Here is a 57,671-nt window from a genome sequence, read left to right as displayed (position 1 = left end):
GTCCCTTCGATTACGATGTTCTTGTCACCTGCACGATAAATTTTGAATACCTCACTTTGGCGGGGGCTGGTTACTGTGAACACAGGCAACGGCATAGCTTTACGAGTAAATCGGTAGGTGCGCTCAGACACTTGGTCATTGAGTGTTGAATGCGCTTTGATTGACACTTGATTTTCGCCAAGTTGAAGAGGCATTTTTACATATTGATAAGTTTCTACATCATAACTTACTGCTAATGCGCTATAACTTTGTTCTGCAAGCACGCCATTGATATACACCTTTGCAAAGTGGTCATTTGGTGTTTTCACTTGTACGTCAACCACGGGGTAATACGTTTCGCTATTTGGCCGCGGTGAAATAACCTCAATCTCCGGTGCCGCTTGCGTATTTGCTAACACATCAACAAAGCTAATATAGCGCCTGTCGTGCTGTATCACTGACTGATTATCCGGCACATTTAGGTAGTGGTGTATACGTTGTGCACCGACCGTTGCTCCACCAGCGTTGGTTTCTACACCATAACGTACATCACCAATAAAAATGCCGTCGTTGTTAACTTGTCCTGACATTGTTTGAATAAACGATGACATGTTAACTGTGTCATTATTTTTGTTGATTCTCGCCTCTGACCATACATGCCCCGGATCATAGTACGTGATAATTTCATCTAAATAGTTATTATTAAAGGCTTCGCCCGGTGCTAACGTATAAACAAATGGCGTATATTCCAGCCTAAACTCTTTACTAATCGACTCCCCATTTGCGTTAAAGACCTCTAGCTTGTACTGTTTTTCTGAAGCATCCACACGCCCAGATAACAGTAGATACTCATTGAATCCATTATTTAATGTGCTTCGTTGTACCCTGATACCTCGACCATTAAGCTTTGCGTTTGAGGGGATAAAATTGGCAACACTTGCCACAACCGACGTGCTTGTAGAATATACTTTCCCCTGCTCAGCATGGTTCCAGATATAAACTTTAGGTTGCTCTGAGATGTCTACATATTGCGCAAAATAGTTGAACTTTTGATTGTGTAGCTCCTTGTCTTGTTCATCAAAGGCACTAATGGGATTTGCGACGTCTGAGACATCTCCCACATCAACCAAACGTTGGAATATTTCGTATTCAAACTCCAAAATGACTGTGCGACGGTTAAGCTCATCGACGCCAAGATCTTCAACGATTCTACCATTGCTGATGTGGCCATATGCACCATAGCGGGAAGACGCGCCATTCGGTACAGGTGCCTGAAACAGCCCCCGCCTTGTGCTGCGCACCCAGCCGAGGTCAAATCTAAATGTTTTTGCCTTATTGAATAGCGCATTGTCCATCGTGAAAGAAGCGCGAACCGAGTCTGGTTGTAGGACCTTAAGCTTCAGAGTTCGCTTCTCATAATGCGCAATGCCAAGTAATTTCTGAATTCGCCCATCGGTGAACTCCAATTCCGTAGTAAGTACATTGCGGCCCTCTTTTAACTCACTGTCAACCTCAACAGCAATAGAAACATCGCTTTCACCATCGGCATATATCCAGCGGCCATTGTTAACTCTGGCACGTTTCAATTCACCATTTGTCGCAATTTTAATCGTTGGCCAATTTGTAAATAAACGCGCTCTATCAATCAAGTTGGTGTAGCGAGCCGTGATATCGTTTTGATGAACTTTTAACTTGTAGTACGTGCTATGTCCTTGATGTTGCGCCACTACTGTCAGCCAGTTTTCTCCTTCGGTAATTGGCAAGGTTATCGAGAACTGCTTCCCATTCAACACCGCGTTTTTACCATTTACCTTTACGACAGCACCCTCTTCTGAAATCACCCCTTGCAAAAAGATTTCATTGCCAGACACGTGCTGATTATGACCATGTGAGGTTACTTTAATGTCCACACTGTTTTGAGGATAATAGTCGAGCCTGTACGTTTCTTTACTGCGATTCCCTTGGCGGATCAATTCAAATTCTAAGTAGTTACGGCCCGCTTCCAAGGTGATTGGAATATCAAAATACCCATCGTCAAGGGGCACGTTGACTCCCTGATAAATTAATGATTCAGCTTCAATAACATAGCCTTGGAACCGTGTGTTCGAAGAAGAGACATCGTCACCATCTTGATGAGAAGTCACTACCATCACAGCACCGCCACCTACTCTTATGGTGGTTAGATTTAGCCATGTTTCTTCTATGTACTTTAAAGTGCCGAACGCATTGTTAACTTCGATAGGCACACCAAACTGTTCAGAACCATATTTAGGGTCCACGCTGGTCGTGTTAAAACTAATACGCACACCAGGTACATTCTCTGAAATCACGTGTCTAAACGAAACCAAATATCCAACCTTTTGCATATCTGGGTAGATGCTGTTCCATGAAGAATATTCACCCTTTAGTGTCTGGTCTTTACCATAAAAAGTCACATGAGACGGAGTTTTCGCCTCTTTAACTCTGTCAAACATGACCGACTGAAGTAGATCGAGGTCCACATTCGTCGCCGCGGGCAGCGTCACAGAACGAGGTTGGCTACGAAGCGAAATCACTTGCTCTGAACGCACACCGTATTTGCCAGTGGCCACTATTTTAATGGTATTGTCACCTGCTTTAAGTTCAATTGGATATGCAGCAAAGTACTCTCCTTGTAAGTTCGCAGGTACCTCATTAACCGTAATACTCGTCGCATTATCGTATCGTCCTGCAATTGTCACGGCTTTTGCAAAAACCAATTGGTCTTGTTGGTGAGATGCCAATGAAATACGGGGTGGCTCTGCATACTTTATTGTAAACTCAAAGAAAATCGGTAAACCATTTTGATCTCGCCCTGAGATAACCACCCTATTTTCACCTTCTTGTAAGGTGAAGTCTTGCAAGCTGAAGCGACCATTCACCACTTCAACGGCTTCTCCGTTAATCATCACAAGCCCTGACAGGGTATCTATATAGCCACTCACCTCAACTGAAGAAGTAGAAACGACCTGCAATTGATCAAGGTTGTTAATACTGACACCATGCTTACTTACCTGATGCGACTTGGTCGTGAATGGCGATATAACCTCTACTTGATAACCTTCCGTCACAGCTAAGAAGAAATCTTCACCAGCAGGTTCATCATCAACAAATAATGCGGTTTGATGTAATCCAGTTTCAGTATTGATAGACGTGATCGATTTAACTTTATCTGGCCCATACTCTTTTAAAAACTCAAAAGCTGTAGCAGTCGCTGTGCTACAAGGTAAGGCTGTAAAATTTACCCCAGCTTTGAGGTCAACAGGGCGACAGATATTATCTTTGGTGGTTTCAATCAAGGCTTGGTTGGTACTTTGCACGACTAACGCCTGATGCATAGTGAGATTAAAGTCCTCACCTGCCCACTTTTCTCCATCAAAGGAATACTCTTTTTCGATATTTCCTGATATATCAATAGTGGCAATTCGGCTCACATCACCATGCTCACGTAATACATGACTTAGCCCCGACACCTTCGCTTGCTGTAATAACTCAACAGGGAAATAGACGTAGTTATTTCCTCTCACCAAACGAATATTGGGTATTAATGCGTCGCTACCTTGTACCAACTCTTGTGCGTTGCTAACACCGTCATTGTCAAAATCGGCTTCGCCATCTGTTATTGTGTTCGACCAAGAATAGGGGTTTTTAGGGTCGGTAAATAACGTATTTATTTCGATGTCATTGTCTATGCCATCGCCATCCATATCACTATCACATGCATCGCCAAACTCATCACCATCGATATTATGTTGGTCTTCATTATGAATTTCTGGACAGTTATCACTCACATTTAAAATGCCATCGCCGTCTAAGTCTTGTGGCGATATATCGCACGCGTCACCTTTACCGTCTGAGTCACTGTCAAGTTGATCAAGGTTGGGGGTAAACTGGCAATTATCATCGGCCACAAAAGCACTACCCGCGAGTAACAGATTAAGCAGCTTAGTATGATCCGATGAACTATAAGCTGAATACGCTGAGCCATCCGACGCGGTCATAAATAAAACTTTGCCTTGAGTCGGTATATGACTCGGCAGTCGAATTGCTAAAGTCTGCTCTGATGTTTCTATGGTAAGCTGACTATAGGGCTGATTCACAATCACACATTCACAATTATCAGCATCTAACACCACCAATAACTGACCTTGTACCGCTTGTTGCTCCGGCGTAAGTGGGTATGTTTTATATTTGTGGAGACTTAAATCAAACTCACCAAGCAAAAACTGCTGGTTATCGCTCAGCGATTGTTTTACAAAGTGCAGCTTAGCCTTGGCATTTTTAGCGAAACGAAGATTGTTACTTTTCACGCTACGTAAATCATATAAGCGTAATGCGCTGTCTGATGGTTCACCTAACTGTTTGTAATCTAATACGGTGTCATTATCATCGTCCGTATCACATTCATCGCCCAAACCGTCTAAGTCATTGTCATTTTGATGCGGATTAGCATGCAGAGGGCAGTTATCAACAATGTCCCCCACTAAGTCCGCGTCACTGTCCGTTTGCTCAGGGTTTGCTATCAAAGGCGCATTATCTTTGTAATCCTTTATACCGTCATTGTCATCATCATCGTCACATGCATCTCCTAGTGCATCATCATCAGAATTTCGCTGATCTGAGTTAGCAAGTGCGGGGCAATTGTCTACACGGTCAGCAACACCATCATTGTCAGCATCCGTGTAAGGGGGGTGCTCTTGGGCATTTTTTGGATCAAACCCTTGTTTAATTTCATCCGAATCAGAGAAACCATCTCCATCAGTATCCGCTGATAATGCATCCGTTTTATACACAGAAAGTTCTTCATAATCAGACAAGCCGTCGTTATCTGTATCGGCACTTGTTGCAGAAACGCCAGCAACCTTTACCTCTTGATAGTCACTCAGTCCATCGCCATCGGTGTCTGACGAATTCGATTTTGTTCCCAACGTATACTCTTCGTAGTTGGATAAGCCATCTTTGTCCAAATCTAATGCTGCATCATCGACGTGCATATTCAAACCGTTTTCCAGTTCATACCAATCTGGAATACCATCTGAGTCGGTATCTTTGACTTCATTAATAAACAATGGGTAAGGAATAACCTGTAATCGCCCAACCTGTGAGTTTTCTGCTAGTGTATATGATTCGTTAGACAGACCACTGGCGGTATGTCCCTTGATCTTTACATTGCTTTGAAGCAACTGAATATGCTGTTCGTTATTGGCGACATTTGACAAGCTTACCGCTGCCATATTTTCTGGTAATGAGTCACCCACAATATGGGATAAAGGGTAGGCCCCTTCTGGAAATTGAAAATAAACTAAGCTGCCTTGTGAGCTTTGTTCACTTTTTCTTTCTATATACGCCGCTAACGTATCATTTAATACGACGTTTTCTCGTGCCATTGTTTTTACATGAAAAAGAGGCCCATTTTGAGGCAAACTCTGGCTCGTGCCATCAGTATTTTCTTGTTGAATACGAAAATAATAATGTGTATCTGGCGCTAAACCATGAACCCGAGTTCTAAACAGTCCCTGCGCTTGCATAACTTGTTTGATGTGTTCGTTGTCAGCATAGATGAATTGGCGAACGTTATGTGCGTGGTCATAAGGCACTTCGCCTTTTGGGTCCAAATACACGTGCACTGTGCCCTGCGTATCACTAGGCGCTGACCAAGCAACAATAAAAGATCGCGTGCTGACATCAGATATTCTAACACTCGACTTAATTAACTCAGCTGCAGATACAACTGAAAATAGCAACCAATATAAAACTATCGCAGCTAATAACTTGAATCTCATCGTATCCCTACTCCTGACATTGAATCGATGTGGGGTAAATAAATGAACAGCTTACTTCTTGCGTTGCATTACCAGCTGAATCAGAAATGCTTAGCGTAAAGGTATTGCTACCTGGTTGAAGTTCGGATGCTTTTGGCTCGTAAATTAATTGGAAATGCTGAGGACTCGTTTCGAGTACTGCATCATTCACTTCTGCTATTTTGTGATGTTCTAGCCAGATTTGTGCAAAATTAGGCGCTTGTGCCAGCTTGATGGTGTCTTTTAAATTAGTACCGTTTACAACATCCCCATTTGGCATCGTAATTTCTAACTTGGACAAGTCGATACCACTCACTTTTTTAATCCCTGGGTAAATGCTTGTATCTTGGTTAGCTCCAGAGAAAACATCTTCCGCCACAAAGGATAAACTCACAGCTTCTGGATAAAGATACACATAACCAGTTAGGTTTTGGACCGTGCGCTCATAGACCACATCTATCCAAGTACCAATGCCAGGCCTCTCCTGAGATGCACCAACCGCTACGCCATGCGTGTAACTTGGCACCAAAGCCTTGACAATTATCGGTTTTCTAGGATTGTAATCACCCACACTGGTGACTTTCACGGCACCCGCTCTGTGCATGTATGAACGCGTGTATAGCGGTGCTCGGCATCTTAAGTTACTGGTATTTTCCGTACATACTAATCGACTATCAACTGCTTCGATTTCAGTGCCGATTTCTTCTTGATTTAAAACACTAAAGAATATCTCCTCTGCTTTTTGGCCCGTAGGCACAATTTGAGAAAAGTCTTGTATGCGGTTGATATCATTGTATACATACATGGCTTGGGGGCCTTGCCAGTGATAGCCCTCAACCGTACCATCCTCAATAAGCTCATAGACATCTGCCCACAATACTTTGTCAGAAGTCACTGGTAACTTAGTCAGATCTCGAGTGAATGCATGTGGTTTAAATAACAGCGCTTCTTTGACTGGCTGGCCAACTAATTCATTGATGATTGACTTCTCAGCCACCAGCCTTGGTCCCATATCAATATCTAGGTCAAACTCAATCGTGTGTGAGCCGACTTGTAAAACAAGTTTGTATGTTTGTGCAAGCCCTGGTGTATCTCTTTGACCAAATTCATCGATTGTCGGGATCACATTACCTACACTCACAGAGCCCAGCCAAATGCCTCGTTCATCAGTGTGGTTGTCACTCAATTGAGCCCCATTAATCCGACCGGGCAATATTTCGATACCCGAATCTGACTTTGGTGATACCACTTTAATTTCAGCATCAGCCACAGGGTTTCCAAACTCATCTTTTGCTATCAGGCCCACTCTGTTGTAATTCACCGTCAGCAATGTGACCTGAAACTCGGACATTCGACTTGGCGTTAGACTCGCAACTGATCCAGCCCTTGCGTCTGCTGTGTAAACAACAGGCGCCGATTGACCTGGAACTGACATCATCACGACTTGAGGTATTGCAACCAAAGGTTGTGACAGGTCACTGGCATCGTCGTTTAAATGCAGCTTTTCACCCAGTTTGTGATAGACCTTTACCTGACCTTGTGCATCAGTTTCTGTTCGAATAACCTTTTTATCTGTGCTCCCTGACTCAACGCCAAGTTTCCCACCACCTGAAACGACAATCCACTCAACGGGCACCCCTTCGATGCCATTACCGTCTGCATCTTGAAAAGTTGCTTGCCACGGCTCCGGTAGCTCCGCACCAACTGGGCAGAGGCTGCCACAGTTTTGCTCTGTTTTATCAATTAAGACCTTAGCGACAGGCGCGCTGATGACTTTGACATGCATCAGCACAGGCTTTATCTCTGGAAAACCTGGAACACTAATCAACAACTGGAAGTTTTCAACCAAATCAGGAACTACCGCGTTCACAGCTACCATCCCGTAGTTGTCCGACTTAAGCGTTTCAAGATAGACATCACCCGAAAAATCACTCGCACGTAATGCATGGTGAGAACTTGCAGCAACGCCATCACGCGTAAGCACGGCACTTAACTGTGACGAAGGGGCTTTTTGAGAGATAACCACATCTGCGTTAGCAACCGGCTGTCCGCGTTTGTCTGTTAGTAATAGCAATATTGGTTGCTGGAGCTCAGTGCCTCTTACCGCCGTTTGCAAATCACCTTGTAAAATAGAGGTTCGGGCAGCGCCTTGCGGGGCATCAATATCAAAACTCAGTTGATAGTTACCAATGGTTTGCGCTGATACGACGATGGTATAAATACCCGTTTCTTGCAGCGTAAAGTTTTGCACACTCACTGTACTTGCTGGGGTGTTGGCATCGCGCTTGAGTAGCAACCCGCCTTTTGGCGTCATCAGCTGCAAGCTTAACTTTGGTTCGCTGTCTACAGGTGTCAACTGTAAGTTCAGTTTCGAGCCTGCCAGCGCAACGAAAGTGTACACATCTTGCTCGCCAAGTGTCTGGATTACGCCATTGACTTTCATACCTGAAAGAAGTTGGTTTGCGCCTTCCGACGCTTCATTAATATGCTGATTTTCGACAACCAGCGTTACTTCATTACTTGTTAACTCGTTGCTTGTTACACTAAGCTGGTAATCTCCCTTCGCTATATCGCCCGGTAATTGAGCTAGTAACGTATTGTGCGATGCACTTTGTACGGCGAGACGTTGCTCGCCCAACAGCACAACATTTTTACCGACATCAGCAATGAACCCTTGGCCAGATATCAACACATAATCATTAGGCAACGCCACGCCTGGCGAAATATGGTTGATAATTGGTGCCGCGACTTCCTTTTTTGACAGCTCGAAAACGCCACTGTCCATAAGCATCCTAACTTCAATGGCCATACCGTGAGAAATATCAAATTTATCGCCAATGACTTGTGTGTCTTGATAACGAGTTTCAAGATGCGTTTTAGTTGAAGCATCATAGTAGCGAATACTTTCTACTTTAGTCTTGGGACCTAATGTACTTAAAAATTGATAAGAGTCGAAATTGGCTGGTGGACAAGTGACCGAGACTAGGTTTAAGCCCTTTCGCAGTTCAAATGCATGGCAGTGGGTTTCACCAGGAAACAGCAACTCACCATCCGTTTCACTGCTAACCAGATATCCTTCTCCCTCTTGAATATCAAATTGAATACCCTGAGGTTTGCCATCCAGCATAAAGGCAAACTCAAAACCTCCCGTTTCACGGTTAAATCGCTCAATACGATTCACACCAATAAATTCAGATAGTTGTCGCAACAAATCATGAGACGTGAGGCCAAATGGTACTTTTTGCGGATAACCAAAATAGTTCAAACCTTTTTTTAAGGCAAAACCAAATTCACTGGCCACCTTTTTATTAATATAAAAATCGATGTTTTCAGTTTGTGAACCTGGAGTCACTTCAAATAACTTAGGCTCTTCGGTCCGAGCTTCATAGGAGGACTCCGCAGCATCAAAATACTCTCTTTCAAAAAAAGTTGAGTCTGGTACACCTATCATACTGGTGAGTTGTTCAGCTTCGAGCCCTGCGTGGGATGCATCCAGTGGTTCTATCTTTAAGAAATACTTGCCAAGCGGCACATGTAAACGGTATCCGCCACCGTTAACGCTGTAAGTACCTACTACTTTTTCTAAGGTCTCGCTGTTAATTGCATAGATGTGAGCACCATTAATTGTATTACCAGATACACCATCTACGACCTTTCCCTGAATGGTGCCATAGCGCTGCTTCGAATCGTCATCTCCCATGTAACTTGTCAGCGTTGCGATATCATCCGTTTTCAGCTTTGCGCCACGCTCGAGATCGTTATCGCTACCAGGGTACATAACACTGTATTCAAAAGAGCTGTGATCTAAGCCTAAACAGTGCCCTATCTCATGCAGGGCAACGTTATGAATTTTTTGCTCTGAAAACGCCTTCGCGCCGTCAAAGAAAATATCGGCGTCAAAAATCGTTCCGGCAGGGTATACACCGTGGGGAATATCTCCATTGCCATCACCATCTAAATCGTGATTGTCTTCATTGATGACAATATCACTATAAAACCAACTTGTTGCGCAAACAGCCAGAACGTCTTGAGCAAACTCCATCTCGCCATTACTAAATGACACGATATTGATGCCATCTATAAATGGACTCAAGCGGCTTCCCAATCCTCTACCAGTTTCTAAAGTGGTGCCTCGATACACAAATTCAACGTTGCTGTCAGGTAGTGACTGCCAAGCCGAAAAAGCTTGCTGTAACCTCTGCTCTAAGGTCGCAAACTCAACCGCTGCGTACCCCGCTTCGTTCAGGTGCCATTGATAAGGTAAAAGATCTTGGTGCCAGCGCAGCGGAACCATCTGATTTGACTCGTTGATTATCCACTGAGGGCTACCAGCAAGCACAGGAAATGCTGCCAACGTACAAAGTCGGCAAATCCAATTTGCAATTTTCATGAAGTTGGTCTTTTTATTAGTTAATACAGTTGTGGCTCACAGCAAGCTGCTTAAGATGCCCTTGTGATGTGTGTTTAAACAAAGAAACCCCTACTTTTTGAGGTAAGGTAATTTCGCATAACGTGTTCAGTACGTAGTTATTGTCCGCCACGCTATTTAAGTGAGCTAATTGCAAAGTCATATTTGCCGCTGAGTAATTGGGGTCCCAAACACTGGTAATGGCAAGTGCGCCATCAAGCGCTTGCACCGGTACAAGCAATGCAAAATTAGACAGGTGAAACACGCTGTGTTTTGACTGCGCCTTCACCGCAAGTGGAAACTTTGCAATATCTGGGACCGCTAAAAAGTGCAATCCATCTACAGAAGTTGTGTTATTCACTTTCAAATAAGACAAAGATGCGCTCAATTGCATTTGTTCGAGGCTGGGCAAGTTAATCTCAATGCCATGGTTGGCAAGCTCAGCGATATGTGAGTCAATATTTGCTTGCTTTACCCCTAAGTGCAGATGCCTACTAGACAATTTACTACCTTCAAAAGACAAAGCCGTTTTTAAATATATCTCACTCGTTTGCGCAGTCGTATTAAACTGTAAATACTCTGCCTGCGCCGTTCCCACGATAAACGACAGAATTGTCGCAAACAATACTCTCACTTTTTCCATGTCTTAGTTGCCTTCCTTATCAGACTCAACGTGCACGCCTTTGCGCGCCCCCTCGACTGATTTGTCTTTAATAACAACCTGTGACTGGCGCTTTAAGCTCGGTAAACCGGTTGCACCATATGCAATTGACTGCGGGTTAATACGCTTAACAATAAATTTATTCGTTAGATTCACTTTTTTTATCTTTTTATTGTTCAGGTGGATCTCTTTTGAAGAGGGTTCAGCGCGGTTTACTTTGTTTTGTGCAGGCACTTTAGTTTTCACTGTTGGCACAGACTGCATTGGCAAGAGGTGTGTTTGCTGAGCTTCGGTCGTTTGAGTTTGCATCAAGACATCCAATGCATGCACTTCGCTCGGCTGCTGTACGGCTTTGGCGGCTTTTATACCAATAAGTGTGAGTAATAAAACAACAATAAGCTTATACATTGCCCTTTTCTCCCTTTACTCTAGTCTGTTTAATCAATTGCCAGATACGCTTTTTAGCATTGGGTAATGTTAACGCTTCTTGCTGAAGCACAGCTTTGCTGGAATTAGCAACAGATGGCTGTTGTGCTTGCACATCTATTTCGTGAGGTGGTACAACTTTCAGTTGCTTTAAAGCTGGCAAAGTCACTTTATTTGTGCCAATGCCACTTAGGCGTAGCACCGAATCTGCGCCACTGACTAATTGCTGCGCACCAGAGACCGTATTACGGGTGAAGAATATCGCTTCATCTGCCACATTTAATTTAACTTGATGTGAAATAGACTGAGATATCATGACATTTAACGTCGGGTGCATGGCACTACCACCCGCTTGGACGATATATAATTCGCTTTTCCCAGCTATCCCATAGGTACTTGCAACTAAATCATCTCTCACCAAAATGCGATGGCGTGTAACAATCTTACCGTCGACCCACTCACTGCTTTTCGACATAACTCGACCTTGCACCACATTGTCAGCAGCGCGTATCTGCTGAGTAAGATCAATGGCCCCAGCCTTGTAACTGCTGATAAATATCAGTAGTACTAACCAAATGCGTAAATACATCGGCTTATAACTCCTTTTTCTCTGGTGTTGTTGAGCCCTGTGAAACATCTAATCTGATTTCAGGTGCACTGCTGTCGAACAGCAAAACATGGTTTTTGTCAAAACCTGGGTGATATGCAAATGCGCCTTTTTCCTCACTGCTCAAACCAAACATGTCACCCGGGCTCGATGTGTCAGAGTGCCAAAAGTAGCGGTTTTCTCGAGAGGTAAACTTATTTTTGCCATCATCAAAAATTGTGAATTCTGGGCCTGACCGAGTCACATAACGCCTTGCTGGAGATTGCGGGGTCGCGTCCAGTAGTGCACCGTGATTTAAATCATTGCTTGGAAAGCCTTTCGAATCTCTATGATTATTTATATCTGCGGCTTTCACCAGCAGTGTAACGCGGCCATTTAAGTCATCACTGAACAGGCTTTTAAGCGCATTCGCGGGCACCCGCACTCGCCAGCAATTGCTCGTCTCACTGCCTTCTTCACCAAGTATCTGGCATCCTTTGTAAGTATCTGAAGGTAATATCGAAAACGATAAATCGTTGTTGTCAAAAACAGCCTCATTGCCATTGAATGACAGGCCAAGTGAAAATGCACTGTCTTTCAACTGCGGATGTCTAACCACTTCGTTAAACTTGAGCTGCACAGTTAAATCCTGTTCTTGAGTCATGAAGCTCAAGTGCGGAATTGTCTGCGCCTTGTAACGCCCAGAGATATAGCTGAAATACTCTGTGCTATGGCGACCTTGGCCTCGCTCATCCGTCATTTCTATACGCCCATCTGATTTGACTTCACCTAACCACCTCATACCATAGCTTTTACGCTCTTGTTGAATAACCTCAACCTGCTGCAAATAAGGTGGCAAGTTAGCAATGTCATAAAAAAACTGGCTATAACCGACTAAAAACTCCATGGAATACGGGATGAGCTTTTCTGCATAACGTTCCAAAAGGCTATCACCTCGAAAACACCTTAACTCCTGCTTTGACCAAAGATCGCATGTTTTTATCAATGGGTTTGAGGCTGAAAATGGCTTGGTAATATCTTGTCTTATATAAACCGGTCTCAGTAAAACCTCTCCGGGCGATATCTGACGCCCAGCAACCTCTCCTTCATAGGTCACACCTTTCATTGTTTGTTCTATATAGTAATACCCCTGCGGTCCACCAAACGCGCTGGCTTCCCACCATTCGGCGAACATACTATTTATCTTTCCGGCGAGTTTAAACTCATGAACATTGAAGTCTCCCCTATCTCCAAAGGTATCTGCAGCAGCATGCATAATCTCATATTGTGGCAGCGAAGTTCTGGACCAAACATTGAGCTTTAAACCACATGCATCTATCTTTGGGCCCAAATCGCTATCAAAGTCAGAAAGCGCTCCGAAGTAGAACATTTTGCTTAGCTCACCCTTGCCACATAGCTTATTAGCCGCACGATAAGCCGCTTTCGTTGCTTCTACATCAATATTCCAAGTTTTTACATCATTCGTAATCAGTAGAGATACCGGGTGGGCAAACAATCTCGTATCTTTCATCTCAACCAGCTCGACCTCATGAGACAAGTCCGCTTGAAATAATGCCGTGTTGTAAATGCCTCTGGACATATTATTAGGGTCAGTCAGCGTGTTGAGCTGCGAATAACCTTGAGGACTTGTCTTACGCGACCAAATTTGGTCCGCTGAAGTAATTAATTTGTGCTTTGCTACTTCAACAAACCACTTGTCTATATCTTGCCTATTTATAAACTCATATATTTTACTTGGAATAAAATGTGCCTCGTAATCATCTGGCTCCCCTAGCTGGTCTTTTAACCGAGTTAAATGTGCATCATTGTGCACATGAGCAATAGACATCATATCTTCTGCGTGGTGTAAAGCATGACCAAATAACCACATCGCTTTGGCGCCACTCAGCTCTCGGCCATGCTGTTCCAAAGTCCAACTTTTGTCTGGTTGCGCTTCTCTTAAATCAGTTATGCTGTTTATATAGCCCATTGTTGTAATGGCTTTATTAAAAAACCGCCCCGCTGTAATCTCACTGGGCTCAACGGTCCCATAAATCCAATCGACATAATATGTAATAGAGTCCAACCAGTCATCGATTGACAATGGAGAGCCCGTATAAGCATGTTGAAAGTGAGACATTACTCTGCTGTCTGGCGTATCCTCCATCACAACCCCATCAATCACATTGAGACTTAGCTTTCTAAACGCTTTGTAGTTTGGAGCATCATCATCTTCATCAATCGCCTTTTGATCCTTGTCATCGAATGACGGGTCATAACCCCATAAATAAGGGTAAGATGAATCTAGAGGAACTGTATAGCGCGCTTTCCCATATTGCGCCGTGCGATATTTCGGGTGATGTTGGTAAAGCTGATGGTATGCATTTACCTCGAAGTCCTGACTTTCAATTGATTTGATAATCACCTCTGTAATTCGTGGGTGACTCGTATTGGTGTCATGCGCTGAACACCAATCACTAGAGACAATTGCCGAGACTAAGATGATCTTTTTTATAGTGGTAGGTACGTTATAGTCCATTATATTCCATTATTCGATTAGGTTTTTGTATTTGTCTTTGACACTTAACAGAACTCCAACAATCTGTTTCGGGAACACTGAAGTACCACTGCTTAAAAATAGGGCGATATTTCTCTATTATTTTTTGTTTTAGAACGCCCTCAAATTGAACCAGATAGTCTCGCTTTACACTTTGGATATGGGATACAATTGAACGCCCTAGTTCAAATCGACGGTTACGATATTGAATTTCTAATTTGTCATAGTCATCGCTGTCTGGTACAGCTTGCGCCATGTCGAGCTTTGCTTTTACCGCTATGTCGCTCCATTGCGCCATAAATGTCTCGAAAGGCGTCACGACAATGTCCACTTTTATTGGGTCATCCGCTTTGCTCGGCGCATAGCCTTGACTCAATACGACTTTTTTGTAGTTGGGGTGCATAACGACAAAAGTAATGCTTGCGTATGCGTTTGGGCGAAGTAAATCAAGATGCTCTCTAGGAAATCTAATCGCATCTCCGGCGAATCCGGTTTTGACGTGGTTATATCCAAATTCAATACCACACCCTCCATGTCCGCAGCTTTCTGAGTAGCCTGATGTGACGACAAAAGGAAAATTCGGTTTACTGCCATCACTGGTTTTTATGGTGATTTCAATAGGCCCTCGATAGCCAAAGGAGTCATCTAAAAAGTCACAACTGGCTAACAGTGATGACACCAATATCAATGTGAAAATACGCAAAGCCATAAACATAACTGACACCTTTTAAATAACTCTTAAGCCCATTTATTTAATAGAAATTATAGGGTTATCAGCACTACCCGAAATGGAATAGCCTAGTATATTCGCTACCTTTGACAGCTCTTGCTCTACAATTAGGCCTTTATCTGAGTCAACCAGCAACTTTAGCTGCTTCAAAACATCTTTTAGATTATTTTCTAAAATAAAAGCAATTGCCTCTGCGCGTTCATACTGATTCATTTCTGAGGCATAGGTATTGACTATTAGCGCTTGTTTTTTAACGGCATTGGCCCTTTTAAAAGTAATGTATCGAACACCCAGATTTTGTAGGTTTTTGTCCAAACCCACGCTCGTGAAATTCGCTTTAAAGTAGTCAAGGCTTGCCACTTCAGCTAAACCTAAAACACCTAAAATTTTGGTTTCAAAGCCATAGTTATCCAGAATAGATTGGTTGAGTGCACGTGTTAACTGCGCGATTGCCACTGAGTCATCTTTCGAACTCAATTTACCAAACACCCAACTTGCTGGCCCTCTAAAAATTGGATGTACCTTTTCACTGGCGAGCAATTTGATATGCTTCTCTACATCATTATTTGGATGAAAGGTGAAATACAATATCGCTTCGCGCAGCTTGAACCCGCCAGCCATCTCGTCATTCAGATAGCGAGTAAAGTACTGTTTACTCTGTGATGATGGACCTGCAATGAATATATTAAGTGCAAAGCTTTTATGCGCGATTGCAGCAGTGCTTGTCTCGGATGCCAACTCAATCATGCTGTTTTGCAAAGCCGAATATAACCTTTGTTCGTATACATGGTTAGAAAGTCTAAGCTTTGTGCTTAAGATCGCAGTATTAACTTTTTCAAGCTCGCCCAAATTAGCATTGTCTTTTAAACGTTCATTTTGATATTCGGCTTCTAACGCGTTTAACTGGGTAACGAGCTGTGGTATCTGATCAAGTCCTTTATCTGGTTGTGAAGAGAGCGCATTAACTTGCTGAGTAATGCGGCTTACATCAGCAAGAGATAATGCATTAGCTGAATAATTAAATAAAGATAAAGTAAATAGCAGAACTATTTTAACCTTAAAATTGACAATGTTTTGCTTTAGAACCATTAATACACCTTTTATCTCGTCCCTGAACGGCGGACGAATTATATGAAAAACAAGATCCCTGTCAAGAATAATAATTAAAAAGTATTATTTTATGTAACCAAAACAACATAAAAATGCCCAATGGAAGAGAGTTTCGTTAATTAGTAAAATTACCTCCGATTCGATATGAAAATATTATTAAACTCGTAAACTTTGTATATATTTGTTGACCACCAAACAATGCAAATATATTATCGCGCCATTTTTAGTCAGACTTAGACATGGACTTGCAGTAATGAAACCCCAAATAGGCCTCCTAAACCTGCTCTTATTTTCCCCATTTTCGTTCGCTACCTGCGATATTGTTGAGAGTATCAAAGGCGTAAACGTGAGAGCCGAACCTAACTCTTCATCGACTAAGGTTGGTTACTTCTCAAAGGGTGGACAATACGCATTAATTCAAAAAAACGGAAATTGGTATAACTTTTGGTATGACGGACAGCCGCGCTGGTCTTATGGCAAAGGTTACTTAGAAGAAAAGCAAGGTGAATGCACCACATTGACCAAGGTGCAGCAGGTACATGCTGGCCTAGATGATACGAGTGAAGTATATGGCACTGCACCCAGTGAATCAAAATGGGTCATTCAATCCCATACCCCGATTTGGTATGAAGTTTGGTTTGCTAATCAAAGAGCTTATTTAAAAAAGCAACTAGATCATATTGATATCAATATTTTGTCGCGCTCTAATGAGTTCGCATTTGTTGGTACTTACTATTCTTATCAACCCATTACTTCCTCTAACCTAAACATTACTTGGCAATTAATTTCTGCCCCTACTGGCCACCAGTTGGAGGGCGACACTTTATTTTGGCAACCTACGGAAAGTGAATTAGGAAGTCACACTATCAAATGGCGAGGGACAGCATCGAATGGCCAAATCATAGAGCATGAATACACGCTAACCGTACTACCAGCGACGCAAGCAAACTGTCAAATTGTTGAAAGTATTAAGGGGGTTAATGTCAGAGCCCACCCAAATGGAAGCGCACAAAAAATTGGCTATATTCGCTCAAAAGAGCAGTACTCGCTAATTGGTGAAAACGGCAATTGGAAAAATATTTGGTTTGAAGGCCAACAAGCTTGGTCTTATGCAAAAGGGTATTTAACTCAAGGCGGTGGCCGCTGCATTGCAATTACCAAAGAAACGCCTGTTAATATCTCTGCTGAGATCGACTCTAATCAACACGCCCTGGTGCAGCCAGATACTCGCTTTGTAGTACTTCAAGAAGTCGATGGTTGGCACCAAATCCGCTGGCAAAATCAGCTTGGCTATATTCGTAAATCTCACAGCCAGCTTTTGCCTGTTCACGATAACTGGCAGTTTGAATCCATCCCAAGTGGTAAAGCATACGTAGGGGCTTCATTTCAATATTATCCACGCTTAAATAACCAACAAAATGTCACTTTTACACTGACTCAATCACCTGCTGGCATGACGCTCAATGAAGGCGCGCTAGTTTGGAAGCCTACAGCACAACAAGTCGGCAAGCACATCGTTAAAATTACCGCTATGGATGTCAGTAAAAGTGAACTTAAGCAATCTTTCGATATTGAAGTTTCCGAGTTGGATCAGGCCTCCTGTGCAATCGTGGAAGGGGTCAAAAATGTGAACGTCCGCGCCAGTAATTCAAGCTCCAGTGAAAAGGTTGGTTATTTACACGCCGCAGAGCAATATGCGCTTTTAGGTCAAAATGGTAATTGGGCAAATATGTGGTTTGATAACGAGCCACGCTGGGCCTACGCAAAAGGCTACCTGTCGCAAAGCCAAGGAATATGTGCAGAGGCAATCGCTCAATCTGACGTGTACAATGCGAATAATGTGATTGTTGGCAATGTACCCAGTGGTTCTGTTTGGGTCGTAGTACAACAAACCAATGACTACGTTGAAACTTGGTTTAATGGCAACCTTGCTAAAATCAACAAGCAGCACTTGCGCATAGAAACCGAGCAAAGGCAGCATGTATTTACCTCAACACCAGATACCCAAGCCTATAGCAAGCAACAATACAGCTATGAATTAAGCGTAGATTCCGAAGGGCCGGTTGAATTCAGCTTATTGAATGCACCCAGTGGTATGTCTCTCAGCGGCAACCGAATAACTTGGACACCGCCTGAAGCGACCTTTGGGCAGTTTCCTGTGATTGTATTGGCGACTGTGGGTGGGCAAACAATTGAACAGTCATATTCAATCGATGTATCGGCATTGTTTCCGCCTTGTGACACTTAACCTGTCAACCTGTCAATCTGCTCAAAAGCAAAAAGCCCCAACATTGGGGCTTTTTCAATTCAGATCAAATTTAGCGCTACTTTGCAAAAGAACTGTCAATTCAAACTAGATGACGTCGTCAAATTTAAACACTATATCGTCTAGCAACGGTGTTTATCACCGCCTTTTCAATAATGAACAAAAACTGAAAAGGGTTAGATTTATATTCCAACTAAGCATTAAAAAGGCCCTTGCGGACCTTTAACTTAATTTATGCGTTAAGCACTTTAAGTAAACGCTTGGAGTCTAACTCTTCGCCTTCTACTTTCGCCTGAGCCAAATAACATACAAGGTAAAAGTCGAGTTTACGCGACTCCCCTTGTAACTTCTCATCAAGCAACGCAACTTGCTCTGCCATTCTCGACTGTTGCTCACCTTCTGGGGATTCCACATTGGTCAAAATTTCTAGTCTTAATAAAAGGCTATTGGCATTCAAATCTAATGCGTTTTTACCCTGCCAGCAAGCTGGTATGTCGCTACCCTGCTCAACCGCATTCACTAACTCAGTGAACTTTTCTCTATTTAGAGTGGAGAATAGTTCATTCAATTTAACATTAACTTGCTCAAGCAATGCTTTTTTGATTTTACTCAGGCCGCCCAGGACTTCTAATGCAGATATGTCTTCTTGAAGCTGGTTCAATTCAGACTGGGTTTTTGCCTCAATCACCGCACTGTCAAAATTAGCTAGTACTTGCCTTTGTTCAGTTTCTAGTTCTGCATTTTCGCGTTTTTGCTGTGCGACAAGCTCTTCTCGCTTAGCAAAAACTGCATCATTGTGCTTTCTGAAGGTTTGCCACAGTACATGTTCATTTTTACTGCCTGCAAACCCAATGCTTTGCCACTGCTTTTGCAGTGTTTTTAGTACTTCACAAGCATCAGCAACATTGTCATTATCAATTTGAGCTTGCGCTTCATCAACCAGTGCTTGCTTTTGCTGTGCATTGTCTTGATGGTGCGATTTTAAACGCTCATTAATTGCTGAATAAGCTGAACGATACTTGCCATTTAGGGCTTGATAGGTTTGAGCATCTAAGCTGCCCGCGCTGCGCCACTGCTTATTAACGCGGTTAAACTGGCTTTCTAACTTGCGCCAAGCGCCGTCTTCGTCAACCGAAAAGCCCGAAAGCGCTTGCATTTCAACAATGAGCTTTTCCCTATCTGCAATCACTTTTTTACGCGCTTCTTCTTGCTCAGCGAAGAATGCACGACATGGCGCAAACAGCAACTCTATTTTTTCATCAAACAGCTTCGCTTGCTGCTTTTCTTCTTCGCTTTCTATACGGCCCAGTTCATTCCAACGCACACGCAGCATTTTTACATCTGCTGCACGGGTTTTAGGATCAATATCCGATTCACCTAATTTTTCATCTAGCTGTGCGAGTAACTCAGTGCGTTTAGGTGCAGAAGCATAGCGCTGCCAGTCCTTCACTTCAGCTAACTGCGCTTGCAGCGACTCTTGCTGCTTTGCGACTTGCTCTTTGTGACCTTCAGTAAGTTGCTCGTAACTTTCTGTAAACCCATTAAACACGCCAAATGCGATATTAAAGCGGCCTTGCTCAATCAGCCTCTGCACATCACGTGCTTTTTTACGTGCTTCTTTAAGCAATTGCTGTTGTTGATCAACCAATGGCTTCATCGCTGCTAAGAATGACTTAGAAACCTCTCCAAGCTCAGCTTTTGCTTGCTTTTTCAATTCATTAGGCAACTGCTTTAATGCATTATTACACACTTGATATGCGCGCTTTTGCTCAGCTAGTAGGTTATCCAATTGAGCAATATCATCGCTTGCTTCTATTTTCGCCAACACGTCTAAAGACGACTGAAACTCTTTGCTAGCTGCAATCATTTCTGGAAGCTGAGCCAATACCTTCTCAAGTTCATTTAATTGATTGAAAAAAGGCTGTAATTCGCGGCTTTCTCGATAATCAGATTCTTCTAAATGCTTAGTTAATTGCGCAAATTGTGCTTGCAAAGATGGTTGTGACTCTACATCCAACTTCTTGACTGCATCAGTTAGTACTGATTCGAACTCGTTGCACTGAACTTTGATTGACTCAATAGCGAGACGTTTGTCTTCTTGCGCTTTTTGTTCAGCCAATTTTGCTTCATGCTGTGCTTTTAGCTTGGCAATATGTGAATTCAGCTTGTCCGTTAGTTTTTCATATTTACCGGATTGTGTAGCGAGTGTTTCTTCATCTAGCCACTTTAATTCTAGCGATTGCCACTGCTGGCTCAGCTCTTTAAATTGCGTATCGACAACTTGATAGTCTAGCTTTTCGCGCAGTGCATTAAACTTCGCCAAAATCAGCTTAACTTGCTCTGCTACTTGCTTTGGCATCACCTTAGCGAGCCTAGCTGCTTCTATATGCGCATCAATTTGCGCTTTTGCGTCGCCTGATGCACTTTTCAATACGGGTTTTGTTAACTCGTATTGGTAAATCAAGTCTAAAAGTGCGACCTGTAAAGACTCATCACCTTCTTTAAACGCTTTTTCAATTAGTTTCGCATTTGCGATTCTTTTTAACAGTTTGACTCTTTGCGCCAAAGCGATGTCTGAAAAAGCCAGTTTCTCTAGCGTTTTTACTGGTGCATATCGGTCGATATATTCTTCTCTAATTTCATTGCTCAGCATTTGCGAACCAGATAGCACAGCTTGGTTTATATGCTGTTCCGCAACTTCTTTGAGTGCTTGGTCTTGCTTATAGACTTTCCACCATAGACCTAAGTCATCGATTTTATTGAGGACCTTTTTTCTTATTTGTATCGAGTCGTCCTCTAGAGCCAAAGTTGTAAGTGCATCCGCATCCTTGGTTATGTCTAATTTATCCACCGCCGCTAAACGCACTTGCGCTTTAGGGTGCTTCCATTTAGGTGTAAATAAGTGTTTAAAGATCATTTTCAGTGAACCTAGCTATTTCGTTTTCTGCTTTAAATTCTTTTTGCAATTCTCGTTTTGACTTTTGAACCATTTCACCGTCTTCATTAATCGTAAATTGCTCATTCGACTTCGCGATTTTTGCTTGATACAACATGACGAGTTGAACAGTCTGCTCTTTTTGAGCTTCAGTCAATTCAGTGCCATCAGGCCAACGACCTGTTGACGCACCATATTGCAAGCGCTCAAATAATTCTGGGGTAATGCTACTTACCAAATTCTCTACATTCATCGTCACTTTTTCTTTTTCAAAATTACTAAGATCACACGATTAACTAAATACCAAACCATGCCTATTCCGATGGCTGATTTGGCCGCATACATCTCTATGCTGCCCTCGACTGGATGTTGCCAGTACATATATAAAAAGCCACCTAAGAATAAAATCAGAGCTAAAAAAGAGTAGTTCATAATGCTCTGCTGTTTCTTTATACGGTTTCTCACAGATAAACGACGTAATTCGTCATCACTTATTTTGCCAATTTCTACATCACAATGAGGGCAAACTGTATGCTTAGTAGAAATCGATTTATTACAACTGGGGCATTGGGCAATTGCCATACTCTAGTTACTCCGAATAAAAAATAAGGCGCCAGATGGCGCCCTATTCTACTTGGTTTAAGCTAATTTGTCTTACTGGAAATCGCGAGATTTTTCGATTTTATCGTCTCCAGAAGCTTGACCTTTTTCTTTTTCAAACTTTTTCCAATAATCGTCAACGGTTTCTTTCATTTCTTTTCTCAAAACCATAATGCCGAACAGGTTAGGTAAGGTCATCACAACAATACCCACAGCCGCTAACTTCCATATCAATGTCGTATCTGCGAAAGATGCCCAAAAGAAGCCTGCGACATAAAATACACGATATGGCATAACCGAACGTGGCCCCAACAAGTAGGTCATTGCGCGGTCTCCATAGTAGGACCATGCGATTGCGGTAGAAAATGCAAATAACAATAAACCAATTGAGACAATGTATTTACCGCTGTCACCGAAGAAGCCTCGCGTAAATGCTTTGGTCGTCAACTCAGCCGAGTGCACCAAAGACTTGCCATGTACAGTGATACTAGGATCTACTGGTGTGCCACTTTCAACTTGAACCGTACCAGTATATTGATGTTCGTCCGAAATACCGAAGCGAATATCTTCACCAATCGAACGAGAATGCAGCACTGTAAAATCTTTATTAACCGCAATACCCTGAACAACCTGAATTGCACCACTATACTCTTCAACTTGATGATCCGAATAACCATTCAAATACTTGTATAACTGCTCTCTATCGGCTTCATTTGCTTCGTCATAATTACCTTTAATAAAGGTCATGCCAGAACGCTCAAATTCGGTATCAAACTTCTCAGTCCATACACCCGATGACAAAATAACAAGACCAGTCAACGTACAAATAATAATGGTGTCAATGAACGGTTCTAATATAGATACCATTCCTTCTGACACAGGTTCATCTGCTTTTGCAGACGCATGCGCAATCGGCGCAGAGCCTTGACCCGCTTCGTTAGAAAATAAACCTCGGTTTACACCACGGTTAAATGCGTAGGCGAAAGAAGCCCCTAAGAAACCACCAGCGGCAGCAGAGCCAGAGAATGCATTCGTGAATACCGACACGAACGAAGGCCCGATATTTTCAATGTTATAGAAGATAACAGCAAAAGCACCAAGTATGTATACCGCCGCCATCACTGGCACGACTTTAGAGGTAATTGCAGCGATGCGCTTAATACCACCTAGAATAACCAGTGCTAGTAAAATTGACAAAACAGCACCAGTGGCCATTCTTTCGAAGCCAAATGTCGCTTCCATACCTTGCGCAATATTATTGATTTGCGGCAAACTACCGGTACCGAATGAGCTAATGACAGTCGCAACCGCAAAAAGTACTGCTAGCCACTTCATGTTTAAGCGTCTGTCCATGTAATACATTGGACCGCCCGCCATAGTGCCATCAGCAGTTTTAACACGGTATTTATGAGACAGGGTTACTTCCACAAATTTGGTTGTCATACCAAAGAACGCCGTCATCCACATCCAAAATAACGCAGCTGGCCCCCCGATTGAAATTGCCAGCGCAACGCCACCAATGTTACCTGTACCAACCGTGCCAGATAGTGCCGTCGACAACGCTTGGAAATGCGTTGTATCACCTTCATGTGCATTCTTATCGTACTTACCCGTCACAACGCGACAAGCATGTTTAAAATAGCGAATCTGCGGGAACTTTAAGTACACCGTAAAAAAGAAACCCACCCCCAATAATACATATGGAAACCACCACGAGCCTCCAAGCATGGCATCTAGGCTATCAAGAAAACTTCCTAATACGTCCACGACACTTCCTCTTCTAGTTGTTGTTATATAAATAAAAAAGGCAACCCAAAAGGCTGCCTTACTGTTGATTATCTTAGATTATCTACAACTTTCACAATTGCAGCTAATGTATCTTGTCCAAACTGGTATGAGCGTCTGTCAGACCAGCCATAATACGGATCGGGTAAATCTGCATTATCTTTAAACGGCATTTCAATCGTATAAGCTAATGCTTTAAACTCTTCACCTACAGCGCAAGAAGCTACCGTCAAATTAGCTTGACCAGGTTCATCTTTAGGATATCCATAAACGTCTTGGAAATCTGGTGTGATAGTCAATAATGCATCTTTAAACTGGTTTTCAAGACTGGCTAAACGCGCATCATAGCTTGGGATACCTTCACTACCTGCAACAAAGTTATAAGGCAACGCCTCATCACCATGAATATCTAGATACATATCAAGTCCGACTTCGCGCATTTTTTCTAATACGTAAAATACTTCTGGTGAATTTTCAACGCTTGGCGTTTGCCATTCACGGTTTAGGTTCACGCCGTTAGCATTTGTTCTTAAGTGGCCTCTTACACTGCCATCTGGGTTCATGTTAGGCACGATGTAAAATACTGATTTTGACAATAAAGCTGCTGCATGCGGATCTTCATCATCTAACAGCTTTTCTAATAGCCCTTCAACAAACCACTCTGCCATCGTTTCACCTGGGTGTTGACGTGCTGTGATCCATATTTTCTTCTTCGTTTCACTTGGCTCACCAATTACAAGCAAACTAATGTCTCTACCATCAATGGTTTGACCCAATGTTTGGATTTGACAAGCATCATGGCTTTGCGCTCTGTAAAGCAAGTCTAAATGGCGCTCATAGCTATACGGTGCAAAGTACGCAAAAAACGTGTGGTTATACTCTGGCTCAAAATTAATGACTAGTTGGCCGTCTTTATATTCAGTTGGTACTCTAAACCAATTTTGTCTGTCATATGAGGCAACAGCCTGATAATCATCCCACCCCTCTGGGTAAGCTGATTCGGCTAACTTATTAATGTGTAATTTGTGCTCTACAAAAGGTGTAGACTCTAGACGAAAGTGAAACCATTGAAAAAAGTCAGAGTTATTGTCTTTGTTGATTTCTAGCTGAATATCGTGAGGCTGCTCAGCCGAAATTACCTTGATATTACCGCTGTCAAAATTACTTGAGATTCTCATATTTACCCTAATTACTTGGCAATAGTATTGCCTTTAAATTGCGTATTTCTAACAAAACAATGAATTGTTATCCATGTTAGCTAGATGTAGCTAAAAACTGTGGAAAGCCTATCACACATGACGCCGATCAAAAACTAAAAAAGCCAGCTAATGCTGGCTTTTTTAATGGTCATACCTTTATTAAGGTAGACTTGGGAAGGCTACTTCTGCCATATCGCGCATAACGCGAACAACCTGACAGCTGTAACCAAACTCATTATCGTACCATACGTATAGTACAACACGATCACCATCAACAATTGTTGCTTGAGAATCAACAACACCTGCGTAACGGCTACCTACTAAGTCAGTAGATACAATTTCAGTTGACGCTGTGTAGTCAATTTGATCGCGCAGGTCAGAATACAGAGACGTTTCACGTAAGAACTCGTTTAACTCTTCTGCTGTTGTTTCTGAACCTAGGTTAAGGTTTAAGATAGCCATTGATACGTTTGGCGTTGGTACACGAATTGCGTTACCAGTTAACTTGCCAGCTAGCTCAGGAAGTGCTTTAGCTACAGCTTTTGCAGCACCAGTAGAAGTAATTACCATGTTCAATGCAGCACTGCGTCCACGACGCTCTGCTTTGTGATAATTATCGATTAAGTTTTGGTCGTTCGTGTAAGAGTGAACAGTTTCAACGTGACCATTCTTAATGCCAAACTTGTCGTTAAGCGCTTTTAGTACTGGTGTAATGGCGTTTGTTGTACAGCTTGCTGCTGAAACAATTTTATCTTCACCAAGAATATCTACGTTGTTTACACCGTATACGATGTTCTTGATGTCACCTTTAGCAGGTGCAGTAAGAAGTACTTTAGATGCACCGATAGATTTAAGGTGTTTACCTAAACCATCTTCATCTTTCCACACACCAGTATTATCAACTACAAGCGCATTCTCGATGCCGTATTTCGTGTAATCTACTTCTTCAGGTGAGTTTGCGTAAATTACTTGAATGTAGTTACCGTTTGCTTTGATTGCACTCTTTTCATGGTCAACTGTAATTGAACCATCGAAAGGACCGTGAATTGAATCACGACGCAATAAGCTTGCACGCTTTTCTAAATCACCGTCACGGCCACCGCGAACAACGATTGCACGAAGACGTAAATCAGCGTGAGAGCCGCCACGCTCAATAAGCAGGCGCGCTAATAGACGTCCAATACGGCCGAAACCGTATAGTACCACGTCACGAGGTTCTGGACGTGTACCTTTATTTAATAAGTCAGCAAGTTCACTGTTCAAGTATTCTTCGATTGAACGGCCTTCCCCTGCATTTTTGTAAATATATGCATAAGCTAGCTTACCTAAATCGATGCGACCAGGTGCAAGCTCCATTTTGCTGATAGCTTCTAGGAATGGGAAGCTTTCACGAAGACGCAATTTAGTCTCTTCAAAACGTGCTACTGTTTTATGTGCTTTGATTACGTCAATTGTACTAGTGTTTACAAGTGGACGGCCATAAACAGCGATTTCAACACCCAGGTTACGGTATAAGCGGCCGATGATAGGCTGCATATTTTCTGCGTAATCTTGGCGCTCTTGCCAGCTATTTTGATATTCTTGCTCGTGAGATAAGGTCATTTTTTCTGCCTAATAAACAATTTTTTTGAACGGATAGCCCTAATGGGCACCGCCATTCTAATTTAATCTGCAATTATTCTCCACTTTTACCTGACATTTCCTCAAGTTTCTATATAAGGCACATCCGGTAGTGCATTTTGTTTCCGTTACCTCGTCTGCGTATTGAGTAATTGTTCAACTTCTAAGCTTTCAAAATTCATAAAATAGTCGTACAAAATTTCCTTTCTGGATTAAACTTAGAGAACATACTTAGCTATGGGGCTGTTTCGAAAGATGCAAAAATGGTATGTTGTGCGCGTGTAAATATTATTTAGGATAAACAATGGCTAATAGGTGGATGTTTTCTATTGTCAGTGCTTCGTTGCTCTCGTTAATGACCGGATGTGAGGAGCCTTTGACACTGGCAAAAGTATGTGATGAAACACCAGGTTTTTGTAGTGACCTAAATAAGGACAGCCATTGTAAAGAAGAACGCGCCGCTGTTATCCTCAGTCGCTATATCGAATACAAAGATCCTATTGATGACAACAAGTACCAATTGCTAAAGAAGTTTGAAACGTACAATACTTGCATTTCTTTGGCAGCCAAGATTGAACACATAAAACTTAAAGAAAAAACCACGTCTCGAGTCGAAGGGCACCTAACAAGCTTAAAAGAGATGAACCGTATCTACCAAGATACTCGCGGCTCTAACCACCCAGGGTTACTGTATTATCATTGGTCTAGGAACAATAGCCAATTTGCAATGAACAAGCTTCTGAGAATGCAGGACGAGAAGTATGTCAGAGACAACAGTGAAATCCAGATGTTTTTGGCAACTTATTACGCAAAGTTTGATGATGATAAAACCATCGACCTACTCTATCGAGTATTGGAACTCAACGAAGCCGGAGAAACACCTGATCTTGAAGTCTACAAGGCGCTCGTCAGTATTTTTTACAAACAAAAAAAATATAAGCATGCCTACACCTTCGCAAGAATAGCGCAGTTATCAGGCTTTGAAGAAGTAGATTTAATTGATATAAAACACGAACTCACTGCAAGGGGTAGGAATATTAATGTGTTGGAACAATTGGCATTAAAAACACGCGAGGAAATAGAAACCGGTAAGTTTCTATCTCCTAGAGGTTAATTTAGATTCACGAACAACTAGCTTTTATTATTGAGCTCGGTCGTAACCTGTGCCAACCCTACCTGTGAAATGCGCGATACAATCTCTTTTTGTTTCGCGCTCAGAAGCGAAATCCCCTCTGCAACAAGGTCATATACTTTCCATTGCCCATCTTTTCCTTTGCGGAATTTAAAATGTAGGTCAATGTCAGGCCCCGCACTTTCTTTAATAATTGCTTTGACCGTCGCGTACTTGCTGTCTTTTGGTGCTGGTGCCTTTTCAAACACAACCTCTTGACCCTTATACTGCATTAATGCACTTGCATACGTCACTTCCAAGTAGTGTGTTACTGCACCAATAAATTCTATGGCTTCTTGGCGTTTTAAGCCTTTAATATGCTTACCTAGCAATTTTCTAGATACAAATCGAGTATCAATATGTGGCATTAATCGCGCTTTCACTATGCCACGCATTTCCTTTGATGTTGCTTTGCCTCCTGCATTTACTTTCTTTATGTCCGCAAAGAGCCCGTCACCAACCTGAGTGATCAGTTGGTATGGCGTCTCATTAGCCATCGCCATCGTTGAGCAAAACACTAAAAATAAAAAGCTGACGACTTTTCTCAATTTCAATTCCTCTTAAATAAAATAAAACTACCCACATGGCTCAATTGTGAGTTTTGTACAACATACACAACGACATCTTTCAAAATGAATATGCTGGGTCATATGCTAAAGCGATATGATCGCAGAAGTTGTCAAAAATTGTATTGGATTTTACAGAATGAAACATTCTGCTTGATAGAATGGACCAGAAAAGTGCGAATTCTCATTCACATAAACATGTCGAAAGATTTAGCGGTTAGTTTTCAATATCAAGTCGAGATAAAAACGAACAGTTAAACGCCTTCGAAATATGACTGCACTCAAAGCCCACTCAATTTAAAAAAGCGGGCGAGGATATCAAGGCGAACCTTAATACTTCCTTAACGCGGTCTGAACTAGGCCACTGCTGGTTATCCAGCCTTTCACTTCTCCTAATGACAGTGGCTCACTGATATTAAACCCTTGGATATATGTACAACCTTGCTTAGCGAGATATTTGGTTGTTTCGTCATTCTCAACTCCCTCAGCGACGACAGAGCAACCAAGTTTTTTAGCCAAAAACAGCGTGGTTTCAATAATTGCTCTATCCTTGTCTTGCTCCAAACATTTTGTAACAAATGACTTGTCTATTTTTATTTGAGAAATAGGTAATTCTTTCAATATAGAAAAGGAAGAAAACCCTGTGCCAAAGTCATCGATACTCACAGCAAACCCCATATCGATCAATCGTTCAATTAACTGTTTGGTTTGCTCAACATCCGTCATCACCATACTTTCTGTCAGTTCAAAGATGATCCTGCTAGGGTCGACCTTTTTACTTTCCACTTGGCTGTTTAGTACATTAATAAGGTTATTTCCGACTAAGTCTTGGCAAGATAAATTAATATGCACAGAAAGATTAGCGTTTAGTTTCAGCAGCACACTCAAATCGCTAAACACAGTATTGATTACATATGCACTTAAGTACTTAATCATATTGTTCTTTTCTGCAATAGGAATGAACCTATCAGGTAAGATAAAGGCACCATCATCAGAAGGCCACCTCACAAGTGCCTCTACACCATGCACTTTGCTACTCGCAGTTTCCACGATGGGTTGATAAAAAACCGTTAAATCCCCCCTTGCTAACGCACTTTTAAAATCATTGAGCATATGAAATTCAGAGACCACCCCTTGGTGCAAGGCTTTGTCAAAAAGCTCTAGGCTCTGCTTACTCCTCTTTGCGGCGTACATAGCAATATCAGCCCGCTTAAGTAACTCCGATGCAGATGTTCTTTCTTCAGGCACATTTATGATTGCACCGGAGCTATATATCACATCCACCGCCACTTCCTCGACAACAAGCCCATTATGAAGCGAGCTTAATATCGCATTATTCTGAGCAAACAATGCAGACTCATTACGCGCCTCACTCACCACTACAAATTCGTCCCCTCCAATACGAAATAGTTCACTTCCCGGCAATAAGCTATTAGAAATGGCTTGGGCAAACTGGATTAATAACTTATCACCAAAAAAGTGTCCCATTGCATCATTGATTTGCTTCAAGTTATATAAGTCGTAGAGCACGACAGAAAACTGCTGATTTGCACGCTGACGCTTTTCAATACTTGCGAAGCATTGAGGACGGTTTCTTAGTTTAGTTAAATGGTCATGCTGGGAGTTGTACTTTTCTAGATCTACAGATTTTTGAAGTTTGGTTAAACTTGCCTTGCTTAAGTTGACCACAACGATAACGAATAAGCCGCCCAATGCGAGTATCGTAGACAACCCGAACGTTACATTGGAGGCGTCTACCCTCTCATAAACATAAATTGCGAACCCCGCGTATCCTGCTACAAAAAAGCAGATTAACGCAAACAACACCCGCCAACCGGGAGATTGAGCAATACGGCATATTTCCAAAGCAGGACGAAACGACACCACTAAGAAAGCGAGCCCAACGAGGATCAAACAAAGGCTTAATGTTTCCAAAAACAAGACCCAAGGGGAAAGACTGCTATTAGTATAGTTTAATATTCCAGATATGCGCTCTCATCGCCCCTGCTCAACCACCAGTCGTCACCAAATCAAGAATTTTTCAAGACAATGTACATTCGGTCTTTGAGTGTTAAACTGCGCTTTTTCAACTCAATCAGTAAGCTATCAAGCTGTGGATGTAAGCCTCCACGTATAGTCGCTATTTGACTTTCTAACTTGTTGTAGTCGTTGAGTAACTTAGCAAAATCGGGATCGCGCTCTTTAAGTTCGCAGATTTTAGACTCAAACTCAGGTAATTCTTTTACAAGACGGTCGTGTCCTATCGTCATATCTATTTCCTGCTGCGCCTAGGAAGATCGGTTTTAGACAGGTGATTGTCAGAGCCTTAACCTAAACACGTAAACCCGAACCCTAAACGTTCAATTAGTACGCTTTTGAATCTGACTTTAATTCTCACCCTCACCCCGATAGTACGCCTAACTAGCGCTAACACTTTGATCTAACGCAAGCAAAAACTTCCCCTTCTGGCCTTACCAGAGGCATTTTTGAGAATTACTCGCGTCGCGTCATTAACTTTGTAAAACATTAAACTCTGACCACGTATTTCAACTAGCCGCGTTCGCGCAATTGTTGTAAAATACGCGCGTTTCTAAGCAAATCTATACTGTTATTTTGAGGAAAACCTGTGAGCGAACAAAAACAGTCTCTGAGCTATAAAGACGCAGGCGTTGATATCGATGCTGGTAATGCATTGGTTGAGCGCATTAAAGGCGTAGTGAAAAAAACACGTCGTCCAGAAGTGATGGGCGGTATTGGTGGTTTTGGTGCACTATGCGAACTACCGACAGGTTACAAAGAACCTGTACTCGTTGCTGGCACTGATGGTGTTGGTACTAAGCTTCGTTTAGCCATTGACTTAAAAAAGCACGACACGGTTGGTATCGACCTAGTTGCTATGTGTGTTAATGACTTGATTGTTCAAGGTGCTGAGCCTCTGTTTTTCTTAGATTACTATGCAACTGGTAAACTAGATGTAGATACAGCTGCTGACGTAGTAAGCGGCATCGGTGCTGGTTGTGAGCTATCTGGCTGTGCCCTAATCGGTGGTGAAACTGCTGAAATGCCGGGTATGTACGAAGGTGATGACTACGATATGGCTGGTTTCTGTACTGGTGTCGTTGAAAAATCAAAAATCATCGATGGTACGAAAGTGAAAGCTGGCGATCAGTTGATTGCACTTGCTTCAAGCGGCCCTCATTCAAATGGCTACTCTTTAATTCGTAAAGTACTTGAAGTCTCAGGTGCAGACACAAATGAAGAATATGCGGGTAAACCCCTAGGCGAACATTTACTTGAGCCTACTCGCATTTATGTTAAGCCAGTCCTTGAACTTCTTAAAGAAGTAGACGTACACGCCCTATCACATATCACGGGTGGTGGCTTCTGGGAAAACATCCCTCGCGTGCTACCTGAATCTGCAAAAGCAGTTGTTAAAGGTGATAGCTGGGAATGGCCTGCAATTTTCAACTGGCTTCAAGAAAACGGTAATATCAGCACGCATGAAATGTATCGCACATTTAACTGCGGTGTTGGTATGATACTCGTTGTTCCAGCAGAAAAGCTTGAGCAAAGTTTAGAAATTCTGACGGCGCAAGGCGAGAACGCTTGGCACATTGGTGAAATCCAAGATGCAGTTGAAGGTGAAGAGCAAGTTGAAATTCTTGGTGGTGCCCAGTAATGGCACCCACTCGGATCGTTGTTTTGATCTCGGGTAGTGGTTCAAACTTGCAAGCCATAATTGACCACTGTCAAAGCGGCGATATCAATGGTGATATCGTCTCTGTGATCAGTAACAAAGCGGATGCGTTCGGACTAACACGTGCATTGCGAGCTAACATCCCAACTCAAGTCCTAAGTCATAAAGAGTTTGACAGTCGTGAAGCCTATGATGAAGAACTTGCGAAAATAATTGACTCTTGTAATCCAGATTTAGTTGTATTAGCTGGATTTATGCGTATTCTAACTCCTAGCTTAGTGCAAAAATTTAAAGGAAAAATGTTGAACATTCATCCTTCTTTGTTGCCTAAGTATCAAGGGCTGAACACCCATCAAAGAGCAATTGACGCAAACGACGAGTATCATGGCGCTAGTGTTCACTTCGTCACTGAAGAGTTAGACGGAGGTCCAGTCGTAGTTCAGGCAAAGGTTCCTATTTTGCCCAACGATACGGCAGACGATTTAGCACAGCGGGTACATAAACAAGAACATGTCATATACCCTTTGGTGGTCAGGTGGTTCAGTGAACACAGACTAACAATGGAAGCAGACTATGCAGTTTTTGACAAACACCCCCTTCCAGCGCAAGGCGTCGACTACAACTAAAAAATATGTTCGCAGCGCTTTGCTAATAGGCTTAAGCGCTGTTTTCTCTTCTTCCCTTCAAGCCTCGACACTCACAGAATACTCAGCCGAATACAATGTATTAAGAAAAGGAAAGATTCACGGCACAGCGACCAGAGCATTTACACAAGTTGCCGATAACACATATGCTTTAAGCTATGAAACGGACGTCAAGTGGATGATCTTTACAGAGAAGCGTACAGAGCAAAGCCTGTTTAAATATGAAAATGGTGAAACGAAACCTCTTCACTACAGTTTAAACCGAGAAGGAACACGTCCTGATAAAAGTTTTAGGATCAAGTTTGATAGAGAAAATAAGCAACTCTTTTCAAAAGAGCATGAATACCCATTAAAAGTTGAATGGGATGAATCCCGCCAAGATGTACTGTCTTACCAAAATCAGTTGAGGCATGAGCTTAAGGCTGGCAAAACTCAGTTTAGTTACCCAATTATCGACAAAAATGGCAACGTCAGGTTATACAATTTTAAAGTAGTCGGTAAAGAGACTATCACCCTACCGATTGGTAATGTTGAAACAATCAAAGTGAAACGGCTTTATGACAATAACAAACGACATGCTTTAGCTTGGTTTGCGCCACAATATGACTATATGCTAGTGCAAATGCTAAAAGGCAAAGACGGCGTTGAGCAATTCCAGATACAAATGACCGCACAAAATCCAAAACAGACGCAATAGCGCCTGCTTCATAAAATAACAGGTGCCGTGGCACCTGTTATTTAAACTTTTTCCCCAAGTTTAAATAACACAAACTCACCCGGTTCCATCTTGTTCCACTGCTCATCATTGGTCAGCGGACGTGTTGCAATGACAGTTACTACATCATTAGGTGTCGTCTCTTTTTGAAAATCAACCACCATGTCCGCATCAATGAGCGTTGCTTTACCAAATGGAGCTCGGCGCGTGATCCAATGCAGGTTATTACTACAATACGCCAACACAAAAACCCCGTCCGTTAGCAGCATGTTGAACACACCTTTTTCCCTTAACTGATTGGCTAATCTCGCAGCATAACGGAATACACTTGCCATGTTTGAGGGCTTTTTGGGATATTTTTCGCGAATTTTATCTAACAGCCAACAAAATGCCAGCTCACTGTCTGTATTACCGACAGGTTTGTAGTATTCTGGTTTTAGATCTTTGTAGTTAGATAACTGACCGTTATGAGCATAAGATATTTCCCTACCCCACAACTCTCGGGTAAACGGATGGGTATTTTCTAAACATGTCCGTCCGCGATTACCCTGCCTTATATGACTTATCACAGAGACACTTTTTATAGGGTAAGCCTTAACTAACTTTGCTATTTCGGAACGACAGCTTGGCTCTGGATCCTTAAATGTACGACACCCTTTACCTTCATAAAAGGTAATGCCCCAACCATCTTTATGAGGACCTGTGTTACCCCCTCGCTCGAGTAAGCCAGAAAAACTAAAACAAATATCTGTTGGCACATTTGCAGACATCCCAAGCAGTTCACACATATAACTTATATTCCTTAAAAATCAATACATTAAGCCATCATTTTAACTATAAAAATTCGGTATTCACATATTAGAGCGCAGTTTTGATTCTTACTATGTGAGCGATGGTTTGTTTTTTTAGATTTTACCATTAACTTACTAATGGCTCCAACTCAGTAATAAGCGTATTACCTCAGCTTTGCACCATCTAAATGCCAAACTTAGCCCGCAGTTAGAGGTCACTACAGCGTAATTGATATTATCTGAATAAATTGTGCTGTCTATTACTGCCTTTGGTGACATATTTGCTCACATATAACGGAACAAGCTACAAACTGGAAAAGTAATTATGCAAATGTACTAGGTGTGAAAATGGGATTCTAAAATCGACACTTATCGAGTATTTATTTAGGGCTCATACTTAGTCAAACTGCAATGTCCACTGAATATCGATAGAGGTTTTGTTACTTGAAAAGAAAATAAAAAAGATTTCAGTTTTACTAACATTCAAACAGAACTAGCGCCAATTGACTCGACACGATAGCGACGCTGTCGTGGCAAATCAGCTCCGTGAGTGCGCTACTATCCAGTCTTTCACTAAAATATATTCAGGAAAATTTGATATAAAAGACGACGCAAAACTCACAAAATGTACGCGCTTGGTTGGTTAATCCCCCTCAAAAAGCAGATTTAAAATCCAGCTTAAAGGCTGAGAACCCATACTCTGTCGAAAAATAACGCATATTGCAGTGGCTTCGCTAATACGAAGCCACTACTCTCATTACGGTTGACCATCTGGCCCCTTGTACGTATCGGCATAACATCTACCACAAGATATTGTAGGGCCACAAATTTGCACAGAAAGGTACCCTCCAACAACTTGGGGTGTTAACTGCTGAGGCAAAGTATTGGTGTCTTCTGACAAGCTAATGAGTTTCTTTTTGTTCAATTTAATTTTCATAGTCCATTCCTTTTTCATTAAAAACAACTTCACCTATGACACCACCAATATTGGATACAATATACAATGATTATTTAAGGTGAACGCTACCAGCCTTAACTTTAAAGGTCGGTAGCGGTTATATTGAAATTTGAAAAGTGAAGAAACGAATTATAATGTCTAACAACCTAATTCAAGATTGAATGCAAATCGTTTTAAAAGTACAAGGGGTCTATACATAAACGAGTGTGCCTAACTCAAGCTTCAAGCTTTGTTTATTACTACCCGCCGCACTTATTAAATTCTTCAGACGCCTTTGCATACACGGTACAAAAATCCTCGCTGCCATTACTTGCTTTGATTTGCTGCCCGTCAAAAAGTGCGGTAATGACTTTGGACTGTGTGATCGTAAGGCGTTTATTTCGACATGACTTCACAGCCATTTCTCCACACTCAGCAGCCGTTGCTGCTTCTTTGAATTTGGAGCAGCGCTGTTTACCTTTACACTTTTTATAACTGATTTTCTCTTTTCCTGGACAAGCCGTTCTCAGGTATTTAATCTCGCATGTGCCTGCTTTTACCTCAGTAGGCATGGCACTAAGTACAAGGGACACCGCGCCAATTGCTAACAGTAGTTTCATTGCATTCTCCTAAGTTTTAAACTGGCTCATCATGGCTCTAAGCGTCTCTGCCATTTCAGCGAGCTGTCGACTGGCCTGTTGATTTTCTTTTGCATGATTCGACGTTAAGTCTGTTATTTCATGCATATGCTGAACATTTTCATATTGACTCATAGCCGCAAGGCTTTGCTCTTCGGAAGCCGCTGCGATTTGTTGGCTCATGTCTTTTATCGTTTCCACACTGCCTACGATTGACACTAAAGTATCTTTGACTGACTCTATGCCTTGAACGCACGTCTGAGTTTCTTTTTGTGATGTGGACATGGTGGTTACGGCCTCTCGTGCCCCTTCTTGTAATCCACTAATTGCTTTTTCAATCTCTTCAGTGGCATTTTGCGCTCGACTTGCCAATGTTCTAACCTCATCCGCAACAACTGCAAACCCTCTACCCTGCTCTCCTGCCCGAGCGGCCTCTATTGCGGCATTTAAAGCCAGTAGATTTGTCTGCTCGGCTATGCTTCTAATAACTGAAAGCACGGAGTTAATATTGTCGAGTTCGCTGCTGAGCATCGAGATGGCGTTTGCTGATTTTTCAATGGAAACTTCAAGCTCTTTGATTTCAGCAACGTTCGCCTGCAAACGTTGCTCTCCACAGGTTGCTTCAGAGCTTGCTTGCTGCACATGCTCTAAGGTTTTATGAATACTGTCTGTAACAGAGCTCACGGTTTCTTTCATTTCCGAGATTGAACTGCTCATCGCGCTCATTTGTTCACTCTGTTGCGACGCGCTATTACAGCTCTGTTCTGAAATGCTGTTAGTCTGTTCAGCGGTTGACGCTAGCACCTGCGTGTTACTGGTTACTTCACGCAGAATTGTAGCGAGGCTTGAAATTAGCTTTTGCATGTTGTTGGCCAGTTGCCCGAACTCATCCTTTTGAAATTGCTCAAATTGTACGGTTAAGTCCCCTTTAGCAGCTTTATTGATCAGATCAACAATTGTGTACAAAGGCTTGCGAATACTGTTGATAACATAAAAAGCGATTATGACAGACAGTATTATCATCAATACGGTGAGTGCCGTTGTGACTGTTTGACTCTCATCTATTGCGGTTTTTGCTTCTTGTTGGGCTTCGTCAGTTAAACCTATAATGCGCTTGTTTAACTCATCTAATTGTATTTGCAGCTGGTTAGCTGCGTCTTTGGCACTTTGTATTTCAGACCCGACTTTTTGCTTTTCTGATAGGGTATTAACTCTCGCTGTCAACGCGCTTTCAGGCCCTACTAAGGCGTCTTTAAAACGCGCGAAATTATCTTCCATCACAGTGATTTGCTCTGTGCCCGAAATACCAGAGGCCTGTTTAATAGAAGCAAACTGCCCGTCCATTTCATCGAGCGTATCTTTCGCTACGGACTGCACATTTAGCACTTCAAACTTAATGTTTGAACGTAAGCCGGAACTCACTTCATCGACGAGGTTTTCGATGTTTTCAATAAAGCTATTTACTGTATCAGATACAGCGTCATCATCTGACAAACCATCAAGGTCATAGGCATAGCTCAGCGTTTCATCACCCATATCACCAAACTCACTGGCTAGTTCAGCCGTTTTCTGAGAGAGGTTAACGACCCTGGTAACGTCTGCAAACGCCTTATCAGCGGCATGAAAAAAAGATGTATTCAGCTCACTTGACTGCTTAAAGGTAAGATTGATGTCAGCAATCGGTTTTGTTAGCTCTTGCAGCTGCCGTATTGCATTCTGGTTTTTGCTTTTCTGTTCACTGTAACCAGTTTTTATTGATTGCACTTGACTAAGTGATGTTGCCTTTTCAAGCTGAACTAAAGAGAGCTGAGAAAGTAATACCGATTGCAGCATGTTGTTGCCGGCAATCAAAGTGGGCACACTTTGTTTGGAAACCTTTTGAACGGAGCCACCGATAGTTATGTTCCCTGTCAAAGCTACTGCGTAAATAATACAAGCCAAAACTACAACTGCCGTAAATCCACTCATTACGCGAGCTGAAACGGTTAATTGCATCTGATGTCTATCTTGTTAACACTTCATACATCAATATATAGTCAACTATCTTGCGCTTTGCGAATAAAAAGTGCATTGCTTTGAGGTTTGTTGATAAAAGTACACAAAATTGAATTTTTGCAAGATAACAGCAACAAACTTACGTGCAAATAAGCGCTTGTTTACATATTTGTGCAGTTTAAACTGTAATATAATTACTAATCGTCTATTTCTGGCATTCAATACTTGCAGTTACTGCCAACAGCGGGTAACGTTGCGCCGTTTTAAATAATTTAAGGTGTTAAATTTTGATTTCTACAGCGAATATCACGCAGCAGTTTGGCTCAAAGCCACTTTTTGAAAACATCTCAGTCAAGTTTGGCGAAGGTAATCGCTACGGCCTAATTGGTGCGAATGGCTGTGGTAAATCAACATTTATGAAGATCCTAAGTGGTGAATTGGAGCCCACTGGCGGAAACGTTAGCTACGACCCGCAAGAGCGGGTGGCAAAACTGAACCAGGATCAATTCGCATATGAAGAATTTACGGTAATCGATACCGTCATCATGGGCTACAAAGAGCTTTGGGAAGTTAAAAAAGAGCGCGACAGAATTTACTCTTTACCTGAAATGAGTGAAGAAGAAGGCATGATCGTCGCTGACTTAGAAGTTAAGTTCGCCGAAATGGACGGCTACATGGCAGAGTCTAAAGCCGGTGAACTATTGCTTGCGGTTGGTATTCCGACCGAGCAACACTTTGGTTTAATGAGTGAAGTCGCACCGGGCTGGAAACTGCGTGTTCTATTGGCGCAAGTATTGTTTGCTGACCCGCACATCATGCTACTTGACGAACCAACCAACAACTTGGATATTGATACTATCCGCTGGTTGGAACACACACTGAACGAACGAAACTGCACGATGATCATCATTTCGCACGACCGTCACTTTTTAAACAGTGTATGTACGCATATGGCTGACTTAGATTATGGTGAGCTGCGTGTTTACCCAGGCAACTATGATGAATACATGACGGCAGCTTCACAAGCAAGAGAACGTCTACTTGCTGACAATGCGAAGAAAAAAGCCCAAATTGCTGAATTACAAACCTTCGTAGCGCGTTTCTCTGCGAATGCATCAAAAGCAAAGCAAGCAACATCACGTGCTAAACAAATTGACAAAATCCAACTTGATGAAGTTAAAGCCTCAAGTCGCCAAAACCCATTTATTCGATTTGAGCAATCTAAAGAGCTATTTAGAAACGCATTGGAAATTGAAAACTTATCGCAAGGCTTCGAAGAGGACTTATTCAGTCAATTCAATGGGATTTTCGAAGTTGGTGAGCGAGTGGCCATTATTGGTGAAAACGGTGTCGGTAAAACAACACTGCTCAATACGCTTGCAGGCCAATTACAGCAGCGTGATGGCACCTTTAAGTGGTCTGAAAACAGTAATATAGGTTACTACGCTCAAGACCACGCTGAAGACTTCGAAAAAGATATGGACCTAATGGAATGGATGGGGCAATGGCGTCAAGAAGGTGATGACGAGCAAGTGCTGCGCAGCTTTTTAGGTCGTATGTTGTTTTCACAAGACAGTATCAAGAAATCTGTAAAAGTGCTTTCAGGTGGTGAGCAAGGTCGTATGCTACTTGGTAAGTTAATGATGCATAAGCCAAATATTCTACTAATGGATGAGCCAACTAACCATATGGATATGGAATCAATTGAATCATTGAACACGGCGCTGGAGCAATACAAAGGAACACTGTTCTTCGTCTCTCACGACCGTGTTTTCGTAGACTCTCTTGCAACGCGTATTCTTGAAATAAAAGACAATAAAATCACAGATTTTAAGGGCACGTATTCTGAATTCTTAAAATTCAGAGGCATTGAAGATTGATCTATGTGGCGCGGCTAATCGCCGCGCCCATCTTCTCGTTATTAATGTTCAATAACATGCTGCTTTACTTGATGCTCAATCGTGTTAAATGCATTAATACATGGGTCACTGAGGCCACAATTTAGAAAATACACAATACTTACATCTAATTCTGGTACATATATGTTATTTGATATGTATCCGTGATTTCCGCCGTTATGATGGAAAACCGTATAACCATTAAACTCTTCTTTCCAAAGCCCTAATACATAATCTAAATTGGCTGATGCCTTCACTCGGCTAGTATCTCCTAACAACGCCTCTCGCTCAGCTTGCGAAAGCCAAGTGTCATCTTTAAAAATACTTCTCATGACTGTAGCAACATCTGTAACTGAAGAAGCCACCGGCGTTGAAGCAGCAGTCACTTGACTTAATATGGGGCCTGTATTTACAAATGTACCCGCTTGTTTTTCATACCCGGGAGTGAGCTGTGCAACTGAATTTTCAATGCCAACCGAAAAGGTATCACTAAGTGCTAACCTGTCTATGATTTTATCGCGCATCGCCAATGCATTAGGGTGACCCAGCACACTATCCATTATCATACCTGCGAGCACATAGTTACTGTTGGAGTATTTAACCCCGCCTCCAGGTTTAAAGTAGCCTGGCTGTCCATAGGCAAACTGTAGTAGGTGCTCATTAGAAATACCGCTTTTATAATTTGCCATGACAAATTCAACGTAAGCATCTTCACTGAGGGGATCGGAGTAGTTATAAATTCCGCTGCTGTGATTTAGCAACTGTCTGAGGGTGATTTGACCTGAATATTGTATTTGGCTAGTTATGTCATGTGGCAACCAATGGTCTATTGTCAGATCTAAGTCCAAGAGACCTTCTTCATGCAGTTGAACAGCCAATAACGCGGTAAATACTTTTCCACTACTTGCTAAATGGTAAACTGCATCTGGCTGCAAGGCCTCTAGTGTTGTTAAGTTGGCAAGACCTGCGCTTGCGGTAAACGAATCGCGGGGCGAAGAGACATGTAAAATAATGCCATGCACCTCATTTGAAATCAGGCTACTTATCAACGCTTGATAATCTAACTGTTTAGCCCCTTGCTGCTGTGATTGCTTCGTTTCTAGTTGTGCTTGAACGAGCGTATCTTGTTTGGAATTGCTGCCACAGGCACTAAGTCCAAACATAATCAGTGCAATCACAGTTTTGTATTTAAGTTGGTTCATATTGGTATCCATATCGTTTTTCATTTAAGTCAAGTATATGGCTCATCAAAAAATGAATACGTATCAGCTAGCTGCTGAATGTACCAATGTGTATCAACGTCAATTTGACACATAAAAAAAGGGCCATAAGCCCTTTTAAAACATAAATACCTTTACATCGACTTGCGTTTCTCAACCCAACGCGCGATATCTTGTTCAACCAAAGCCAGTGGACGAGCACCTTTTAAGAGAATCTCATCATGGAAAGAAGTCATATCAAACTTGTCTCCCAATGCCTGTTGCGCCTCTTTTCTAAGCGCTTCAAACTTAAGCATACCAAGCTTATAACCCAGTGCTTGACCAGGCCACGCAATGTATCGATCAATAGCCGGGACGACATCACTCATCGCTGACCCTGTTGCCTCAGCGAAGTAAGCAATGGCCTCTTCACGGCTCCATTTCTTGTAATGTAGTCCGGTATCGACCACTAGACGAGCGGCTCTGTAGGCTTCAGCTTGTAAACGACCCAAGTCACCAAATGGGTCATTTTCGTACATACCCATTTCATATGCGAGTAATTCAGAATACAGCGCCCATCCCTCGATATAGCCATTAAAAGAGGCATTTTGACGCATCAGTCCAATATCCGTTTGCAACATATTAAGTGCAATTTGGAAGTGGTGGCCTGGAACCGCTTCATGGTAAGTAAGCGTTTTTAAACCAAAACTAGGAACCGCTTTCATGTCTTTCAAGTTAATTGCGAAAACACCCGGGCGACTGCCGTCCAAGGATGGGCCGTAGTAATACCCACCAGGCGCGCCCGCCTCGACCTCAACAGGAATGCGTTTAACTTCAACCTTTTGCGGCGGCAAAGTCGAGAAATAGTGTGGCGCTTTCTCATTGATAACTTTGATTTCACCTCTTAAAAACTCTAATAACTCTTGGCGGCCCTCATCACTATCTGCAAACAGAAAGCGAGGCTCTTCATTAAGCAGCTGCATACGTTCGCTGACAGACCCTTTGGTATAGCCGTTAGCGCGTAAGATCTCGTCCATTCTGTTAGATATACGTTCGACTTCCGCTTTGCCAACTTCATGAATTTGCTCAGCGGTCATGTCCGAGTCAGCCAAATAAGTGATTGCATGTTGATAGAATGCTTCGCCATTTGGTTGCGCCCAGATACCCACTTTATCTGAGGCTTGCTTTTCTAGTACTTTCATTTCATGAGCGATGCGTTCGAATGCTGGGTAAACCTGATTAACCATCACATCTTGTGCCGCTTTGACATAATTATTTTTGGCTTGCTCACTTACACTATCAAGATTATTTAACTTGTCTTTGAAGGATGTAACCAAAACATGCTCGTTTGCAGCTGGCTGAGTATACCCATTTAAATATGCGAGCGTATTAGGAAACAGCGGCTTTGGAAGAATGACGCCACGCTTGGCATCCGCAAGTACTTTTTCTTTTACCTGATCCACCATGTTGGCAAAAGCAGATAAACGGTCGATGTAAGCTTTGGCATCTGCCTCGCTTTCAACGCCATGTTGGTTTTGCAGTACACCTGGTACATCCATCAGGGGCCCAGATATTTGGTTCACGATATAAGGTAAATGGCCACCCCAAGTGTCAACGTAACCCGCAGCGAAGACCTTATCGCCAGCATAATAACGTGCTATTACCTCATTTACTTGCACATGCAATAGGTCTTTGTCTGTCAACTTAGCTGTTTGAAGCTGCTTAAGTTGTTCAGCAGCACGCTCCATATCAATTTGTAATGCCTGCATGCCGGCCACAGAATAATCTGGTAACCTGTTCGCGTACACACCGTAATCTGCACTATCTAGCTTAAGTGACGTGGCCATAGCTGGCTGATGAGCGATAAACTCACGCGTATATTGCTCAACCACCTTATCAACATCTACACGGCTGAGTGTTTGCTGCGATGACATTTCATTGCTACTACTTAATTTACTCGATGTGGTTTCTTGTGCACATCCTGTTAGACCAATCATTACCGCTAAAGCGAGTGCGTTTAGCTTGTTCATGTGAGCTGCTCCCAGAGTATTTTTAACAATATTTCGGCTACAGAAATATCATATTTGTAGACAATATACAGCTATATGAGACAAGTATTGTATAGCATCTAACCACCGACAAACTCATGTTACAAAATAAGCAACAATTACAATTCCATAATCCTTAATTACATATTGAGACACATTCAAAAAAACACTTCAAGTAACTGTATTTACTAATTATAAAAATCAACAAAACGAACTCACAAAAATCCCTTGCGCTCAATCAAAGTTGAATAAGTGTATATTTAGGTACAATAATTTGCAGAAAATGGCTTCTAAAAACGCATCGCCCATTTGTAAATTTTATTTGATTTACAATTTGGGCCATAACTAAGGAAATTATGATGAAGTTTAAGCTCACTTCAATTGCTCTTGGGATAATGACATGTATTTCAGCTACTGCACTTGCACAAGATGCAAACGTACAAGGCGCCAGTGTCAAGCAATCTACCAGCTATGATTACTCTGATAACCAGCCGTGGAGCCAAATGCCCCCAGCGCAATTACGGCCCGTGCAAGTACCTCTGTTTATATCTATTGGTTTTGATGACAACGGCTCGAAAGAAGGAATGGATTGGATTATCAATTTTACCAAGCAATTGGAAAATGCCAATACCGCGAATAATGCAGCAACATTTGATGGCTCGCCAGTCAGATTCAGTTTCTACAACACGCCGTCATACATTGAGTCAATTGCAAACGACCCTGTCGGTATTAAACATGCGTGGCGTCAAGCTTGGTTAGACGGCCATGAAGTTGGCAACCACACATGGAGCCACCGCGATGGCGGCCCAGATACAAATAACTTTTCTGAACAAGAGTGGACAGAGGAGCTGAATATTACACAAACTTGGTTAAGTAAGCCGTTTGACCCCTATGAATTAAATTCGGGCGCAAATGACGCAGCAGGTCCAGGCATACCCGTAGGTGAAATTATTGGATTTAGAACGCCCTACCTTAATCATAACAACGCCCTTTTTTCAGCTTTAGTAAAGGGTAATTTCGTGTATGACACCAGTATAGAAGAGGGCTGGGGCAATCAATACAATGGCACCAATAACCCTTGGCCGTATACGATGAACAACGGAACACCAACGAAACGCGTTGGTAAGCCCGACGTAGGTAACTTCCCAGGGCTGTGGCAACTGCCTTCAAACGTTTTTGAGAAACCTTTTGGTGGGAAAATGGTCGCATTTGACACCAATATGTGGGTTGGCAGTGCAATGAGTAAAGACGAAGTTCTGGCGATTTTAAAACACAACTTACACTTAAGATTAGAGGGTAACCGCTCTCCTCTTCTATATGGCGCACACGCTAACATATATGCATCTGAATATGACAAAGGTGGTAGAGCAACAACTTATATTGAGCGCCAACAAGCGATCGAGGAGTTTATCCAGTATGCGTTAAGCTTAAAAGTAAATGGGCAACCAGTGGTACGTATCGTCCCATTTAAAGATATTGTTGAGTGGATGCGAAATCCAAAACCACTGACAGATGGAAAAGTAGTGACTGTGCAAAGTATTGGCGCCAGCCCTACCTTCATCCAAGGCAGCATTTATCGCAAAGGCGATCAGGTATATCATGATGGCAAATACTTTGAAGCCAAATGGTATGCAGACACTGCGCCTGGTGCACTCGCGGTAGACTATGATCCTTGGAAATTAATCACCAAAGAACAAGCAACTAAAGTCATGCACTTAGGGTCAGTGACCCCTAATGGTGACACGTATGGCGATGTGTTAGTTAGCCCAAGCAACGGGCAAACTTTCTTCTTTGAAGCGGCCGCTAATGCTCGAGTGAAAAGTGTAACGCTAAATGGTGTCAATATCGGGGCACTTACAGAATATACCTTTAAGGACCTCACCTCAAATCAGACACTGACCGTTGAGTTTGAAAGTAAATAATTGAAACAAGCCGCCTCTAGGCGGCTTTTGTAGCTCACTTTTTCAATATATATTTGCGCACAGCCTGGTTGTGCTCTTTTAGTGATTTAGAAAAGTAGTGCTCGCCGTTCCCTTTAGAAACAAAATAGAAATAGTCAGTGCTTTTTGGTTGTACCGCGGCCAACAGAGCATCTTGTGACGGCATTGCAATCGGTGTGGGTGGCAAGCCATTAATGCGATAAGTGTTGTAAGGGGTATGCTCTTTTAAATGGACACGTTTAATGTCACCGTTATATCTCTTGCCTAAACCATAAATAACCGTTGGATCTGTTTGAAGCCGCATTCCTTTATTCAGACGATTATGAAATACAGAGGATATGGTACTGCGTTCTGCAGCCTGACCCGACTCCTTTTCTATAATCGAGGCCAATATGAGCGCTTCATATTTATTTTTTAGTGGAATATCGGCATCTCTTTTAGCCCAAACATCATCAAGCTGACGTTTCATTTTATCATGGGCTCTAGTCAGTAAAGCTGATGCACTTGTCCCCCCCTCATAGTGATATGTTTCAGGGTACAACCACCCCTCCGGGTGTGCGTTTCCAAACTGAAAATGTGTCTTAACGTCAATTTTTGGTAGGTCAAAAACCAAAAACTCGCTCACTTTCAGCTTGTCAACAATAGCTTGATAGCTTTCACCTTCAATGATTGTAAAAGTGAAATCAGCCTTAATACCTTTGTTTATTTTGTTGATGGCTGACCATACTGTCAGAGAGGATACCTCATACACGCCAGCTTTGAGGGTAAAGTTGTTTGGATTTAACTTGCTGTACAATTTATAAGGCCAGCAACTCTGTAGCGCACCTGCTACTTGCCATTCTGTACATAACCTGTTGAATGTATCCCCGTTCTCTATTTGCACATATGTTTGGTTAAGAGACAAAGGCTCGTTATGTACCCGATCATATAGACTGTAACTCAAAAAAATAACAATGGAGGCTAGCAATGCAATAGCAAACAACAAATAGCGGATCATTCAGGTGCTTCTATCTCTTCTTTTAATTGCAAAGCAGTTTGCACATCAAATATTTGTTTGTCTAGCGATTTCACTGGCACTAGGCCCATCAAACTGTTGCATATATAGATGGCATCTGCGTGCACCAAATCTTGGCGCTGTATTCTTCGCTCTGTCACTTCGACCTGGCTGCACATATAGCGTAAATAGACCCCAGATATACCACACATATCCAATTTTGGCGTAAACACGCTACCATTTTTAACAACTAGAATATTACTTGCTGAACTTTCGATTATGTTGCCTGCAATATCTTCAACCAAAACATCGTCAAACAAACTATTTTGTGCAGCTTGCTTAATCATAACTTGCTCTAAACGATTGAGTGTTTTAAGGCCTGCAAACAAAGGTTGGTGTCCCAGCTGTATGTCACTATAACCAAGCGATACTCCGTTCTTTTTCCAGTCCTCATAATGACTTGGGAGGTCGCCTTGGGTAATAATAATTTTCGGAGTTGGATTTGCTGGCACGCCATAACCTCTGCCACCACACCCCCGAGTAATCAATACTTTTAAAAAGCCTGATTGGCATTGTTTGACTGCTTCTTGACATTGACTCGTCAAGCGCTTGTAATCCAAAGCAGGAAAGCCTAACCGTTGTTCACACTCTTGGAGTCGTATAAGATGATAATCCCACAGAGCCAGAGCACCAGAGTCAATTTTAACCGTTGTAAAAAAACCGTCTCCGTAGTTTAAGCCGCGATCTTTGTGACTCACATCCATATATTCCTCCAGAAATAAAAAAGCCCGGCTACGCCAGGCTTATCTTGCTCACTTTGCTTACTTAAATCTTTTTAAATAACAATGAGCCGTTTGTTCCACCAAAACCAAACGAGTTACACAAAGCGTAATCAAGCTTAGCGTCTCGAGCTGTATGAGGAACATAATCTAAATCACACCCTTCATCAGGGTTGTCTAGGTTAATTGTTGGTGATACTTTTTGGTCAACTAAAGACAAGATGCTGATAATCGACTCAACTGAGCCTGCTGCACCTAATAAATGACCCATCATCGATTTAGACGAACTAACCATTACATTCTTCGCGGCATCGCCAAAAATTGATTTCACCGCTGAAGTCTCAGCAATGTCACCTGCAGGAGTTGATGTACCATGTGCGTTAATATAACCGATTTGCTCAGCGTTAACACCAGCATCGTTTAACGCATTTTCCATAGCCAGTGCAGCACCAGAACCATCTTCTGGTGGAGATGTCATATGGTAAGCGTCGCCACTCATACCAAAACCAACAAGTTCGGCATAAATCTTCGCACCACGCGCTTTAGCATGTTCGTACTCTTCGAGTACAATTACACCAGCGCCATCTGCTAGTACAAATCCATCACGGTCTTTATCCCAAGGGCGTGAGGCCGCTTGCGGATCGTCATTGCGAGTTGAAAGCGCACGAGCGGCACTAAATCCACCCATACCAATCGGAGTTGATGCTTTTTCAGCACCACCTGCAACCATTGCGTCTGCATCGCCGTATGCAATCATACGTGCTGCGTGACCAATGTTATGCAAGCCAGTTGTACAAGCCGTCACGATTGAGATATTCGGGCCTCTTAGTCCATGCATGATGGAAAGGTGACCTGAAATCATGTTAATGATTGTCGAAGGCACATAAAACGGAGAAAGCTTACGAGGACCGCTTGCAATTAATTTGTGGTGGTTTTCTTCAATAAGCGTTAGACCACCAATACCTGAGCCCACTGCAACACCTACACGAGCTGCGTTTTGCTCAGTGATCTCTAAACCTGAATCCTTTAATGCTTGGACACCAGCTGCGATACCATACTGAATAAACAAGTCCATTTTTTTTGTGTCTTTTTTGGACATGTATTCTGTCGCATCAAAGTCGTTAACTAAGCCAGCAAACTTAGTTCCAAAACTCGATGTATCAAAATGCGTGATATTTGAAATGCCACTGCGACCTTCTAACAGGCCTTGCCAGGTTGACTGAACATCATTACCTAGCGGCGTCAACATACCTAAGCCAGTTACTACGACTCGACGTTTAGCCACGGTTTCCTCCAAAAAGGGATTTGAAATTTTGCGGGGGTAGAATGAATGAGGGCAGCGAGTGCTGCCCTTCAGATCCGTTAATTACTCAGCGTGAGCAGTAACGTAGTCGATCGCTGCCTGAACAGTAGTGATTTTCTCAGCTTCTTCATCAGGGATCTCAGTATCGAACTCTTCTTCTAGAGCCATTACTAGCTCGACAGTATCAAGAGAATCAGCACCTAGGTCGTCTACGAAAGACGCTTCAGATTTAACTTCTTCTTCTTTAACACCTAGTTGTTCAACGATGATTTTTTTTACGCGTTCTTGGATGTCGCTCATTCTTCTTTCCTTTATTAAAACGCTTTTGCGTTAATTTTCAGATTGCGGCGTAGTTTACGGCGCATCATGTATTGATTCAAGGATTGACTATGACTTTTTTGTCTGGTCAAACCTGTTACGAAATATTTTTTTACTTTATCGCCTATTTTAAGGCCAATATCAAGCTTGTTTGCGGCAAGATCACAAAAATTTAAATTAAATTGTAATCTTTAAACCATGTACATCGCGCCATTAACATGCAACGTTTCACCAGAAATATACGCTGCTGCATCTGAAGCTAGGTATGCAACTGCTGCTGCGATCTCTTCAGGTTGACCCAAACGCGCTGCAGGAACGTTTGCAAGCGTTGCTGCTTTTTGTTCTTCTGTCAGCTCGTCTGTCATATCTGTCTTGATAAAGCCAGGTGCAATAACATTAACTGTAATACCACGAGAAGCAACCTCACGCGCAAGTGATTTAGAAAAACCAATTACACCCGCTTTAGCTGCTGCATAGTTAGCTTGACCAGCATTACCCATAGTACCAACTACAGAACCGATATTGATGATACGGCCACACTTCTTCTTCATCATTGGACGAAGCACAGCTTTTGATAAACGATAGATTGCACTTAAATTAGTGTCAATAATATCTGTCCACTCATCATCTTTCATACGCATAAGTAGATTATCGCGAGTGATACCAGCATTGTTGACTAGTACATCAACATCACCAAAATCAGCTTTGATCTGCTTCAATACAGTATCAATTGACTCAACATCAGTGACGTTTAATTTATAACCTTTACCGTTTTCACCAAGGTACTCACTGATTTTTTCAGCACCAGAATCACTAGTAGCAGTACCTAGTACAGTAGCACCTTGTGCTACAAGAGTTTGAGCAACCGATTTACCAATACCTCTACTCGCACCGGTAACTAGAACAATTTTACCTTGTAAATCAAATATATTTGACATTTCTCTTCTCTGTTATTCCGCACTATCTACTGACGCAACATCATTAACGGCAGCACATTTAACTGATTTATCGATTCGTTTAGCTAACCCTGTAAGAACTTTGCCTGGGCCAAATTCAAACGCAGTTGTTACACCATCTGCAGCTAGTTTTTGTACTGTTTCAGTCCAACGCACTGGGCTGAACAGCTGTCTAACCAACGCATCTTTAATTTCTGTTGCACTTTTAGCTACTGCAACATCGACGTTATTAATAACTGGATATTTAGGTTCAGAAAACTCTAACGCAGCAAGATCGTCAGCTAAGCGCTCTGCTGCTGGTTTCATTAGCTCACAGTGTGAAGGCACACTTACAGCCAGTGGTAATGCGCGTTTTGCACCAGCTTCTTTACAAGCTTCACTAGCACGTTCTACAGCTTCTTTGTGGCCTGCGATGACAACCTGACCAGGTGAATTGTAGTTTACAGGTGAAACTACTTGACCCTGCGCAGCATCATTACAAGTTTTAGCGATTACTTCGTCATCCAAACCGATAATTGCCGCCATTGAACCAGTACCAGCCGGTACAGCTTCTTGCATGTAAAGCCCACGCTTTTCTACCAACTTTACAGCCTCAGCTAAGCTGATTACTTCAGCACAAACCAGCGCCGAATACTCACCTAAGCTATGGCCAGCTAGCACTAATTCAGCGTCAACATTTTTTGCAGCCCAGTGGCGAAAGATTGCCACACTAGCCGTAAGTAAAGCTGGCTGTGTTTTATGTGTTTTGTTTAACTCTTCTTCAGGACCATTCAGTACCAAAGCTTGAAGATCATACCCAAGCGCCTCTGACGCCTCAGCGAAAGTACCTTGTACGATCTCAGAAGACTCTAATAACTCTGACAACATGCCAACGCTCTGCGAGCCTTGACCAGGAAAAAGTAAAGCTATTTTTTGTGACATACGATGCTCTTTTAACTCGTTCTTTAAATTGCATACCAACTAAATTGCGCGCTTTAACATAGGCTGCAGATATAAGCAGTATGACTATTATCTCCAGACTCAACTTACACTAACGACAAAAAGCAACGCTACAGCCATTCAATTAATGATGACTGATTGAAGTTTCTTTAGTTTCTGCCATTTTTTCAAAAGCGGTCTGTATTTTTTCGGGAATGCGTCGATTAACCTCTCTAACAGCTTCATCGATCGCTGCTAAAAATGCCTTATTCGAAGCATTTCCATGACTTTTGACGACAATACCACGCAATCCTACCAGACTTGCCCCGTTATACTGGTCGGGGTTCACCTTTTTATAGAGTTTTTTTATCACTGGGCGTAGTAAAAATGCAAGAACCTTGTAAAAAAAGTGTTTTTTGAGTGCATTCGTGAATTTTAGCATGATAAGTTTGGCAATTCCCTCACATGTTTTAAGCGCGATATTGCCCACAAATCCCTCACAAACGATAACGTCCGACTTACCAGAGAAGATATCACTACCTTCAGAGTAGCCCTGATAGTTGATGTGTTCACACTCGCACATCAGTTTTGCAGCCTGCTTAATACCGTCATGCCCTTTTATGTCTTCAGCACCTATGTTTAATAAGCTGACCTTAGGGTGAGGTTTGTCGAGTGCTTCACCGGCAACAATCGAGCCCATAATGGCAAATTGAAACAGGGTTTCTGGATCACACAGTACATTTGCACCGAGATCAAGCAAATAGACGGGTTGTTTCTTCTCGGTAGGCATCGATGTTATCAATGCTGGCCGCTTTATTCCTGGTAGCATTTTTAATACATAATGCGCCATGGAAAGTAGTGCACCTGTGTTGCCAGAACTTACACAAGCTTGCGCCTGACCAGCTTTTACTAAATCAAGTGCAATACGCATCGAAGAATTTCTTTTATTTCTTAATGCATGTGCTGGTTCGCAGTTATTTGTTACTACTTGCTCGCAGTGTTTGACGATTAGTCTGGGATGTTCGAGGTGATTTTCTTTTTGTAGTGCTTGGCGCAAAACATCTTCATTACCACAAAGCAATAAAGTTAAATTGGGATATTTCTGCACGGCAAGAATAGCCGCTGGAATAGATGAACGGGGGCCGTAATCGCCCCCCATCATATCTAACGCGATGGTTAGATTAGTCAGCATCAAGCAATCTCTTACTTAGAAATTACTTTAACGCCTTTGTAGTAACCATCAGCAGTTACGTGGTGACGACGATGAGTCTCACCAGAAACTTGGTCTACAGTTAAAGCTGGTCCGCTGATAGCATCGTGTGAACGACGCATGCCACGACGTGAACGTGTCACTTTGCTTTTTTGTACCGCCATTAGCCTTCTCCTAAGAATCTTTCTTAAGTTGTTTTAAAATCTCAAATGGATTTGGTTTAGTTTCTTCTGCATCAATTTCACCAAAGCTCGCAGGCTTATCCGAAAAAGAACATGAAGCTTCGTCATGCATAGGAACTATTGGAATCGCTAAAATCAATTCGTCTTCGATCATTTCTCGAAGATTGATTTCACCTTCTTCATTTAACTCCACCACATCGTAGCTTTCAGGAAGATCTTCCGACTCTGCACCTAATCCGACTGGCGAATACGCAAAGTCTTGAGCCAAATCCAACCCTAAATCATCATTACAACGCTGACACACCACGGTCAGTTTAGCTCGAGCTGAGCCTCGAACAACTACCAAACCTTGCTGATCAATATCGCAATGAATAGTTACCGCTATTTCACCTACCTGATCCTGCACAACTTGCTGCAGTCGAGAAAGTTCTTCAAGCTTCACAATGCCGTCATAACTAGCTCGGCGCTGTGCTGCTCTGCCTGGATCAAGAGTGATGGGAATTTTCACCTTTTGCATAGGGGCTGCATCATATAGATTGTTAGTGGTTTAGTCAAAGTAAAAATAAACTTTCCTATTGTTTTTCGCCTACTAACGCTTATCCTTGTGTAAATTCTTTCGTTCAGGTACCAATAGGCTTATGAACACACCTCTTATATTAGCTTCTAGCTCTCCTTTTAGGCAGCAAATTTTAAAAAAATTAGGTCTTTCGTTTGAACATTTCTCGCCAGACATTGATGAGTCGCCCATTGCAGATGAAACACCGCAAGATTTAGTTCACAGGCTAAGTGAGCTAAAAGCAAAATCTGCACTTTCTCGATATGAAAGCGGTATTGTGATTGGTTCAGACCAAGTCGCTGTTTTTGATGGCCAGATTTTGGGTAAGCCCCATACCAAAGACAAAGCCATCGCACAATTGAGCATGTTTAGTGGGCAGACAGTCACCTTCTACACAAGCCTTAGCCTTTACTCAATTGATAAAGATGAGCATATCACCAAAGTAGTCCCATTCCATGTTCATTTTAGACAGCTCTCTCAAACCCAAATAGAGAACTATCTAGATAAAGAAACGCCCTATAATTGCGCTGGTAGCTTTAAAAGTGAAGGACTGGGTATTTGCTTGTTTGAAAAGTTAGAGGGGGAAGACCCAAATACGTTAATTGGCCTCCCACTTATCGAATTAACCAAATCACTAGAGCACTTTGGCATAGATGTATTAGGCTAGTGCCTCAATAAGTTGCTCAAACTCATTTGCAATAAAGTATGCCGCTGTTGCTTCGAGCTGCTCGTAAGAAGCAACACCTAGTGTCACACCAATTGCCGCAATGCCGGCTTGGCGTGCCATTTCCATGTCGATAATTGTGTCCCCAACCATGACAACGTCTTCTGGTTCTACTCCTAGCTCTGCCATTATTTGGTACAGCATATCAGGGCTTGGTTTTGACTCCGCCTCATCTGCAGTCCGAGTCGTTATGAAGTAATCTTCAAGACCCGTTTCGACCAACAAACGGTTGAGACCCTGACGGCTTTTACCTGTTGCAACCGCAATTTGAACACCCTGCTCGGCTAAAAACTTAAGCACTTTTTCAACACCATCGAACAACTTAGTTGGTGTTGAATCTACTTCTTTATATATATGCTTGTACGCGCTCGCTAACTCCATACTGCGATGTGCTTCCGCAGGGAATAACGTTGCTAGGGCAGTTTCTAAAGATAGGCCAATAATGCTTTTAGTATCTTCTTCGCTTGCTCTTGGGATCGCATGCTGATCGGCCACTCTATTTATCGTGTTTACTATCTTAGGTACCGTATCCATCACTGTTCCGTCCCAATCCAGTATGACGAGTTTATACTTCATCAGAGTCCCTTAATGTTTTTAAGCACGCTGTTAATGCATTATCAAGCGGCGCTTCAACATGTAGCGTCGTTTCAGTTTTCGGGTGCAAGAAGCGCAGTTCACGAGCATGAAGGAACAAGCGGCCAAGGCCTTTCTTACGCATTTGCGCATCAAACGCTTGATCACCGTACTTATCATCACAGGCTATCGGATGCCCTTTACATTGTGTATGCACACGGATCTGGTGGGTACGACCAGTAACAGGTGAAGCTTGTACGAGCGTTGCGCCAGTAAAGCGCTCTAAAACTCTAAATCGGGTATGAGAAGCCTTCCCTTCCTCTTGGTCTACGCGTACGACTCGCTCGCCTGATTTTAAGGTATTTTTCCTGAGCGGTTCTGTTACATTTTTGTGCTTAGCAGACCACTCCCCAGCTACCAATGCCCAATAGTTTTTCTCCATTGTTTTCTCGCGCAATTGCTCATGAAGTCCTTTTAACACAGCGCGTTTTTTAGAAATCAGTAGGCACCCTGACGTATCTCTATCTAGCCTGTGAACCAGTTCCAAGGATTTTTCTTGTGGTCGCAATGCACGAATAGCTTCAATAAGGCCGTAGCTTAATCCGCTGCCACCATGCACCGCCATTCCTGAAGGTTTATTTATAACAATCAGATACTTGTCTTCATACAATATACATTCTTCTAGGCTGGCAACCTTATCCAAGTTCTTTGGCACAAACTCGTTTTTTTCCGCAGTTTTGATAGGGGGGATCCTAACTACATCATCAATCTGCAGCTTATAAACTGGTTTTACCCGCTTTTTATTAACGCGTACCTCACCCTTTCTTAAGATCTTATAAACGGCACTTTTTGGCACCCCTTTTAAGTGCGTTACCAAAAAGTTATCAATACGTTGACCTAACTGATCTTCGGTGATGGTTACAAAGGTAACTTGTAAAGCATTCTTTTCTGACATTGCCTAATCACTGATTTGAGTAATAATTTAGTTGCTATCACACAGTTATTAATGGGATAATCGCCTCGCAAACTTTGCGAGCATTGCTTTTTATCGCAAATATACTGTCGTGATGCACATCTTGGGTGGAGGATCATACAGATCAGAGCTAATATTTCCAAAGCTTTTATCTCCGACTCAAGACAATTATTACGTGTGATTGGCTCAAGGTGAAGCGTGTAACAGTTCATCAAATACGGCCATACACGACAAACAAGTAAATAGAAGCAAAATTATCGTGTCTTGTGTAGATTTGCGGGTTTGTTTAACCCGAGCGAGTTCTGTAGGCAAAGTGAAAGCTAATTTTTAACCCGCCTTTGAGATGAATCAGGCAGTAAGTGTTAAGACAGACTAAGTTCCCTTCTCCCCAGTCGTGAGACTGCATCAGTAACTGGAACAAAATAAACAGCCTGCATTGGCGCACAAGAATGGTGTAAGTTAAATTTACCTGACCAAAATAAAGTAAAAAGTTGGTAGGTAAATAAAGTAAATAGAGTACATAAGAATATGAAACGCATGCTAATCAATGCGACGCAGCAAGAAGAAATGCGCGTTGCACTGGTTGATGGCCAGCGTCTATACGATCTAGATATAGAGAGCCCTGGTCACGAACAAAAGAAAGCCAATATTTATAAAGGCAAAATCACTCGAATCGAACCCTCACTTGAAGCAGCATTTGTTAATTACGGTGCAGAGCGTCATGGCTTCCTTCCTCTTAAAGAAATCGCTAAAACATACTTCCCTGAAGGTTATACCTTCAATGGCCGTCCTAACATCAAAGATGTGATCCAAGAAGGTCAAGAAGTCATTGTTCAAGTTGACAAAGAGGAACGTGGGCAAAAAGGCGCGGCTTTAACCACTTTCATCAGTGTTGCAGGCAGTTATTTGGTACTCATGCCAAACAACCCTCGTGCTGGCGGTATTTCAAGACGTATCGAAGGTGATGAGCGTATTGAGCTGAAAGAAGCTTTAAGCCGCTTAAAACTCCCTAAAGGCATGGGCCTTATCGTGCGTACAGCTGGTGTTGGTAAGTCTTTTGAAGAATTAGAGTACGATTTAAAAACCTTGCTGAGCCACTGGCAAAAAATTCAAGAAGCCGCCGATAATCGCAAAGCTCCGTTCTTGATCCACCAAGAAAGCAATGTGATTTTCAGAGCGATCAGAGATTATTTGCGTCGTGATATTGGCGAAATCCTGATTGACAAGCAGCGCGTATTTGACGAGGCAACAGCCCACATTGAAGGGTTTAGACCAGACTTTATCAATCGCGTTAAGCTGTACAAAAATGATGTGCCACTGTTCACCCACTATCAAATTGAAAGTCAAATAGAGTCAGCTTTTCAGCGTGAAGTGAGACTTCCTTCTGGTGGTTCAATTGTTATTGACCCTACAGAAGCGCTTACATCTATCGATATCAACTCGTCAAAGGCAACAAAAGGCGGCGATATTGAAGAAACAGCACTCAATACAAACTTAGAAGCCGCGGATGAAATCGCGAGACAACTTAGGCTACGTGACCTAGGTGGTTTAATTGTCATCGACTTTATCGATATGACACCACCTCGCCACCAAAGAGAAGTGGAGAATCGCTTAAAAGAAGCTGTACGAGCTGATAGAGCCCGAGTACAAATTGGTAAAATCTCTCGATTTGGCCTACTTGAAATGTCACGTCAGCGTTTGCGCCCTTCTTTGGGTGAAGCTAGCCAACACACGTGTCCACGTTGTAGTGGTCAAGGCACTATTCGTTCAAACGAGTCTATTGCGCTTTCTATTCTAAGATTGATAGAAGAAGAAGCAATTAAAGAGAATACAGCTCAAGTTAACGCGCAAGTACCAGTGAAAGTTGGTTCGTATTTATTAAACGAAAAGCGCCGTGCTGTTCAACGAATTGAAAAACGACACAATTGCCATGTTGTTATTATTCCGAATCAACATTTAGAAACACCTCATTATGAAGTCGTTCGCCTTCGTAAAGATGATGTACCAGAGCTTGCAAGCTACGAGCAAGTTGCCGAGCCTGAAGCTGAAACTGTTGAAATTCAGATGGCACCTGTGGTTCAAAAAGAGGAACCTGCTCTGAAAGGAGTTGTGGTCCCATCCTCTCCAGCACCAACTACCCAACCTGCGACTGCAAAGCCAGCAGCGAAGTCTACGCCGGCCAAAAAAGCAGAACCAAAGGCAAGCTTACTATCTCGCGTGGGAAGCTGGTTAAAAGGCCTATTCTCTACTGAAGAAGAGCAGCCGAAAGAAGAAGAGAAAAAGACACATAACAAGCGTCGTGGTAAGCAAGATAATCGCCGCCGTAATCAACGTCGTAAGGGTAAAGGTCGCAATGAATCGCAAAAAGACGTTAATGCGTCTAATGATTCATCTAAAAACGATGTTAAAGAGCGCAATGAAACACAAGAGCGTTCTGAAAATCGAAATAAGCGTCGTCGCCAAAACAATCGCAAACGCTCTGATGCTGATAAAGCTAAAAACGTAGCTGCAAATGAGCAAAAAGATGAAGTGCAACAGGAAGCAAAAGAGAAGCCTGTTAAGCAGCGCCGCCAAAGACGTAATCTGCGTAAAAAAGTGAGAGTTGCTTCAGAACAGCAAGAAACTCAATCTACGAATGACGTAAAGCAAAATGTCTCTGAGCCTGAAGCACCTACGAAAGTAGAACAAGCCACTGCCGTTGAATCTACCCCGGTATCTGAACCTAAGCAGCTTGCTGCGGAAACGGTTACAGAGACGAAGGTAGTGAAACAGGATCATGACACGCCTAATGAGTCAGAGGCGGTTCAACCACAAGTGGAAGAAAACGCATCTCCTGCTGAAACTGCTGAAACTTCACAATCAGGCGAACAGCCTCAAGCAGGTCAAAATGAAGAAGACATGCAAGGTGATAAACGCGAAGCGAAAACGCGTTCTAGACGCTCTCCTCGCCACTTGCGAGCTGCGGGACAACGTCGTAAGCGTAGTGATGGGCCAAACCGCTCTTCAACGCCTGCGTTTGTGCCTGTTGCTGATCAGGCCGCAGCTGAGTTTGAAGCGCAGCAACGCGTAGAAACAGTCGCGCCGGCTGCACAAAATGCTGCTGATTCTGCACACGCTGAAGAAACTGTTGCAGCTGAACAAGTAGAAGCACCTGTTGCTGAGCCTGTTGCAGCTGAACAAGCAGAAGCACCTAGTGCTGAGCCTGTTGTAGCTGAACAAACAGAAGCACCTGTTGCTGAGCCTGTTGTGGCTGAACAAGCAGAAG

43 protein-coding genes (1 of these 43 running past the window's edge) are annotated in these 57,671 nt (G+C 42.5%); 9 read left to right on the top strand and 34 right to left on the bottom strand.

Annotated features, from left to right (window positions below):
- The 8 genes in view from N480_RS23725 to N480_RS23690 are tightly spaced (at most 33 nt apart) and all read right to left on the bottom strand, a layout consistent with a single transcriptional unit that may run on beyond the window.
- Positions 1-5,780, bottom strand: the 5' portion of a protein-coding gene (locus N480_RS23725; protein WP_063374914.1) for a thrombospondin type 3 repeat-containing protein. The gene continues 2,380 nt to the left of window position 1, outside the view; 5,780 of the gene's 8,160 nt are visible here — the first part of the coding sequence; its start codon is at positions 5,778-5,780; its stop codon lies beyond the left edge, outside the window.
- 7 nt (positions 5,781-5,787) lie between these two features.
- Entirely contained in the window at positions 5,788-10,188 is a 4,401-nt protein-coding gene (locus N480_RS23720; RefSeq protein WP_063374913.1) for a matrixin family metalloprotease, read from the bottom strand.
- 16 nt (positions 10,189-10,204) lie between these two features.
- A complete protein-coding gene (locus N480_RS23715; protein WP_063374912.1) occupies positions 10,205-10,849 on the bottom strand; it encodes a hypothetical protein in 645 nt (214 codons plus the stop codon).
- A 3-nt stretch (positions 10,850-10,852) separates the two neighbouring features.
- Positions 10,853-11,275 carry a hypothetical protein gene (locus N480_RS23710; RefSeq protein ID WP_063374911.1) on the bottom strand — a complete coding sequence of 141 codons (423 nt, stop codon included), beginning with the start codon at positions 11,273-11,275 and terminating at the stop codon, positions 10,853-10,855.
- Positions 11,268-11,882, bottom strand: a complete 615-nt coding sequence (locus N480_RS23705; RefSeq protein ID WP_063374910.1) for a hypothetical protein — start codon at positions 11,880-11,882, stop codon at positions 11,268-11,270. Before N480_RS23705 ends, N480_RS23710 begins: the two co-directional genes overlap by 8 nt.
- Positions 11,883-11,886: 4 nt before the next feature.
- Complete coding sequence (locus N480_RS23700; RefSeq protein ID WP_063374909.1) at positions 11,887-14,418, bottom strand: hypothetical protein; 2,532 nt, start codon at positions 14,416-14,418, stop codon at positions 11,887-11,889.
- On the bottom strand, positions 14,408-15,151 hold the full coding sequence (locus tag N480_RS23695; protein WP_063374908.1) for a hypothetical protein: 744 nt from the start codon (positions 15,149-15,151) through the stop codon (positions 14,408-14,410). Before N480_RS23695 ends, N480_RS23700 begins: the two co-directional genes overlap by 11 nt.
- 33 nt (positions 15,152-15,184) lie before the next feature.
- Positions 15,185-16,255, bottom strand: coding sequence for a hypothetical protein (locus N480_RS23690; protein ID WP_063374907.1), 1,071 nt, complete (start codon positions 16,253-16,255; stop codon positions 15,185-15,187).
- Between the two features lie 274 nt (positions 16,256-16,529).
- On the opposite strand from N480_RS23690, the gene N480_RS23685 reads away from it, so the two are divergent.
- Positions 16,530-18,524, top strand: coding sequence for a putative Ig domain-containing protein (locus N480_RS23685; protein WP_155732946.1), 1,995 nt, complete (start codon positions 16,530-16,532; stop codon positions 18,522-18,524).
- A gap of 250 nt (positions 18,525-18,774) precedes the next feature.
- Here the strand turns inward: N480_RS23685 and N480_RS23680 are convergent, their stop codons facing one another.
- The 6 genes from N480_RS23680 to N480_RS23655 all read right to left on the bottom strand — a co-directional run bounded on the left by N480_RS23680 (position 18,775) and on the right by N480_RS23655 (position 26,663).
- On the bottom strand, positions 18,775-21,459 hold the full coding sequence (locus tag N480_RS23680) for a DUF349 domain-containing protein (RefSeq protein ID WP_063374905.1): 2,685 nt from the start codon (positions 21,457-21,459) through the stop codon (positions 18,775-18,777).
- Positions 21,449-21,730: a YeaC family protein gene (locus N480_RS23675; protein WP_063374904.1), complete on the bottom strand. Its 282-nt coding sequence runs from the start codon at positions 21,728-21,730 to the stop codon at positions 21,449-21,451. The genes N480_RS23680 and N480_RS23675 overlap by 11 nt, the downstream gene beginning before the upstream one ends.
- A gap of 2 nt (positions 21,731-21,732) precedes the next feature.
- On the bottom strand, positions 21,733-22,059 hold the full coding sequence (locus N480_RS23670) for a hypothetical protein (RefSeq protein ID WP_063374903.1): 327 nt from the start codon (positions 22,057-22,059) through the stop codon (positions 21,733-21,735).
- 72 nt (positions 22,060-22,131) lie between these two features.
- Complete coding sequence (locus N480_RS23665) at positions 22,132-23,844, bottom strand: alanine/glycine:cation symporter family protein (protein WP_063374902.1); 1,713 nt, start codon at positions 23,842-23,844, stop codon at positions 22,132-22,134.
- Positions 23,845-23,912: 68 nt separating this feature from the next.
- Positions 23,913-25,040: a M14 family metallopeptidase gene (locus N480_RS23660; RefSeq protein ID WP_063374901.1), complete on the bottom strand. Its 1,128-nt coding sequence runs from the start codon at positions 25,038-25,040 to the stop codon at positions 23,913-23,915.
- Positions 25,041-25,220: 180 nt separating this feature from the next.
- Entirely contained in the window at positions 25,221-26,663 is a 1,443-nt protein-coding gene (locus N480_RS23655; protein WP_063374900.1) for a glyceraldehyde-3-phosphate dehydrogenase, read from the bottom strand.
- 322 nt (positions 26,664-26,985) lie between these two features.
- Between N480_RS23655 and N480_RS23650 the strand changes: the two genes are divergently transcribed.
- Positions 26,986-27,795, top strand: a complete 810-nt coding sequence (locus N480_RS23650; protein WP_231102313.1) for a DUF2989 domain-containing protein — start codon at positions 26,986-26,988, stop codon at positions 27,793-27,795.
- 17 nt (positions 27,796-27,812) lie between these two features.
- Here N480_RS23650 and N480_RS23645 read toward each other — a convergent pair whose 3' ends face one another.
- From N480_RS23645 to N480_RS23635, 3 genes are all read right to left on the bottom strand, one after another.
- Complete coding sequence (locus N480_RS23645) at positions 27,813-28,406, bottom strand: MlaC/ttg2D family ABC transporter substrate-binding protein (RefSeq protein ID WP_419554966.1); 594 nt, start codon at positions 28,404-28,406, stop codon at positions 27,813-27,815.
- A gap of 342 nt (positions 28,407-28,748) precedes the next feature.
- Positions 28,749-30,353, bottom strand: coding sequence for a putative bifunctional diguanylate cyclase/phosphodiesterase (locus tag N480_RS23640; protein WP_081225385.1), 1,605 nt, complete (start codon positions 30,351-30,353; stop codon positions 28,749-28,751).
- Positions 30,354-30,448: 95 nt separating this feature from the next.
- The gene (locus N480_RS23635) at positions 30,449-30,688 is read right to left on the bottom strand and encodes a YdcH family protein (RefSeq protein ID WP_063374898.1); all 240 of its coding nucleotides are present in this window, start codon (positions 30,686-30,688) and stop codon (positions 30,449-30,451) included.
- Positions 30,689-31,044: 356 nt separating this feature from the next.
- Between N480_RS23635 and purM the strand changes: the two genes are divergently transcribed.
- Genes purM through N480_RS23620 form a run of 3 tightly spaced genes read left to right on the top strand, consistent with a single transcriptional unit; the run spans position 31,045 to position 33,456 of the window.
- The gene (gene purM / locus N480_RS23630; protein ID WP_063374897.1) at positions 31,045-32,097 is read left to right on the top strand and encodes a phosphoribosylformylglycinamidine cyclo-ligase; all 1,053 of its coding nucleotides are present in this window, start codon (positions 31,045-31,047) and stop codon (positions 32,095-32,097) included.
- Positions 32,097-32,741 carry a phosphoribosylglycinamide formyltransferase gene (gene purN / locus N480_RS23625; protein WP_063374896.1) on the top strand — a complete coding sequence of 215 codons (645 nt, stop codon included), beginning with the start codon at positions 32,097-32,099 and terminating at the stop codon, positions 32,739-32,741. The genes purM and purN overlap by 1 nt, the downstream gene beginning before the upstream one ends.
- Positions 32,689-33,456, top strand: coding sequence for a DUF3108 domain-containing protein (locus N480_RS23620; RefSeq protein WP_196761548.1), 768 nt, complete (start codon positions 32,689-32,691; stop codon positions 33,454-33,456). The genes purN and N480_RS23620 overlap by 53 nt, the downstream gene beginning before the upstream one ends.
- Positions 33,457-33,497: 41 nt before the next feature.
- On the opposite strand, the gene N480_RS23615 is transcribed toward N480_RS23620, so the two are convergent.
- The 4 genes from N480_RS23615 to N480_RS23600 all read right to left on the bottom strand — a co-directional run bounded on the left by N480_RS23615 (position 33,498) and on the right by N480_RS23600 (position 37,835).
- Entirely contained in the window at positions 33,498-34,262 is a 765-nt protein-coding gene (locus tag N480_RS23615; RefSeq protein WP_063374894.1) for a class II glutamine amidotransferase, read from the bottom strand.
- 760 nt (positions 34,263-35,022) lie between these two features.
- Complete coding sequence (locus N480_RS23610; protein ID WP_063374893.1) at positions 35,023-35,202, bottom strand: hypothetical protein; 180 nt, start codon at positions 35,200-35,202, stop codon at positions 35,023-35,025.
- 260 nt (positions 35,203-35,462) lie between these two features.
- Positions 35,463-35,822: a hypothetical protein gene (locus N480_RS23605; protein ID WP_063374892.1), complete on the bottom strand. Its 360-nt coding sequence runs from the start codon at positions 35,820-35,822 to the stop codon at positions 35,463-35,465.
- Positions 35,823-35,831: 9 nt separating this feature from the next.
- Positions 35,832-37,835, bottom strand: a complete 2,004-nt coding sequence (locus N480_RS23600; protein WP_063374891.1) for a methyl-accepting chemotaxis protein — start codon at positions 37,833-37,835, stop codon at positions 35,832-35,834.
- Between the two features lie 287 nt (positions 37,836-38,122).
- Here N480_RS23600 and N480_RS23595 point away from each other — a divergent pair, with 287 nt between their 5' ends.
- Positions 38,123-39,715, top strand: a complete 1,593-nt coding sequence (locus N480_RS23595) for an ABC-F family ATPase (RefSeq protein ID WP_063374890.1) — start codon at positions 38,123-38,125, stop codon at positions 39,713-39,715.
- Positions 39,716-39,756: 41 nt separating this feature from the next.
- On the opposite strand, the gene N480_RS23590 is transcribed toward N480_RS23595, so the two are convergent.
- Together N480_RS23590 and N480_RS23585 are read right to left on the bottom strand one after the other, a co-directional pair.
- Positions 39,757-40,935: a serine hydrolase domain-containing protein gene (locus N480_RS23590; RefSeq protein ID WP_196761547.1), complete on the bottom strand. Its 1,179-nt coding sequence runs from the start codon at positions 40,933-40,935 to the stop codon at positions 39,757-39,759.
- 152 nt (positions 40,936-41,087) lie between these two features.
- Positions 41,088-42,962: a DUF885 domain-containing protein gene (locus tag N480_RS23585; protein ID WP_063374888.1), complete on the bottom strand. Its 1,875-nt coding sequence runs from the start codon at positions 42,960-42,962 to the stop codon at positions 41,088-41,090.
- A 374-nt stretch (positions 42,963-43,336) separates the two neighbouring features.
- Between N480_RS23585 and N480_RS23580 the strand changes: the two genes are divergently transcribed.
- Positions 43,337-44,902: a polysaccharide deacetylase family protein gene (locus tag N480_RS23580; RefSeq protein ID WP_155732945.1), complete on the top strand. Its 1,566-nt coding sequence runs from the start codon at positions 43,337-43,339 to the stop codon at positions 44,900-44,902.
- Positions 44,903-44,936: 34 nt separating this feature from the next.
- On the opposite strand, the gene mltG is transcribed toward N480_RS23580, so the two are convergent.
- From mltG to yceD, 9 genes are all read right to left on the bottom strand, one after another.
- Entirely contained in the window at positions 44,937-45,917 is a 981-nt protein-coding gene (gene mltG, locus N480_RS23575; RefSeq protein ID WP_063374886.1) for an endolytic transglycosylase MltG, read from the bottom strand.
- Complete coding sequence (gene pabC / locus N480_RS23570; protein ID WP_063374885.1) at positions 45,914-46,678, bottom strand: aminodeoxychorismate lyase; 765 nt, start codon at positions 46,676-46,678, stop codon at positions 45,914-45,916. Before pabC ends, mltG begins: the two co-directional genes overlap by 4 nt.
- Positions 46,679-46,739: 61 nt before the next feature.
- On the bottom strand, positions 46,740-47,978 hold the full coding sequence (fabF, locus tag N480_RS23565; protein ID WP_063374884.1) for a beta-ketoacyl-ACP synthase II: 1,239 nt from the start codon (positions 47,976-47,978) through the stop codon (positions 46,740-46,742).
- A gap of 81 nt (positions 47,979-48,059) precedes the next feature.
- Positions 48,060-48,296, bottom strand: a complete 237-nt coding sequence (gene acpP, locus N480_RS23560) for an acyl carrier protein (protein WP_010374019.1) — start codon at positions 48,294-48,296, stop codon at positions 48,060-48,062.
- Positions 48,297-48,505: 209 nt separating this feature from the next.
- Complete coding sequence (gene fabG / locus N480_RS23555) at positions 48,506-49,252, bottom strand: 3-oxoacyl-ACP reductase FabG (protein WP_063374883.1); 747 nt, start codon at positions 49,250-49,252, stop codon at positions 48,506-48,508.
- A 12-nt stretch (positions 49,253-49,264) separates the two neighbouring features.
- Positions 49,265-50,191, bottom strand: a complete 927-nt coding sequence (gene fabD, locus N480_RS23550; protein WP_063374882.1) for an ACP S-malonyltransferase — start codon at positions 50,189-50,191, stop codon at positions 49,265-49,267.
- A gap of 142 nt (positions 50,192-50,333) precedes the next feature.
- Entirely contained in the window at positions 50,334-51,380 is a 1,047-nt protein-coding gene (plsX, locus tag N480_RS23545) for a phosphate acyltransferase PlsX (RefSeq protein ID WP_063374881.1), read from the bottom strand.
- Between the two features lie 11 nt (positions 51,381-51,391).
- Positions 51,392-51,562 carry a 50S ribosomal protein L32 gene (gene rpmF / locus N480_RS23540; RefSeq protein WP_023400289.1) on the bottom strand — a complete coding sequence of 57 codons (171 nt, stop codon included), beginning with the start codon at positions 51,560-51,562 and terminating at the stop codon, positions 51,392-51,394.
- Positions 51,563-51,572: 10 nt separating this feature from the next.
- Positions 51,573-52,097: a 23S rRNA accumulation protein YceD gene (gene yceD / locus N480_RS23535; RefSeq protein ID WP_063374880.1), complete on the bottom strand. Its 525-nt coding sequence runs from the start codon at positions 52,095-52,097 to the stop codon at positions 51,573-51,575.
- Positions 52,098-52,218: 121 nt separating this feature from the next.
- Between yceD and N480_RS23530 the strand changes: the two genes are divergently transcribed.
- Positions 52,219-52,803: a Maf family protein gene (locus tag N480_RS23530; RefSeq protein ID WP_063374879.1), complete on the top strand. Its 585-nt coding sequence runs from the start codon at positions 52,219-52,221 to the stop codon at positions 52,801-52,803.
- On the opposite strand, the gene N480_RS23525 is transcribed toward N480_RS23530, so the two are convergent.
- Positions 52,795-53,436 carry an HAD-IA family hydrolase gene (locus N480_RS23525; protein ID WP_063374878.1) on the bottom strand — a complete coding sequence of 214 codons (642 nt, stop codon included), beginning with the start codon at positions 53,434-53,436 and terminating at the stop codon, positions 52,795-52,797. The two genes, N480_RS23530 and N480_RS23525, sit on opposite strands and share 9 nt — an antisense overlap.
- Entirely contained in the window at positions 53,426-54,388 is a 963-nt protein-coding gene (rluC, locus tag N480_RS23520) for a 23S rRNA pseudouridine(955/2504/2580) synthase RluC (RefSeq protein ID WP_063374877.1), read from the bottom strand. The genes N480_RS23525 and rluC overlap by 11 nt, the downstream gene beginning before the upstream one ends.
- A gap of 546 nt (positions 54,389-54,934) precedes the next feature.
- Between rluC and rne the strand changes: the two genes are divergently transcribed.
- Positions 54,935-57,671 (top strand): ribonuclease E (rne, locus tag N480_RS23515; protein ID WP_155732944.1); only part of this gene is annotated, 2,737 nt, incomplete at its 3' end.

It is taken from the genome of Pseudoalteromonas luteoviolacea S2607 (assembly GCF_001625575.1).
Taxonomy (GTDB): domain Bacteria; phylum Pseudomonadota; class Gammaproteobacteria; order Enterobacterales; family Alteromonadaceae; genus Pseudoalteromonas; species Pseudoalteromonas luteoviolacea_E.
The sequence above is the reverse complement of the archived record's forward strand: the minus strand, read 5'-3'. Positions and strand labels throughout refer to the sequence as shown.

Bases quoted from the DNA above. Each gene is read 5' to 3' on its own strand.
- N480_RS23585 (WP_063374888.1), bottom strand. From the start codon at position 42,962: ATGAACAAGCTAAACGCACTCGCTTTAGCGGTAATGATTGGTCTAACA.
- rpmF (WP_023400289.1), bottom strand. From the start codon at position 51,562: ATGGCGGTACAAAAAAGCAAAGTGACACGTTCACGTCGTGGCATGCGT.
- N480_RS23610 (WP_063374893.1), bottom strand. From the start codon at position 35,202: ATGAAAATTAAATTGAACAAAAAGAAACTCATTAGCTTGTCAGAAGAC.
- N480_RS23705 (WP_063374910.1), bottom strand. From the start codon at position 11,882: ATGTATTTACGCATTTGGTTAGTACTACTGATATTTATCAGCAGTTAC.
- N480_RS23615 (WP_063374894.1), bottom strand. From the start codon at position 34,262: ATGTGTGAACTGCTTGGGATGTCTGCAAATGTGCCAACAGATATTTGT.
- N480_RS23605 (WP_063374892.1), bottom strand. From the start codon at position 35,822: ATGAAACTACTGTTAGCAATTGGCGCGGTGTCCCTTGTACTTAGTGCC.
- N480_RS23530 (WP_063374879.1), top strand. From the start codon at position 52,219: ATGAACACACCTCTTATATTAGCTTCTAGCTCTCCTTTTAGGCAGCAA.
- pabC (WP_063374885.1), bottom strand. From the start codon at position 46,678: ATGGATGTGAGTCACAAAGATCGCGGCTTAAACTACGGAGACGGTTTT.
- N480_RS23695 (WP_063374908.1), bottom strand. From the start codon at position 15,151: ATGTTTATGGCTTTGCGTATTTTCACATTGATATTGGTGTCATCACTG.
- fabD (WP_063374882.1), bottom strand. From the start codon at position 50,191: ATGTCACAAAAAATAGCTTTACTTTTTCCTGGTCAAGGCTCGCAGAGC.
- yceD (WP_063374880.1), bottom strand. From the start codon at position 52,097: ATGCAAAAGGTGAAAATTCCCATCACTCTTGATCCAGGCAGAGCAGCA.
- N480_RS23525 (WP_063374878.1), bottom strand. From the start codon at position 53,436: ATGAAGTATAAACTCGTCATACTGGATTGGGACGGAACAGTGATGGAT.
- N480_RS23660 (WP_063374901.1), bottom strand. From the start codon at position 25,040: ATGAGAATCTCAAGTAATTTTGACAGCGGTAATATCAAGGTAATTTCG.
- N480_RS23700 (WP_063374909.1), bottom strand. From the start codon at position 14,418: ATGGACTATAACGTACCTACCACTATAAAAAAGATCATCTTAGTCTCG.
- N480_RS23680 (WP_063374905.1), bottom strand. From the start codon at position 21,459: ATGATCTTTAAACACTTATTTACACCTAAATGGAAGCACCCTAAAGCG.
- acpP (WP_010374019.1), bottom strand. From the start codon at position 48,296: ATGAGCGACATCCAAGAACGCGTAAAAAAAATCATCGTTGAACAACTA.
- N480_RS23580 (WP_155732945.1), top strand. From the start codon at position 43,337: ATGATGAAGTTTAAGCTCACTTCAATTGCTCTTGGGATAATGACATGT.
- N480_RS23655 (WP_063374900.1), bottom strand. From the start codon at position 26,663: ATGACCTTATCTCACGAGCAAGAATATCAAAATAGCTGGCAAGAGCGC.
- N480_RS23715 (WP_063374912.1), bottom strand. From the start codon at position 10,849: ATGGAAAAAGTGAGAGTATTGTTTGCGACAATTCTGTCGTTTATCGTG.
- N480_RS23690 (WP_063374907.1), bottom strand. From the start codon at position 16,255: ATGGTTCTAAAGCAAAACATTGTCAATTTTAAGGTTAAAATAGTTCTG.
- N480_RS23635 (WP_063374898.1), bottom strand. From the start codon at position 30,688: ATGACGATAGGACACGACCGTCTTGTAAAAGAATTACCTGAGTTTGAG.
- N480_RS23620 (WP_196761548.1), top strand. From the start codon at position 32,689: ATGCAGTTTTTGACAAACACCCCCTTCCAGCGCAAGGCGTCGACTACA.
- mltG (WP_063374886.1), bottom strand. From the start codon at position 45,917: ATGATCCGCTATTTGTTGTTTGCTATTGCATTGCTAGCCTCCATTGTT.
- N480_RS23590 (WP_196761547.1), bottom strand. From the start codon at position 40,935: ATGAACCAACTTAAATACAAAACTGTGATTGCACTGATTATGTTTGGA.
- N480_RS23710 (WP_063374911.1), bottom strand. From the start codon at position 11,275: ATGTATAAGCTTATTGTTGTTTTATTACTCACACTTATTGGTATAAAA.
- N480_RS23720 (WP_063374913.1), bottom strand. From the start codon at position 10,188: ATGAAAATTGCAAATTGGATTTGCCGACTTTGTACGTTGGCAGCATTT.
- plsX (WP_063374881.1), bottom strand. From the start codon at position 51,380: ATGCTGACTAATCTAACCATCGCGTTAGATATGATGGGGGGCGATTAC.
- purN (WP_063374896.1), top strand. From the start codon at position 32,097: ATGGCACCCACTCGGATCGTTGTTTTGATCTCGGGTAGTGGTTCAAAC.
- N480_RS23675 (WP_063374904.1), bottom strand. From the start codon at position 21,730: ATGAATGTAGAGAATTTGGTAAGTAGCATTACCCCAGAATTATTTGAG.
- N480_RS23600 (WP_063374891.1), bottom strand. From the start codon at position 37,835: ATGCAATTAACCGTTTCAGCTCGCGTAATGAGTGGATTTACGGCAGTT.
- N480_RS23650 (WP_231102313.1), top strand. From the start codon at position 26,986: ATGGCTAATAGGTGGATGTTTTCTATTGTCAGTGCTTCGTTGCTCTCG.
- N480_RS23670 (WP_063374903.1), bottom strand. From the start codon at position 22,059: ATGGCAATTGCCCAATGCCCCAGTTGTAATAAATCGATTTCTACTAAG.
- rluC (WP_063374877.1), bottom strand. From the start codon at position 54,388: ATGTCAGAAAAGAATGCTTTACAAGTTACCTTTGTAACCATCACCGAA.
- fabG (WP_063374883.1), bottom strand. From the start codon at position 49,252: ATGTCAAATATATTTGATTTACAAGGTAAAATTGTTCTAGTTACCGGT.
- N480_RS23685 (WP_155732946.1), top strand. From the start codon at position 16,530: ATGAAACCCCAAATAGGCCTCCTAAACCTGCTCTTATTTTCCCCATTT.